The sequence below is a fragment of the Actinoallomurus sp. NPDC052274 genome (genome assembly GCF_040679475.1).
GTDB classification, from domain to species: Bacteria; Actinomycetota; Actinomycetes; order Streptosporangiales; family Streptosporangiaceae; genus Actinoallomurus; species Actinoallomurus liliacearum.
On the sequence record NZ_JBFAUT010000036.1, the window covers coordinates 1 to 55,221 of the forward strand.

A 55,221-nucleotide genomic window follows, 5' to 3' on the forward strand; every position below is an offset into this window, starting at 1 on the left:
GTCAGGAGGGTGTTCAGGTCTTGCGTCACAACATGATCTTGAACGCCCTCTCTTCATGCCCGCACACCGGCACGACTTCGGAACTACTCGTCTAGGTACGGATCGTCGGGCGGACCTCCGCCGTCCCCGTCCTGAGAGCGACCTGAGCCCGGTCTCGAGGGCTGAGTCCTGGCGCCCTTGACCCCGCGCAGGGGGCGCGTCACCGGCCCGCGCCTCCTGACCGGCCGTCAGCGGCGGCTGGTCAGCAGTTCGCGGAGCCGGCCGCCGGGCGGGTGGGGCGTCAGCGGCGGCGTCGGGAGGCCGGCCCCCGTGCGGAGGCCCTCGAGGAACTCGCGCAGCGCGTCCAGCGAGGAGTACCGCGGCGACCAGCCCAGGTCACGGCGGGCGCGGCCGGTGTCCATGATCGGGAGCCGGATCACGGCGTCGAACAGGCCGGGTGAGGCCGGCACCAGGTTGAGCTGCCAGCCCGCCCAGATCGCCCCGCGTACGACCGTGGCCGGGACCCGGACGCGCCGGGCGCCGAGCAGGTCGGCCAGTTCGGCGGCGCCCACGACCGGGTCGGCGGCGACGTTGAAGGGCCCGCGCGCGTCGCCCAGCGCGGCCAGCCGGTACGCCTCGGCGACGTCGGTGGTGTGCAGCGTCTGGAAGCGCAGGCCCGGGATGTCGGGGACGACCGGCAGCCGCCCGGCCGAAAGGTTCGGCACCAGCGGACCGCCGAAGATCCGTCGCTGTTCCTGGGCGGCCTCCCGCTTGAAGATGAACCCCGGCCGCAGGCGTACGACCCTGCGGTCGGAGTGCGCCGCCTCGAAGGCGTCCAGTACGCGCTCGACGTAGGCCTTCTCCCGGGTGTACGAGGCGCCGGGCCAGCCGTGCGTGGGCCAGGACTCGTCGACGGCGCGGTCCTTGGGGCCCGGGGAGTACGCGCCCACCGACGAGGCGTACACCAGGGCCGGCACGCCGGCCGCGGCGACGGCGTCGAAGACGCGCGTGCTGCCGATGACGTTGGTCCGCCAGGTCGCCGCGGAGTCATGGGTCGGGTGGAACGCCCACGCCAGGTGGATGACCGTGTCGGCGCCTCGGAAGAGGGGCGCGAGGTCGGCCGTCACGACGTCGGCGGCCGCCCATTCGGTCTTCGGAGCCGTCCAGTCGGGCTCGCGCCGGGCCAGTCCCAGCACCGTGTCGACGCCCGGGTCCCGGCCGAGCGCCTCGACCACGCTGGTCCCGACATTTCCGGTCGCTCCGGTAACCACGATGCGCATGCTCAAGCGCTACCCGGCCGGGCCCGCCCTAACCCGTCACCCCGTCTGCGCTGGTAGCGGCGTGGTTGAGCATAAAACCGCTCTAATGGGGAGAAAGCCCGGCATGAAAAACGGCAGAACGATCGAGACGAGAATCCCCGCACGGCTCGATCGACTTCCCTGGGCGCGCTGGCACTGGCTGATCCTCCTCGGGCTGGGAACCGTTTGGATCCTCGACGGCCTCGAGGTGAACGTCGTCGGCGTGATCGGGCCCCGGCTGACGGACAAGGCCGGGGGCCTCGGGCTGACCGACTCCCAGGTCGGGCTCGGAGCCGCCTGTTACGTCGCGGGGGCCTGCGCCGGCGCGTTGTTCTTCGGCTACCTGACGGACCGGTTCGGGCGCAAGAAACTGTTCCTGATAACGCTCGCGGTCTATCTGCTGGCGACCGTGGCGACCGCCTTCTCGTTCAATCCGATCTGGTTCTACGCCTGCCGGTTCGTCACCGGGACCGGGATCGGCGGAGAGTACGCCGCGGTGAACTCCGCGGTCGACGAACTGATCCCCGCGCGGCTGCGCGGCACCGTCGACGTGGTGGTCAACGGGTCCTTCTGGCTCGGGACGACGTTCGCCGCGCTCATGTCCGTGCCCGTCCTGAACGCCTCGGTGCTGCCGAAGGACGTGGGCTGGCGGCTCCTGTTCGGGATCGGCGCCCTCCTGGGCGTGGGCATCCTGTTCGTCCGGCGGATGGTTCCGGAGAGCCCGCGCTGGCTGTTCATCCACGGCCGGGCCGACGAGGCCGAGAAGATCGTCGGCGACATCGAGCGGACCGTCTCGGAGGAGACGGGCGAGAGGCTCGACGAGCCCGACGAGAGCATCGAGATCCGGCAGCGGCGGACGGTGGGCTTCGGCGATATCGTCCGGACGGCCGTCAAGCTCTATCCCAAGCGCACCGTCCTGGGGCTGTCGCTCTTCGTCGGGCAGGCGTTCCTCTACAACGCCGTGTTCTTCACGTACGCGCTGGTGCTGTCGAAGTTCTTCAAGGTCCCCGACGATCGGACGGGCTGGTACCTGGTGCCGATCGGACTCGGCAACTTCTTCGGCGCCTTCATCTTGAGCCGGCTGTTCGACCGGCTCGGCCGCAAGATCATGATCTCCGGGACCTACATCCTCTCCGGGCTGCTGCTGATCGGCACGGCGATGCTCTTCCGCGGCGGGCACCTGTCCGCCACGACGCTGACGGTCTGCTGGGTGATCGTGTTCTTCTTCGCCTCGGCCGGCGCCAGCTCCGCGTACCTGACCGGTTCGGAGATCTTCCCGATGGAGACCCGGGCCATGGCCATCGCGTCGTTCTACGCGGTCGGCACGGCGGTGGGCGGCATCATCGGCCCGGCGCTGTTCGGAAAGCTCGTCGACACCGGTAAGGAGTCTGCGGTGAGCGACGGCTACCTGCTGGGCGCCGCCCTGATGATCGCCGCGGGAATCGTGGAGATCTTCGTCGGGGTCGAGGCGGCCAGCCGGTCGCTCGAGGAGGTCGCGGCACCCCTGTCCGCGCAGGAGGAGCCGGAGAAGGCCGCCGTCTGAGGGCGTCAGAAGATGAGGCGGGCGACGGCGGTCATCGTGCCGGGGGCGACCTCGGTGAAACCGCCGTCCCGCACCGCCACGTCGGCCTCGGCCACGCTGCGCCCCCAGTCGTCCGCCTCCACGACCCGGACCCGCAGGCCCGGCCACTCGCCACGGGCGCGCAGCAGCAATTGCGCCGCGTGACCACACTGCGCGGCGATCTTTCCGGTGGTCATGGCGACGCCGGGATCGACGGTGACCAGTGCGTACGGCGGCTCGGGCGGAGGTTTCGGCTCGTCGTCGCGCGGCAGGTCGGTGCCGCCGACCTGCAGCTTGGAGATCTCCGGCGGCACCTCCGTGACCGGTCCGGGCACGAACGCCCGCGCCAGCGCGCCGTCATGGTCGGCCAGCACGCCGGGCAGCGCGGCCAGGGCCTCCCAGCGCGCGCCCCGGGCGCGGCGCGCCACCTTGCGGATGCGCCGCGACTCCCAGGCCGCCACCGCGTCGTGCCACTCCCCGCCCGGCGCCGAGCGCGGGTCGGTCAGCAGCCGGACGACGGCCATCGCGGCCGCCTCGCAGATCGCCAGGTGCGACGGCGGCGCGGCCTTCTCGATGCGCAGGGCGAGTTGCATCGCCCAGGCGGGTTCCTCGGTCACGCCCCAATGTCTACCAGCCCCCCGCCGGTCGTCCCGCCGGGAGTCTCCCTCGCGCACCGCCGTACCGGCGTGGCAGGCTTGGCCCGTGAAGGTGGTCTTCGGCGCGGACGACGAGAACGAGTGCACCCGTGCGGTGCTCGATCACCTGGGCGAGGTCGCCGAGGTGCGTGTCATCGACGACCTCGAGAAGTGGCCCGACTTCTCCCGGGAGGCCGGCCGCGCGGTGGCGAGCGGCGAGGCCGACTACGGCGTGCTCATGTGCTGGACCGGCACCGGCACGTCCATCGCGGCCAACAAGGTCCCCGGCGTACGCGCCGCGCTCGCGTGGGAGCCGTGGATCGCGCGGAACGCCCGGCTGTGGAACGACGCGAACGTCCTGGCCCTCAGCCTGAAGCGCCTCGCCCCGGACGTCGCCGTCGAGTGCGTGAAGGCGTTCCTCGAGACCGAGCACGAGGACCCCGAGGAGACCCCCAACATCGACCTGATCCGCGACCTCTGACGATCCTGTGGAACGCTGACCGCATGATCCAGATCTCCAGTCGTGTGGTCTATCAGAACCGGTGGATGACGGTGCGGGAGGACGACATCCGGCATCCGGACGGGTCCCCCGGCATCTACGGTGTCGTGGACAAGCCCACCGCGGCGCTGATCATCCCGATGGAGAACGACGGGTTCCACCTCGTCGAGCAGTACCGCTACACGCTGTCCCGCCGGTCGCTGGAGTTTCCGCAGGGCACCTGGCCGGACGACCGGGAGACGAGCGTGGAGGAGCTGGCGCGCGCGGAGCTGGCGCAGGAGGCGGGCCTGCGCGCGGCGGCGCTGGAACGCATCGGGTCGTTCGCGATCGGGGTGGGGTTCACCAACCAGCGCTGCGACGTGTTCCTCGCGACCGGCCTGACGCACGGGGACACGGCCGACCGCGACCCGGAGGAGCAGGGGATGACGCAGCGCTGGGTCGCCCGCCCGGACCTGGAGCGGATGATCCGCGACGGGGAGATCGTCGACGGCTGCACGATGGCCGCCTACACCCTCCTGACACTGAACGCAGCGGGCGGCCGATAGCCGCACGGAGGAGTCCGTGGCGCGGAAGGGCCGGGGAAGGGCCGATCCCCGCGATTGGCATCGACACGCGACGAACCGGCGTGGTCGGCTACCCGTATGAGTCTTCCCCTCGACGACATCCACGCGACCGGCAAGGCCCTGGAACTGGTCGCGGAGGCGGCCGTCCCGTACCTGGACTCGCTGGCGACCCGGCCGGTGAGCGATCCGGACACCGCGACGTTGATCGGTGAGCTCGGCGGGCCGCTGCCCGAGCGAGGCGACGGCACCGTCGACGGCGTCGCGCGTCTGCTGCGGATCGGTACCTCCGCGGCCACCCACTCGGCCGGGCCGCGCTTCTTCCACTTCGTCGTCGGCGGCAGCACTCCCGCCGCACTCGCCGGCGACTGGATCGCCTCCCTGCTCGACCAGAATCCGGGCAACTGGGCGGCCTCCCCCTTCGGCACACAGGCCGAGACGGTGGTCCTGTGCTGGCTGAAGGACCTGTTCGGACTCCCCGAGTCCTACGGCGGAGTGCTCACCACCAGTGCCACCTCCGCGAACTTCACGGCGCTGTCGGCGGCGCGGTTCTGGTGGGCGGAGCGGCACGGCGTGAACGTCACCACCGACGGGCTGGCGGGATTGCCGCCGATGCCGGTCTTCTCCAGCGGATACGTCCACGTGAGCACCCGCAAGGCCCTGCAGATGCTCGGCCTGGGCCGCGACACGGTGCGAAGGTTCGCCCGGGACGACGCGGGCCGGATCGACCTCACCGCGCTCGACCGGGCGCTCGCGGAGGCCGACGGTCCCGCGGTGGTCGTGGCGAACGCCGGGGACGTCAACACCGGCGACTTCGATCCGATCGACGAGATGGCCGAGCTCGCCGAGCGGCACGGCGCGTGGCTCCACGTGGACGGCGCGTTCGGACTGTTCGCGGCGGTGTCACCGCGGACGCGGCATCTGGTGAGCGGGATCGAACGAGCCGACTCCGTCATCAGTGACGGGCACAAGTGGCTGAACGTCCCGTACGAGAGCGGGTTCGCGTTCGTCCGGGACGCCGCGCTGCTGGGCCGGGCCTTCGGGGCGTGGGACGCGCCCTATCTGCCCGGAGAAGGGGACGAGCACGTCAACTACCAGTTCCTCGGCCCCGACTCCTCGCGTCGAGCGCGAGCCCTCCCGATCTGGGCGACGCTGCGCGCTTACGGGCGCGAGGGTCACCGGGCGATGGTGGAGCGGCATCTCGACCTCGCCGCGCACCTCGGCCGGCTCGTCGAGGAGGCCCCGGACCTGGAACTGCTCGCGCCGGTGCGACTGTGCGTCGTCTGCTTCCGTTACCGGCGACCCGACGTCACGGATCTGGACGCGCTGAACACCCGGCTGGGCGCCGAGCTGCTCGCGGACGGGCGGGTCTTCGCCGGTACGACCGTCTACCGGGGAATGACCGCGCTCCGGCCGGCGATCGTGAACTGGCGGACCACCGAGGCCGACGTCGAGCTGCTGGTCTCGATCGTCCGGGAGATCGGCGCGCGGCTCGACGGGTGAGGCTCGGACGGCGGGCGGTTCGCCGGGCGGCGTGTCCGGCGCGGCTCATCGGGCGGCGTGTCGGCGCGGCTCGCCGGGTGCGGCCTAGACGGCGGGCAGTTCGCCGAGGAGCGTGTCGGCGCGGCTCTTCGTCAGGCCGCCTTCGCCGCGGCGCGTGATGATCTTTTGGCGGAGGTCCGTCAACCGCTGCCGCAGGTCGACGCGCTGCCCGGCGGCGACCTCGTTCGTCAGGGTGGTGATGATGTTGTCGAGGTCGACGGCCACGTCGGAGCGGACCTCCCGGACGGCCATGCCCTCGTCCACCGTGCGCCGCATCTGGGTGAGCGCCTCGACCGTGCCGGACGGGGTCGGCGCCCACCGGGTCCGGACCCGGTGGGCCTGGGAGGGCGGCGCCGGCGGTGCGGCGGCGGGCGTCGTCGGCTGCGATCCGGCGGTCGCGGCGCCCGGTGTGGTCGAGGGCGTGACGGGCTCCGAGGTGTGGGGAGAGGCCGCGGACTCCGCGGGGCTGGACGGCGCGGTCAGCGCGGCCTTCGAGCCGGGGTCGCCGGAGCTCAGCACGATGGCGATCACCGCGGCCGTGATCGCGGCGGCGGCACCGGCGGCCAGCGACACCCGGCGCCGCTGGACGGCCTGGGCGGTCAGCACCCGGGTGATCGGGTGGGCGGGCCTCCTCGGCGTGGCGGCGTCGGGGTCGACGGCGGGCTCCGCCTCCACCTCCAGTGCCCTGGCGATCTCGGCCGCGGTCGGCCGGTCCGGCGCGGAGCGGGCGACGCAGCGGGCCTGCAGGCCGCCGAGGGTCTCCCCCGGTTCGGGGCGGCGGCCCTTCACCGCCTCGAACCACACGATCCCGAGGGAGTACACGTCGGCGGAGGGCGACAGGTCGTTCTCGGGCGGCAGGTAGTCGGGCGTGCCCATCCGCGCGTCACCGGCGATGCCAAAGTCGAGGACCTTCACCCCGGACGACGTGACGAAGATGTTGGTGGGCTTGATGTCCCGGTGCACGATGCGCGCGGCGTGCGCGGCGGCCAGCGCCGACGCGATCTGGCCGATCACCCGCTCGACGTCGGGGACCGGGCGGACGTCGGCGAGCGTCGAGCCGGTGAGCAGCTCCATCACGATGTACGGCGTGCCGTCCGACTCCCCGTAGTCGTGCACGGTGACGATGTGCGGGTGGGACAGGGCGGCCGCCGCGCGCGCCTCGTCCCGGAACCTCCTGCGGAACTCCGGGTCCCGGGCCAGCTCCGGGTCGATGAGCTTGACCGCGACCTGCCGGACCAGGACCTCGTCCCGCGCCAGCCAGACGGATGCCATGCCACCACGGCCGATCCGCTCACGGAGGCGGTACCGGCCGGCCAGAAGTGACTGCATCGGCTCAGTCTTCCCCAACTACCGCGTTTCGCACGGGCTTTCAGTGAGAGCCGGACCTCGCGGTGCCGAGGGAGGATTCGCGGGGCACCAGGTGGGTGTCCACGATGACCACGGGACGCGCGATCTCCTCGCCGCGGATGCGGGCGACCAGCAGCCGCGCCATCTCCCGGCCCATCGTCTCCAGCGGCTGATGCACGGAGGTGAGAGGCGGGTCGGTGTGCCGCGCCGTCGAGGAGTCGTCGAACCCGACGACCGCGACCTCTCGGGGGATGTGGATCCCGCGCTCCTTGAGCACTCGCATGGCGCCGACCGCCATGGGGTCCGAGGCCGCGAACACGGCGTCCAGCTCCGGTTCGCGGGCGAGGAGTTCGCGCATCCCGCGCTCCCCGGACTCCTCGCTGAAGTCCCCCGGTACGACCGGGCCGGTGAGCCCGGCGGCGGCGAGGGCGTCGTGGTACCCGTCGAGACGGTCGACGCCCACCTGCATGTCCTGCGGGCCGGTTATCGAGCCGATCCGGCGGCGTCCCAGGCCGATGAGGTGCTCGACGGCCTGCCGGGCGCCACCCCGGTTGTCGGCGTCCACGCAGCTCACCGGCACCACGCCCACGGGCTTTCCGCCGAGCACGGTCGGCACGCCGTTCTCCTCCAGGTGGCGGGGCAGCGGGTCGCCGCCGTGCAAGGAGATCAGCAGTACCCCGTCGACGTGCTGGCCGGTGAGGTAGCGCTCGAACCGCGCGTGCTCGTCCTCCGACTGGGCGATCACCAGCAGGAGTTGCAGCCCGGTGTCCGCGAGACCGGCGCTGATCCCCCGGATGATGCCGGCGAAGTACGGCTCGCCGAAGACGCGCTCCTCCGACTCCGACACGAACAGCGCGACCGTGTCCGTACGGCGGGTGACCAGGGCGCGGGCCGCGCGGTTCGGGACGTACCCGAGCTCGTCGATGGCCCGCAGCACGGCCTCGCGCGCCTCCGGGCTGACTTTCGGCGAACCGTTGATCACCCGGGAGACGGTGCCGCGGCCCACGCCGGCCCGTGCCGCGACGGCCTCGAGGGTCGGTCGCCGCCCGCTCGTCACGTGGTCACCGGCCGAGGCATCGAGAGCGCTCTCACGCCCGGCGGAAGGACCCGCGACGGCGGGCGACGCGGTGGTCGGTCGACAGTGTTCACCCGCTTATTCTGCCGAGCCCGCCCTGCCCGATCACCGAGGAGTACCACTGTGCGCTGGTCTTGGGGATCCGCGCCTGGGTCAGGAAGTCGACGTAGACGAGCCCGAACCGCTTGGCGTACCCCCAGCCCCACTCGAAGTTGTCCATCAGTGACCAGGCGAAATACCCGCGCAGCGGCACGCCCGCGCTGATCGCCGTGTGGCAGGCGCGCAGATGCGCCTCGATGTAGGCGACACGGTCGGGGTCGTCGACCCGTGGGCCGTCGCCGTTCTCGCCCTCCGCCACGATGTCGTCGAACGCCGCGCCGTTCTCCGTCACGTACAGGGGCACGGACGGGTACTCCTCGGCGACGCGGGTGAGCACCTCGGCGAGCCCGGACTCGTCGATCTCCCAGCCCATCGCGGTGACCGGCCGGCCGACCTGGACGAAGCCGACGTGCTCGCTGCCCGGCCACGGCGACGCCTCGGCGAACGGCGACGTGATCGCGCGCGCCGCGCCCTCCTTGCCGGTGACGAAGAAGCGGTTGTAGTAGTTGATCCCGAGCTGGTCGACCGACCCGCCGATGATCTCCATGTCGCCGTCGTGCACGTCCGGGGCGTGGTCGCCCAGGTCGGCGATGACGTCCTCGGGGTACTCCCCGCGCAGCAGGGCGTCGAGGAAGAGGCGGTTCTGCAGCCCGTCGATGCGCCGGGCGGCGTCGACGTCCTCGGGCGCCTCACTGGCCGGCGACACGGCGTACAGGTTGACCGACGCGCCGACGTTCCTGCCCTCGCCGCGCAGCGACTGCGCGGCGAGGCCGTGGCCGAGGAGCAGGTGGTGGGCGGCGCCCATGGACGCCCCCGGCTCGCGGCGGCCCGGCGCGTGGTCCCCGGAGGCGTACCCGAGGAAGGCCGCGCACCAGGGCTCGTTGATCGTCGTCCAGTTGACGACCCGGTCGCCGAGCGCGTCGCAGACGAGCCGGGCGTACTCGGCGAAGCGGTACGCCGTGTCGCGGTTGGGCCAGCCTCCGGCGTCCTCCAGCGCCTGGGGCAGGTCCCAGTGGTACAGCGTCGGCCAGGGCTGCACGTCCGCCTCGAGGAGGGTGTCGACGAGGCGCCGGTAGAAGTCCAGGCCCTTGGCGTTCACCGGTCCGGTGCCGTCCGGTAGTACGCGCGACCAGGAGATCGAGAACCGGTACGCCGTCAGGCCGAGGGAGGCCATCAGCGCCACGTCCTCACTGAACCGGTGGTAGTGGTCCGTGGCGACGTCGCCGGTGTCACCACCCAGCACCTTGCCCGGCGTGTGGGCGAAGGTGTCCCAGATCGACGGTCCGCGCCCGTCCTCGTCCACCGCCCCCTCGATCTGGTACGCCGCGGTCGCCGCGCCCCAGACGAAGCCGGTGGGGAACCTGATCTCCGTCTCCTCGCGTGATTTCTGGATCGTCATGCCTTGACGGCCCCTTCCATGATTCCGCCGATGATCTGGCGGCCGAACACCACGAAGACGACGAACAGCGGGATGGTCGCCACGACAGTGCCGGCGAACATCAGCGTGTAGTCGTTGAAATAGGCGCTGTTCAGCAGTGCCAGGGAGTACTGCACGGTCGGGTTGTCCGGGTTCAGCACGGCCCGCGGCCAGATGAACTCGTTCCAGGTCGACATGAAGGTGAACAGCGCCAGCACCGAGGCCGCGGGCCGCAGCGCGGGCAGCACCACGCTCCAGAAGATCCGGAACGTCGACGCCCCGTCGACCCGAGCGGCCTCGATCAGCTCGTCCGGGATGGCCTGCGACGCGTACTGGCGCATCATGAACACGCCGAAGCCGGTGACGAGGAACGGGACGATCACCGCCTGGAGCTTGCCGGTCCAGTGCAGGTGCACCATCACCATGTACAGCGGGATGATGCCCATCTGCACCGGCACCATCATCGTGGCGACGACGACCAGCAGCAGCGCGTTCTGGCCCTTGAAGCGCAGCTTCGCGAAGGCGAAGCCGGCCAGCGACGCGAAGAACACCGTCGACAGGGCGACGACGATCGAGGCGATCGCGGAGTTGACCAGCGCCTTGGCGAAGTGCGCCTGCTCGTTCTCGAACACGCGGCGCAGGTTGTCGCCGAGATGCTGACCGGCGATGAACGGCGGCGGCACCGCGCCGACGACCGCGTTGGTCCGCGTGGCCACGACGAACATCCAGTACAGCGGGAACGCCGACAGGACGATCGCGAAGATCAGCACGATGTACGTCAGCGGGCTGGCGTTCCACAGCCGCGCCGAGCCGGCGGCGGCCTGCCGGGAGCGGCGGACGACGGCTTCCTTCACTTGTCACCACCTCCGGCGAACCGGCGGATCAGCAGGAAATTGACCAGGGAGAAGATGAGGATCAGCAGGAAGAGCATCCAGGCGACCGCGGAGCCGTAGCCGTACTGATAGCGGTTGAAGGCGTTCTCGAACATGTACATCGCCACGGTCTGCGACTGCCGCAGCGAGCCGCCGTTCATGTACCCGAAGTTGAACAGCAGCGGCTCGGTGAACAGCTGCAGGCCCCCGATGGTGGAGATGATCGAGGTGAAGATGATCGTGGGCCGCAGCATCGGCACGGTGATCCGCCAGAACTGCTGGCGCCGGGAGGCGCCGTCGATCGCCGCAGCCTCGTACAGGTCGCGCGGGATCGCCTGCATGCCGGCCAGGAAGATCAGCGAGTTGTAGCCGGTCCACCGCCAGTCGACCATGGTCGAGACGGCCATCCAGGAGGCCCACCGGTTCGCCTGCCAGTCGATCTTGTGGACGCCGAAGAAGTGCAGGACCCAGTTGGCCATGCCGTAGTCGCGGCCGTACAGCTGGGTGAACACGATCGCGACCGCCGCGACGGACGTCACCAGCGGCAGCAGCACGCCCATCCGGAACAGCGTCTGGAAGCGCAGTCGCCGGTTCAGCGCGTTGGCCAGCAACAGTGCGAGCAGCAGTTGGGGCACGGTCGCGATGACGAACATGCCGAAGGTGTTGACGACGGCGTTCCAGAACTGGTCGTCGGTCATCAGCCGCGTGTAGTTCCGCAGGCCGACGAACTCGTGGCCGCCGATCATCTCCCAGCGGTGCAGCGAGACCCAGAAGGTGTAGCCGAGTGGGAACAGCCCGAAGACCAGGAAGAGGAGGTAGAACGGCGAGATGTAGAGGTAGGGCGAGACCTTCAGGTCCAGCCGGGAGAGCCGGGCGCGCAGGCGGCTCCGCTCGGACGGCGCGGCGCGTGGTGCGGCCGGGGCGGGCCGCAGGTCGACGGCCATGTACGAGGTCCTTTCGTCGAAGACGGGCGGGCGTGGAGACGGGCGGCGCCGGCCGACGCGTCCTGGGGAAGGCCGGCGCCACCCGCCGGTCTCAGAGCCCCGCCGCCTTCTTGGCGTCGGAGACGGCCTTGCCCCAGCCGGACGACGCGGACAGCTTCTTCTGCGCGATCGCGCGCAGGTCCGCCTCGACCGCCTGCCGGACCTCCTGGTTGTCCGCCCCGAGGTAGACGGGCTTGAGGCTCGTCGCGGTCGCCCCGTAGATCTGCCCCACCGGGGCGTTGTTGAAGTACGGGTTGTTGAACGCCTTGACCGCCGGGTCGTTCAGCGCCTGCGGGGAGGACGGCAGGTTGTTGGCCGCCTTGAACGCGGCGATCTGGCCCTGCGGGCTGGTCAGGAACTTGACCAGTTCGGCCGCCTCCTTGGGGTGCTTGCTCTGCTGCGGCACGGCCAGCCAGGAGCCGCCCCAGTTGCCGCCGCCGCCCGGCACGCCCGCGACGTCCCACTTGCCCTGCTGCTCGTCACCGCCGTACTGCTTGATGAGGCCGAGCATCCACGCCGGGCACGGCGCGGTGGCGAAGGCGTCCTTCTTGAGAGCCTGGCTCCAGGGGTCGGACAGGAACTGCACGCCGTTGGCGAGCCCGGCGTCCGACATCTTCACGGTCTCGTCGAACGCCGCCTTGACGGCGGGGTTCGACTCCATGACGAACTTGTTGCTCTGGTCGAAGTACGTCTGGTTGGAGGCCTTGCCGGCCTCCTGCATGAGGATCGTGTTGTAGTACGTCTCGGGGCTGTCGATGAACTTCGTGTCGCCGCCGATCTTCGAGGTGAACTTCTGGCCCACCTTGATGAAGTCGTCCCAGGTCGGCCAGAGCTTGGTGACCTCGTCGCGCTGGGAGGGCAGACCGGCCTTCTTGAACAGGTCGGCGCGGTAGCACAGCGACATGCTGCCGATGTCGGTGCCCAGGCCGATGAGCTTGGAGCCGTCCGGGCTCATGCCCCCCTGCCACTTCCAGGGGATGTAGTTGCTCTGCAGCGACGACGCGCCGTACTGCTTCAGGTCGACGAACTTGTCGGGCTGGCTCTTGAACTTCACCATGATGCCCTCTTCGATCGCGACCACGTCGCCGGCGCCAGCGCCCGCCGCGATGTACTGCTGGAGCCGCGGGGTGTAGTCATCGAGCTTCGGGACGTTCCGCTCGTTGATCTTGATGTTCGGGTGCTGGGCCTCGAACTGCTTGTACAGCTCCTGATAGCCGAAGGTGCCGAAGTCGTCGACGTTGAGCGTGATCTTCTCGCTCGAGCCGCCGGAGTCATTCGACTTCCCGCCGTCGCTTGAGCACGCCGACGCCGCCGCGAGCGCGGCGGACAGCACGATCGCCAAGGCGCCGACTCGCCCGCGATGCATGTTGACCCTCATGACGGACCCCTCTCAGGTCGTCTCCATATGCGGGGGGGGTTCTGCCGGACTCCTCGGTGAGCCCGGGTCGTTCTGTGGGAGCGCTCCCACGAAGCGAAGCCGGGAGGCATGGTCGATGTCAATAGCCCGAAACGCATTCGTTACGCGGGCGTCACGGCCTCCTTGCCTTCGGCGACACGGCCCCGCCGCCGCACGCCGCCTGCCGTCCCGGGCCGCCTCCCCGTGGCAACCTCGAAGAATGAGGCTCCCGGAGCAGATCGCGCGCGCCCGCTTCGCGTCCGCGCGCGCCGTGCGCATGGCGACCGTGGACGAGGCGGGGCGTCCGCATTTGGTCGTCATGACGTTCGCGGTGGACGGCGACCGGATCTACTCCGCCGTCGACGCCAAGCCGAAGCACACCCGGGACCTCAAACGGCTCCGCAACATCCAGGCCGACCCCCGCGTCGCCGTGCTCGCCGACCACTACGAGGACGAGTGGTCCCGTCTGTGGTGGGTGCGCGCCGACGCCACCGCGCAGATCATCGAGGACCCGGAGGCCATGGCCGAGCCGATCGGCCTGCTGCGGGGGCGTTACCGGCAGTACCGCGCGCACGCCCCCGAAGGCCCCGTCATCGCCCTGACCGTCCACCGCTGGACCGGCTGGTCCGCCTCCTGACCACCCCCGGCCCACCGAGGCCGACCCTGCTTCCACCCCGGAGCGGCGAGTCGACATAGGCCGACCCTCATCAGCCCGACGGCCGAGTGAGCCGGTTCGATACATCGCTCTGCGTAACAATCGGAGCGGTAGGAACGCCTCGGATGCACGCGAGGGACGACCTGTCCCCCCTCGCGTCGGCAAGCCGGACGACTCGGGCTAACCGGTCGAAAGAACTCCGATGCGCTCGGCGAGTCTGACGGCGTCGGCCTTGAGAGGGCCCGTCGCAGCGCGCACCAACTCGACCGCGACACCGCGTGTCAGCGGAGAGAACGGCACCTCTTCCGGTGACTCTAGGTAGGCGAGTTCGAGATAACGTCGGGCGTCATCCAACTGACGTCGCTGCATATGACCGGCGGCGATCTCTCCGTAGAGGCGTCCTCGGCGTTCACGGGAGGGCACGTTCTCAGGAACGATTCGCTCGGCTCGTGCGACGGCCTCACCGAAGCGACGCAGTTCCGCCGCGAGACTGACGCCGTGAATGTCCACATTCGAGGGCCCGAATATCGTCTGCGGATGGGAATATCCGCTGGACAGATTCCGGGCGACCCGGTCGGCTGCGTCCCACAGCCGCCAAGCCTCGCCGTCCTGCCCCTGATATGCCGCGCTTATCGCCATATGCAGACAAAGGCTGCCATAGAGGCCGACGGCATCCTCGTCGTCTTCCATGTGCCGCCGCAACTCGGCTGCCGCCTCCCGTACGGTCCACAGAGCCGCGTCCGCGTCGACGGATCGGAGCACATGACCATGCGTCCAGGCGCCGAACGCCAGACTTACCGGGTCGTCGGCCATTTGAGCGGAGCGCGCCGCCCGGTCGGCAATGATTCGGCCGACCTCCGGCTCGACGAGATCGACGGCGAGGTGCTGCGTCAAGCCATATGCGCTCGTCAGCGCGGCGTGAGCCCTTCGCCGTTCCGTCCCTTCAAGGACGATGGTCGCCCGTTCGAGATCACTGATCAGGGCGGGCAGCACACTCGCCACGACCGAATGATTATCTGGCAGAGCGTGCCAATCCCGCCACGCTCGCCGTAAGCGGGCCGTCAGGGCCGTGACGTCCGGTGGAGGAGCGTCGGCGGCCATCGGACGGAAGGTCATCGCATCGACGATCTCCCGGACGGCATCAGCGGCCGGATGCGCCGGACCTTCCCACGCGCTGACCGGCATAGGCGTCGCCCCGTCGATCAAGTCAGAAAGATCATCGACTTTGAGCACTCGCGCCAACCGTACGAGCGCGGGAATCGAGATACCCCGCTGCCCCGCCTCGATCCGTTTCAGCCAATCAGAGGAGTAGCCGACCAGGTTCGCGACCACAGCCCGCGTCATTCCACGCTTTTCCCGGGAGTGACGGATACGTTCGCCTGTGGTGAAGTCAGCGGGGAGATCCATGGAGTCCTCCAGGGGAAAGGAGTCCGGGAAACCAGCATATGCGGGCGGCGTTGACCTACATGACCTCCAGCGGCAAGGCCGCGCCTCCCGACGGTGCGCCGATTCGTACCAAGGGAGAAACTTTCTCCGCCGTCCGTCCAGGACAAAGATCTTCTGAATGCGACGGATCTCGTGGCCGGTGAAGAGCGTTGCCGCCGCGGCTAGGCGGCGGTCAGGGCGCGGATCTGGTCGACGGAGCGGAAGACCTCGGCGCGCATGCCGACCTCGCGGGCGGCCACGACGTTGACCTCGGTGTCGTCGATGAACAGGCAGTCGACCGGCGCGACCCCGAGGCGCTCGGCCGCGATCTCGAAGGCGCGGTGGTCGGGTTTCGCCACGCCGATGGCGCAGGAGTAGGTCAGCGCGTCGAAATGGGCGAGCCACGACCTGTGCCGCTCCTCGAACACCGGGACCAGGTCGGCGATGATGTTCGACAGCAGGCCGAGCCGGCGGCCCTGCCCTGCCAGCTCGCCGATGAGGGACACCATGGCCGGGTCGGCGTTCGTCCAGCTCGCCAGGTCGGCCGCGGTCAGCGCGTCGATCGTCGCGGCCGGGAACCGTACGCCGAGCCGGTCGGCGACCGCCGTCCAGTAGTCCGCGCTCGACTGTCCCGCGTCGTACGGTTTACGGAGCGCCCAATAGGCGTCCCAGAGCGCGTCGGGTGCGACGCCGGCGAGGTCCTCGATCCGGCGCTTCGCCGCGGGCGTCTGCGTCAGCGCGATGACACCGAACAGGTCGAACACGATCGCACGCGACATGCGGTCCTCTCCTCAGGCGGTGACCAGGGGCGATGCGAGCCTATGCGGCACCGGGGCCAACCGGCGACGGCCGGTGCCCGTGGAGATCACCGAGCCGGTGACGGGACGTGACCCTCCTATTTGAACAAGCGGTTGGGCGGACGGGCCATAATGAGGGGGTGACGACCACGCGCAAGGACAACGGACGGCCGCGGGCCGATGCCCGCACCGGCACCTCGGGGGGCGCCCGCCGTCGCGCGAAGGGCTCGTCGACGCTCGCCTCCGAGCGCCGCGAGCACCTCGTGAAGCTCGCCGCCGAGCTGTTCGCGGAGAAGGGTTACCAGGCCACGACCGTTCGCAACATCGCGGACGAGGCCGGGATCCTCTCCGGGAGCCTCTACCACCACTTCGACTCCAAGGAGTCGATCGTGGATGAGATCCTCACGTCGTTCTTCGACGAGCTGGCGGCCGCGAACCAGGCGGCCCTGGCCGAGGGCGGCGACCCGCGCGACGTCCTGTCCGAGCTCGTGCGCATCTGCTTCGGCACGCTGGTCCCGCACCGCGCCGCCATCATGGTGCTGCAGAACGACTGGAACTACCTCAAGCAGTTCGACCGGTTCGACTACCTCGCCAAGGCCGAGGGCGAGACCGAGCGGCTGTGGGTCGGCCAGATCAAGCGCGGTCAGGAGAGCGGGCTGTTCCGCGAGGACATCGATCCCAAGCTCACCTACCGCATGATCCGCGACACGATCTGGGTGACGGTGCGCTGGTTCCAGCCCGAAGGACGGCTCGACGCCGACGGGCTCGCCGACCACTACATCAAGGTCCTGTTCGACGGCATCTCCCGACACCGCTGAGGCCGCCTCGCCGGCGCCCGGGCCGATGCCGTCATCGACCCGGGAACCGGCGGTGCGGTCAGGTCCCCGCCGGGCGCTCGTCCAGCCTCTCGAGCTCGTCCGGCAGGCGTTCGAGCAGGCCACGCAGATCGTCGGCGTGCTCCTCCTCCTGCGCGAGGATCGTCTCGAACACCCGCTTGGTCGTGGGGTCGCCGTCCCCGATCCACTGGATGATCTCGGTGTAGGACATGATCGCGACGCGCTCGGCGACCAGATCCTCCTTGATCATCTCCACCAAGTCGAGGCTTCCGGCGTACTCGGCGTGCGCCCGGGTCGCGAGCGTGTCGGGGTTGAAGTCCGGCTCGCCGCCGAGCTGGACGATGCGTTCGGCGAGCATGTCGGCGTGGTTCTGCTCCTCTTGGGCGTGCTCGAGGAACTCACCGGCGACCGCCTCGGCGTGGATGCCGGTGGCGGTGAAGTAGTGCCTCTTGTACCGCAGTACGCAGACGATCTCCGTGGCCAGCGCCTCGTTGCAGATCTGGATGACGCGCTCCAGGTCGGCGCCGTACGCGTCGGTCACCGGGCCCTTGTCGATCTCGGTCTTGGCCCGCTCGCGGATCGTCTTGATGTCGGTCAGGAATTCGGCCATGGCGTTCGTACCTCCCGCCCCTGACCTACCTCAGCGCGCACGCTCTACACCGGTGATCGGACATTCGCTCGGGCGTTCACCGGCCGGACTCGACGCGGGCGGGTACGGGCGGTGCCGCGGCGGGTGGTTCGGCGACCGGCAGCAGGCGGGCCAGCCACCCCGGCAGCCACCAGTTCACCGCGCCCAGGAGCTCCATGACGGCGGGAACGAGCACCATGCGCACGACCGTCGCGTCGATGAGCACGGCCACCCCCAGGCCCAGGCCCATCTGCTTGACCGCGATGTCCGCGCCGAGCAGCACCGACAGGAACACGCACACCATGATCGCCGCGGCGGCCGTGATCACGCGGGCGGTGCGGGCGAGCCCCCGGGTGACGGCCTGCCGCGTGGGCGCCCCCGCGTCGTACTCCTCCCGGACCCGCGAGATCAGGAACACCTCGTAGTCCATCGACAGCCCGAACAGGACCGGGAACATGAACAGCGGCACCCAGGCGGTCACCGGCATCCCGGTCGGGAAGCCGAGCGCACGCCCCAGCCAGCCCCACTGGACGACCGCGGTGAGCACGCCGTAGGCAGCCCCGATGGACAGCAGGTTCATCAGCGCGGCCTTGACCGCGATCGCCACCGACCGGACCAGCACGAGCAGCAGGATCAGGGACAGCCCGACGACCACCGTGATCAGCCACGGGAGCCGGGAGATGACCGCGTCGGCGAAGTCGATCGTGCCGGCGTTCGGCCCGCCGACGTAGACCCGCGGACCGCCGGCGCGGTGCCGTTCGGCCATGGCGTCGCGGAGCCGGTGCACGAGCCTCGGCGTCGCGGCGTCCTGCAGGCCCGTCCTCGGGTACGCGACGAACATGGCCGTCGTGGCGTCCTGGCTGGTCCGTACGGGCGTCACCGAGGCGACCCCCGGCGTGCCGCGGACGGCGTCGGCCACCGGCCGTACGTCACCGGGGAGCCGGACGACCACGACCAGCGGCGCGTCGTACCCGGCGCCGAACCCGTCGGCGAGGATGCGGTGCGAGGCGTAGGCGCTCGTGTCGTGCGGCTGGGTGCTGGAGTCGGTGAAGCTCAGCCGCATCGACAGCGCCGGACCGGCCAGGGCGAGCAGCGCGATCGCCGAGACGGACAGGGCGACGACCGGACGCCGCTGGATCACTCCGGCCCACCGCTCGGACAGGGGCCGGCGCGCGTGCCGCCGGGTCACGCGGCGCAGGCCGAACCGGTCGATGTTCCGGCCGGTGAAGCCGAGCAGCGCGGGCAGCAGGGTCACGGCGGTGACCATCGTCATCAGCACCGTGAGCGACGCGGCGACGGCGACCGCGTTCAGCAGCCGCTGGTTCATCACGAACAGCCCCATCAGCGCGACGACCACGGTGGTGCCCGCGAACAGCACCGACCGCCCGGCGGTGGCGATCGCCACCACGGTGGCGTGCTCGGGGTCGGCGCCGTCCTCGGCCAGGGCCTCGCGGTAGCGGGTGACGATGAACAGCGCGTAGTCGACGCCGACGCCGAGCCCGATGAGACCGGCGACGATCGGCGTGAAGCCCGGCGCGGGCAGCACGTGGCCGAGCAGGGAGATGCCGGCCAGGCCGGTGCCGATGCCGAAGATCGCGGTCACGATCGGCAGGCCCATCGCCAGCAGCGAGCCGAACGCGATGAGCAGCACGATCACGGCCGCGAGCAGTCCGATGCCCTCGGTCGGCCCGCCACCGGGGGTCTCCGCGTTGATCACGGCGCTGCCGCCGAGCGCGAGCGTGAGGCCGTCTCCGGACGCCTTCCGCACCTCGGAGATCATCGCGGTGACGGCCTTCACCGGCATGTCGTCCGCGCTCACGGCGAGTTGGACCGGGGCGAACGCCGTCCGGTGGTCCGGCGACACCTGGCCGGGCACCTGGTACGGCGAGCTCACGGACGTGACGTGCGGGGCGCGGGCGAGGTCGCCGAGCACCTTCTCCACCCGGGGCCGCGCGGCTTCGACGCCACCGCCGGCGTGGACGGCCAGGGTGAGCGTGTCGCCGTTCCGGCCCGGGAAGTGCTGGTCGATCAGGTCCTGCGCCTTCGCGGACTCGGCCTTGCCTCCGGAGAAGTCGTTGTCGGCCGGCGCGGCGAAGCCGAACCCGATCGCGATGACGAGCGCGGCGCCGACCGTCCAGGCCGCGAGGACCAGACGCCTGCGGCGGTAACAGAAACGGGCCAGCCGCGCGAGCGGTCCGTCGTACATGGGATCACCTCGTGGGACGTGTCAATGGCGTCCTGAGATTCGCGGTCGGTCGTGCCTCCGCGCGTCAGTCCCGCGATGACACTTCCCGGCCGCGCTACTCCACCGGGAGTACGGGTCCTCGGCCGTACGGAGCAGGGGAGCCTTCATCCGCGCCCGGGCACGCTCTCCGTAACGCCGATCGCCGGAAGCCGGCCCGACACCGTGAACCCTCCGGCGTCGCCCCGCCGAGCGGCGAACGACCCGCCGACCGCCTCGACGCGCTCCCGCATCCCTTTGAGCCCGTTGCCGGGACGTCCGTGGTCGGGCGGGGCGCCGACGCCGTCGTCTGCGACCTCGGTGACGGGTCACCGCCGGCGTACGTCAGCGACACCCACGCGGCCGCCGTCGGCCGTCAGCACCAGATCGATCACCACGGCGCGGGACGGACGCATCCGCGAAAGCTACGCCACGCCAGCCCTCACGGAAGTCGGGCTGCACCCACCTTCGTCGCGGCCCCCGGGGAATCACAAGAACACGTACGCCCTCCGATGGGGTAGTGCGAACGTTAGAGTGAGACGCCAAGTGCGGAAGCCATCAGCCGGAGGTCGCCATGCATGTCGCCAAGCTGGATATCTCCGGCGTACGCGGCTTTTACGGCGACCGGTCGGTGGCGCTGGACTTTTCCCGACCGGATGGATCACTCGCTGGTTGGACGGTGCTTGCCGGAACGAACGGATCGGGCAAGTCGACCCTTCTCCAAGCCCTCGCGTTGTTGCTCGCAGGGCCTCACTCAACGGCCTTCATACCCAGCCTCGCCGACTGGATGAGCAATGGCTGCGAAAGCGCGCGAATGGAGGCCACCCTTCACCTGTCCGGGCTTGACTCCTTCCAACCAACTTTGTTCGACAGCGGGGGGACGGAGCCCAGAGTTTGGATGGAATTCAGACGGCCGATAATGGATACCATCCAGGGTCAGGTAGTCGCCGAGCCTGACCTCTCTGGCGTCGGCGTCGATTCGCAGGTTCGTAACCAGGGGATGGGGACTGCCGCCGGGGTTCGTTACCAGGGAATCGGGTCTGCCGCCGGAATGACGCGCGGTTTGTTCTACGTCGGCTATGGCCCCTTTCGCCATCTAGGAACGACTGGGACGTGGCGACGACGCGCTTATACCGCACCCAAGGTGGAACGTCGGGTCGCGTCACTGTTCGACGAAAGCGTCTCCTTGGCAGATGCCGTTGACTGGTTGATCGAGCAACATCTCTACCAATTGGAGGGGAGGCCCGGGGCAGCGGAGTTCCTGGAAACGGTGCTAAGCCTGCTCGGCGACGGGCTCCTGCCAGACGGCTTCCGCGTACACCGAGTCGACTCGGATGGACTCTGGGTCTCGCACCAGGACGCCGAGTTCCCACTGCGCGAAATGAGCGACGGGTATCGCGCGGTCACTGCGTTGGTAGTTGACATAGTGCGACAAATGAACGCCGCATATCGCGGTGTTACGCTGGAATATCAGAGCAACACACCCACGCTGCCCTATCCAGGCGTAGTCCTTATCGACGAGGTGGATGCGCATTTGCACGTCTCTTGGCAAAAGGCCATCGGCACTTGGCTAAAGGAGCATTTCCCGCAAATCCAATTCATCGTCACCACGCACAGCCCCTACATTTGCCAGAGCGCGGATCCGGGAGGCCTCATCCTCCTCCCGGGCCCGAACGAACACACCGCACCCCACCCGGTAGAGGGAGACCTCTATGAGCGCGTCATCTATGGCAGTGGCGATGATGCGATCCTAAGCGATCTATTCGGCGTGAGCTCGCCTTATTCTCCGGTTTCGGAGAAGCTTCGCCGGAGACTCGGCGATCTTGAGGTGAAGGTATTGGACGGATCTGCATCAGAGGCAGAAATGAGCGAGTACCGAAGGTTGACCAACCTACTGACCAGTTCGCTGAGCGCCCGCGTAGACGAGGTCGCTGCTCGACTTAGCCGCGGCGAATGATACCGATCACCCGGCGACCTTTGGACGATCGGTTGCGTTCGCAATTGGAAGTTCGCACCGACAGGTTGGCCGCCGCCGGACCCTCGCCTGATGCCGCTCGTCGCGCTTGGAAATCCGCCTCTGTTGAGCGGCATGGGATCCGTGAGCAGTTGAGTCGTATGGCCGCGGGCATCATGCGCTGCATGTACTGCGGGGACAACCTGGGCACGGACATCGACCACTTCGAGCCCATCAGTCGTGCTCCGCTCAGGACCTTCCACTGGGTTAACCATCTACTCGCCTGCAGCTTCTGCAACAGCAACCTGAAACGCGACACATTCCCCTGCGGCTCGTCGGGCGAGCACCTGCTGATCGATCCCACGACAGAGGATCCCAACGAGCACCTGATGTTGCTCTTAGGAACCGGCGAGTATCGGCACCTTACGGCGAAAGGACAGGCGACGATCCAGGTCTTCGGCCTGAACAGAGCCGATCTGGTGCGAGGTCGTGCTGGCGCCTTCCATACCCGCCGAGCCGTCATCTGCCATGCTCGGGCGCTGCTTTACGAGGACCGTAAAGACGAGGCCGCCCAGTGTCTGAGAGCCCTGGGTGAGGAACCCCACGCGAGTGTTCTCTACGCGATGCTGAGGTCCACCGACCTGCCCGGCGCGACGGTCATACTCGGCCGTGACGTCCTGGAGGCGCTTACCGACCCACAGATCCTGGAGCTTCTGGGACTCACCTGTTGGTGACAGGGCGGATGAGGAGGGCGGCGCTGCCGTAGGAGCCGCCGAAGCCGGTACAGAGCGCGACCTCGGCGTCGGGGACCTGGTTCACCCCGTCGCCGCGCAACTGCCGGACCGCCTCGGCGACGTTGTTGAGGCCGTGGACGTACCCCTCCGACAGCAGCCCGCCGTGCGGGTTGACGGTGGCCAGGCCGTCGCGGAGCGTCCCGGCCAGGTCGGAGCGGGCGCACAGCCCGAAGTCCTCCAGTTGCCGCGGGACCAGCCAGGAGTACGCGTCGTACAGCAGGGCCACGTCCACGTCGGCCGGCGTCATCCCCGCGGCGGCGTAGAGCGGGCCGGCGACGTGGGAGGAGAAGATCCGCGTCACGTCGTCGGTCCTGTCCATGGCCGAGGCGCCCGGGCCGCCGCCCCGGACGACGGCGTGGATGCGCGGTGCGGCCGGTGCCCGGTCGGCGGACGTGATGACGAGCGCACACGCGCCGTCCGTCTCCTGGCAGCAGTCGGCGCGGCGCAGGGGCGAGGCCACCGGCGGGCTCGCCCAGTAATCCTCCTCCGCCCGGCGCAGCGCACGGGGATTGGCGGCGGCGTGCATGCGCGAGCTGCGCACGACCGCGCACAGGTCCTTCTCGGTGAGGCCGGTGTCGTGCAGGTAGCGCTGGGCGGCGAGGGCGAAGTGCTGCACCGGACCGGCCGACCCGTACGGGCGGGTGAACTGCTCTTCGACCCCCTCCCCCAGTTTCAGGGAGAGGGTGTTCATCCGCCGTCCCGAGCGGCCGTTCAGGGCGCGGTAGACCAGCACCGTCCGGGCCAGGCCCGCGTCGATGAGCATGGCGGCGTCGCCGAGGATCGAGGCGCACTGGGTGCCGCCGCCGTAGATCTCGTTGTGCCAGCCGAGCTCGATCCGCAGCTCCCGTGCGACGTGGATCACCGGGGCGGAGTCGCCGAGGTGGTAGCTGAGGATCGCGTCCGGCCGTTGCCCGGCCTCGTCGATCGCGCGGCGGGCGGCCTCGACGGCGAGTTGGAGCTCGGACCGGCCGGACTGACGGGACAGGTCCGTCATCCCCACCCCGGCGATCGCCGCCTTACCGGAGAAGCTCTGCATCCGGCCAGTCTGCCCCAGCCAAGCGCTTGCTCGCCAGATTTGAATCCGACCCACCGCCCAAGGCGTACCGAATGCTCGGCAACCGCGGCCCAGAAAGGCACCAAAGCCCGCATATCAGCACTGCGCCGACGCATTTTCCGAGCATCCGGTACGACCCGTCCGCTCGGTTCGCCCGGGGAGTCATCTCGTGTTGTCCATCGCGTAGACGCCAAGCCCTGACCCCGGCGTCAAGGTCAAGGCGGGGGACGGCTCGACACCGACGGCAAGCACCGGACCACGGACCGAATATCCTTCGGCGAACGGGCCGATGGGCCGACGTATCGCGTACGGCGTTCGGCGTGGCGGCGACGAGTGGAGGATCACATGGACGCGGTGGATCAGGCGATCCTGCGGCGGTTGCAGCGAGACGGGCGGCAGACGAACCGGGAGCTGGCCGAGGCCGTCGGGATCGCGCCGTCGACCGCGCTCGAGCGGACGCGGGCGCTGCGCACTCGCGGCGTCATCACCGGCTTCCACGCGGCGGTGGACCCGGCGACGCTGGGCCGGAGCGTGCAGGCGCTGATCTCGATACGGATCCGGCCGCAGTCCCGCGAGGCCATCGAGTCGGTCCGCGACACCATGGCGGCACTGCCCGAGACGCTGGGCGTCTTCGTGGTCACGGGGAACGAGGACGTCCTCGTGCACGTCGCGGTGCCCAGCACGGCGTACCTCCGCGACTTCGTGCTGGACCGGCTGGCCCGGCGCAAGGAGTTCGTGGACGTCCGCACGACGGTGGTCTTCGACTACGTGCAGCCGGTCGAGCAGTCCGAACTTCCGTCGGCGTAGGACCGCCGTCACCGAAGTTCGTACGCCTCAATCCCGTCGCGCCGGGCATGGACCGAAGGATGATCGGCCCACAGGCCCTCAATCGAACGATCGTCGGTTGGACGCTGCGTGCTCCGTACTTTCGCCTAGCTTTCCCGGCATGGAGCAACGGAATGAACTGTCCGGAGTCGGACTTGTGCTGGCCGCCGGGGTGCTGTGGGCGACGGTGGGGCCCGCGCAGGTTCTCGCGGACTCGGCGGCCGGTCCGGTGGCGCTGGGCGGGGCCCGGATCCTGACCGGTGGAGTGGTGCTGGCCCTGGCGGTGCTGGTGACGCGCCGGGGAGCCTTCCGCACGCTGACGCGCAGCGCGTGGCCGCCCTTGCTGGCCGCGTCCTGTGCCACCGGGATCTTCCAGGCGGCGTTCATGAGTTCGGTGGCCCGTACCGGTGCGGCCGTGGCCACCGCCGTGGCGTTCGGCGTGGCACCGGTCAGCACCGGGGTCGTCGAGCGGATCGCGCTCGGCACCCGGCTGTCGCGCGGCTGGGCGGTCGGCACCTGCGCCGCCGTCGCCGGCTGCGCGCTGGTGATGACGCCGGAGGGACCGGTGCACGTCGACCCGTACGGCGTGCTGCTCGGCGTCGTGTCCGGCGGCTGCTACGGCGTCTACACGGTGGCGGCCAAGCGGCTCACCGGCAGTCGCGTCGACATGCCGGCGGCGGTGGCGGTGACGCTGCTCATCGGCGGCTCGTTCCTGGCCCCGTGGACGCTGTCGCGGCTGCCGGCCCTCGGCACGGCGCGCTCTCTCCTGGTGGTCGGCTGGCTGGGCCCGGTGACGGCGGCGCTGGCGTACTCACTGTTCGTCGCCGGGCTGCGCCGGGTCACCGCGGCGACGGCGGGCACCCTGTCGCTGGCCGAGCCGCTCGTGGCCACGGCGCTGGCCGTCCTGTTCCTCGGTGAACGGATGTCCGTGCCGGTCGCGGCGGGGTCCGTGCTGCTGCTGGGCGGGCTGGCGGTCGTCTCGGTCCCCGGACGCCCCTCCCGGCGCTCGGCGCGCGCGGGAGGGGACGCCGACGCCCCGGTCAGAGTTCGTACTGGACCGCGGCGCGTTCGGCGACGATCGGCGTGACGTACTCGTCGATGACGGCGCGGTGCACCGGGTGGTCGCGGTAGACGGTGTAGGCGTCGCGGTCGGCGAAGTCCGCGACCACGGCGAAGTCGAAGTTGCCGGGGTTCACGCCGGCGTCGTCGCCCACGTGGTACGCCTCGATCTCGGGGATGGCGCCGGGCAGTGCGTTCAGCCGCTCCGCCAGGTCCCGCTTCCGCTCGTCCGTCGCGTTCTCGTTCCAGCGGAATATCACCACGTGCCGGAATCCGGCCATGTCGCCTCCTCGATCGATGCTTCGCCGACGACGATACGAGAAGGGCTCCGGCGGGCGCCGCGCGCCACCCGGTTCACCCGGCGAGGCGCGCCGCCGAACGTTCGGCCAGGTCGAAGGCCTGCCGGAGGTCGGCTCGCACCAGCCGCCCGCCCCGCTTGACGATCTCCCCGCCGACCAGGACCGTGTCCACGTTGCTCAGGTCGGCCGCCGTCACCACGGCGGTGATCGGGTCCCGCAGCGGCACCAGGTTCGGGGTGTCGGTGCGGAGCAGGACGAGGTCGGCCTGCTTGCCGGGCCGCAGCGACCCGACGCGGTCGTCCAGGCCGAGCGCGGCGGCGCCGTCGAGCGTCGCCATCCGCAGCACGTCCGCCGCCGAGACGGTGGGATCGTCGGCGCGCGTCGCCGCGAAGGCCGCCCGCATCAGGCCGAACATGTCGCCCGCGACGCTGGTCACGGCGTCCGCGCCGAGCGTCGTCCGGACCCCGGCGGCGCGCAGCCGGGCGAGCTCGGGGCGGCCGAGGCGCATCTGGTCCTCCAGGACCGGGGAGACCGAGGCGGTGCCGCCGCTGTCGGCGATGAGCTTGAGGGCCTCGTCGGTGACCCCGTTCAGGTGGATGTAGGTGGTGTCCGCGCCGAGCAGGCCGTGGTCGCGCAGCCGCTCGATCGGGCCGGGGCCGTTGACGTGGACGCTGATCCGCAGGCCCAGCTCTCGGGCGAGGCGCCAGTCGGCCTCGGTGTCCTCGATGCTCGAGAAGCCGGGCCCCCAGGCGGCGAGCGTCATCGAGACCCGGCCGCCGACGAGGCCGAGCGCCCGGCGCACCTCGTCGGGCCGCCGCGCGTCCGGCGCCGGATGGGCGTATCCGAAGACGGCACGGATGCCGGAGTCGCGCAGGGCGGTGACGGCCGCGTCGGTGTGCTCGGGCGAGCGCTGGATGTGCGACCAGTCGAGCAGCGTGGTGATCCCGGAGTTCAGGCATTCGAGCGCGCCGGCGAGGTTGCCCGCGTGGACGTCCTCCGGGCGGAAGCGGGGCGCGGCCCCGTACACGATCGCTTCGAGGTACTCGCCGAGAGAGGCGTACGGGGCGGTGGACCGGAGCACGCTCTGCCAGGTGTGCCGGTGGGTGTCGACGAACCCGGGGAGCACGAGGTGACCGCGCGCGTCGATGACCTCGGCGCCCTCGGCGGGCAGGCCGGGGCCGACCGCGGCGATCACGCCGTCCTCGATCAGAAGGTCGGTCGCGGGCGTGGCGTGCGGCACGGGCTCGGTGTCGATGACGAGCCCGTGCCGGATCAGGATCCGGGGCATGGTGAAGTGCCTTTCAAGAAAGCTTTTTGAAAAGCTATCACGGTGAGCGACTAGGCTCAACGGTCATGGAACGGCCGGATCGCGTGGACGCCATGCTCGCGGCCTGGCGCGCGGAGGACCCCGGGGTCGCGACGCTGACGCTGGAGCTCACCAAGCGCGTCGGACGCCTGGCCGCGCTGTGCGCGGAGGCCGCTCAGCGGGCCCTGGAGGAGTTCGGCGTCACCTACGCGGAGTTCGACGTGCTGGCGACGCTCCGCCGGTCCGGCCGGCCGTACCGGCTCAAGCCGGGCACGCTCGCCGAGTCATCGATGCTGACGACCGGCGGCACCAGCAACATCCTCCAGCGACTCGGCGCGGCCGGCCTCGTACGACGCGAACCGGACCCGGATGACCGGCGCAGTACGTGGGTGTGCCTGACCCCGGAGGGCCTCGAGCTGACGAACCGGATCGTCGCCGCGACCGGCCGGGAGCACGAGGCACTGTTCGGAGGGGTCACCGAGGAGACCGGACGGGCGCTGGCGGACCTCCTTCGCGAGGTCCTCCTCACCCTGGGCGACGAGGCGCCGCGCAGGCGCTGACGGACACACCGAGGGGAACGCGAAGGGCGGCCGGGTCGTCGCCCGGCCGCCCCGCCGTGGGGCCTTTCAGGCCCAGGACACGCCGCCCATCGCAGCCTCCTTCCCCGACCGCCTATCAGGGTCGCCGCTCCCCCGAGCGTGTGCGTGGACATAAATGCTAAGGAAACGATCACTGCGGGCAAATACGTCGTTTGACATATTTTGTGGCGATCACCGCCCGTATGCGGCAATTTACCGCTGGTATTCCATCATTCGATCTCCGCCGGGACTCCATCACGGGCGTCGAGCCTGATACGCTACCAAGCGAGCGCTTGGTACGGAGGTGCCGTCCGCATGAAGTTCTCCACTTTCCAGCTCTTCCACCGGTTCGAGGGGCAGACCGTCCGGGAGGTGTACGACTACCAGATCGAGATCGCCGAGCTCTGCGAAGAGCTGGGCTTCGACGGACTGTGGGTGGCCGAGCACCACTTCCGCGACTACGGCGTCGTGCCGAACACCTTCACGCTGCTGGCCAACCTCGCCGCGCGCACCGAGCGCATCCGGCTCGGCACCGGGATCGTCGTGCTGCCCCTGCACAACCCGGTGCACGTGGCCGAGGAGGCCGCGATGGTCGACCTGCTGTCCGATGGCCGGCTGGAGATGGGCGTCGGCCGCGGCTACCAGAGCGTGGAGTTCGAGAGTTTCGGCGTCGACCTGGGCGAGGCCCGCGAACGCTTCAACGAGGCGCTCGACATGATCATCGCGCTGTGGACCCAGGACGAGGTGCACTTCCAGGGGAAGTACTACGGCACGGGCAACGCGGTCTCCCTCACGCCGCGGCCGGTGCAACGGCCCCACCCGCCCCTGCACGTCGCGGCCGTGAGCCCGGAGACGGTGGAGCTGTACGCCGCGCGCGGCCTGCCGATCCTCGCCGACCCCGCCGCGCCCTTCAAGAAGATCGCCAAGGCGGCGGAGACCTGGCACGCGACCGCGCGGGCCAACGGCGTCGACGCCGAGGGGGTCGAGCTGGTGGCCAGCCGCTCGGTGTACGTCGCGCCGACCGTCGAGCAGGCCCGCGCCGACCAGGCCCGCTTCGAGAGCTCCTTCGACCGGTCCCGCATCTTCAACCGGCAGAGCGCGCCCATCGACTCCAGGACCGGCGAGGTCGCCAAGGGGTTCGAGTACTGGCAGGACCGCTACCTCAAGGGCGGCGAGGTCGGCGCCGACTTCCGCTGGGAGCAGCTCGAGGTCATCGGCGACCCCGACCGGGTGATCAACCAGATCAAGATGATCGCCGACTTCGGCTTCACGAACCTGATGTGCGACTTCGGCAGCACCCGGCCCGTGCCGATCGAGGAGATGAGGAAGGTCCTGAGGTTCTTCGCCGCCGAGGTGATGCCGGCCTTCCGCTGAGCAGGCGCCTCCCCCCGCGGCGAAACCCCGCCCGCCCCTCGGGATCCTCGACAGGAGACGTGATGTCCGTACACGGGTTGACCCTCGGAGACGTCCTCGGTGAGCATCGGCGCGGCCGGCCGCTCGGCCTGGCGGTGGTGGACGCGGACGTCCGGCTGACCTATCCGCGACTCGACGAACGGGTGAACCGGCTCGCGAACGCGCTCGCCGCCGACGGGGTCAGCCCCGGCGAGCGCGTCCTGTGGCTCGGCCGCAACTCCTTCCGGATCCTGGAACTGCTGCTGGCCGCCGCCCGGCTCGGCGCGATCCTCTGCCCGGCCAACTGGCGGCAGAGCGCCGACGAGCTGACCTTCGTGCTGGACGACCTGCGGCCCGCCGTCGTCGTGTTCGAGGAGTCCGAGGCCGCCGGGCAGGCCCGCGCCCGTGCCGCCGCGCCGGCGCGCTGGATCGCGGCGGGCGAGGAGTACGAGACCTACGCCGCCGCCGGAGCTCCCGAGGAGCCGACGGTCGCGGTCACGCCCGACCTGCCGGTCCTCGCCCTCTACACGGCGGCGTTCGACGGCCGGCCCGCGGCGGCGCTGCTGAGCCACTCGGCGCTGATCGCGCACGCGATGGCGATGCTGCACATCCGGCAGATGGAGGACGGGTTCACCTACCTGGACTGCGGACCGCTGTTCCACGTCGGGACCATGATGTTCTGCCTGGCCACCTTCCAGCTCGGCGGGACGAACGTCTTCACGCCCGCGTACGACCCGAAGGAGGTCTGCCGGCTGATCGAGGCCGAGCGCTGCACGCAGGCGTTCCTGTTCGGGCCGATGATCGACCAGCTCGTCGAGGCGAACGCGGGCGGCACCTACGACCTGTCGTCCCTGCGCTTCGTCGCCCACTCCCCCGAGTGGGACGCCATGATCACCGTGGACGACAGCCCGTGGTGCGCGTCCACGATGGGTGGGTACGGGCAGACCGAGGTGGGCGGCATGCTGACGTTCCTCGGCCTGGCGCCGGGCGGACAGGGGTACGCCGGCCGGCCGTCCCCGCTCGTCCACGTACGGATCCTTGACCCGGCCGGCAACGAGGTCCCTCCGGGCGAGACCGGCGAGATCTGCGCGCGGGGCGCCACGATGTTCGGCGGCTACTGGAACCGGCCCGAGCTGAACGCGGCCAAGGCGGCGGGCGGCTGGCACCACACCGGCGACCTCGGCCGCCGGGAGCCGGACGGCACCATCACGTTCATCGGCCCGCGGCTACGGATGATCAAGTCGGCGAACGAGAACATCTACCCCGCCGAGGTCGAGCGGGCGCTGAAGGAGCACGAGGCCGTCGCGGACGCGGCGGTGATCGGCGTGCCGGACCCCGAGTGGGGCCAGAACGTCAAGGCGATCGTGGTCCTGAAGGACGGCGCGTCGCTGACGCGGGAGCAGGTCGTCGAGCACGTGCGGTCGCGGATCGCCTCGTACAAGAAGCCGCGGCACGTGGAGTTCGCGGCGACCATCCCCAAGAAGGGCTACACGCCGGACTACGACGCCCTCGACGCCCAGTACGGCGGGGGCGGCTACCCCGGCCGGTGACGGTCACAGGATCGCGAGGGGGTTGATCGGGCTGGCGGTGCCGCCCTCGATGGCCAGCGGCGCCGCCACGAACAGGAAGTCCGTCCGGCCGGTGGCGGCGAGCTCCTCCAGCCAGAGCATCTCGGCCAGGTGGATCCCGTGCCGCCACAGGAAGATCAGGTGGAGGTCGTCGTCCAGGTCCTCGTCGGCGAGCTGACGCTCGTTGAGGCCGCCGATCGCGGCGTTGTCGCACGCCACCATCGCGACGTCCCGGCCCGCCAGCCAGCGCCCGGCGTCGGCCGACAGGCCCGGCTGCCCGGCCCAGTACGCCTCCGGGGAGTCCTGCCAGGTCAACGGCCAGCCCGTACGGACCACGGCGACGTCGCCGGGGCGGACCTCCACCCCGCACGCCGCCAGGTCCTCGGCCGAGACGCGGTCCTCGGCGGCCAGGTGACGCACGCCCCGGAGCCGTGGGACGTCGAACAGCACCCCGCGGCCGACCACCGGACCCGCCTTGTCGATGCCGCACCGCGTCGCGCCGTACGAGCGCACCCGCCCGGCCGGGTGCCCGTTGTAGAGCCGGTCGCCGGTCCACATGTGGCACAGCGCGTCCATGTGCGTGGTCGTTCCGTGCGGCGTGACGACGATGGCGTCGTCGGCCATCCGCAGGCCCGCGCCGATCGGGCGGGCGCCCGCGGCGTAGTCGCCCGCGTCGACCGACATGAAGTGCTGGGGCAGTGGCCGTCCGCGCAGGTGCGGAACGGTGGTCGGCGCGGGGGAGGACGTGGCGCCGCGGATCGGCAGCGACAGGCTCAGCGGCCGGCCCTCCCGGACGCAGGCCGCGGCGGCCCGCACGACCTCCGGGGTGAGGAGGTTCAGCGCGCCGCGTTCGTCGTCGGTCCCCCATCGGCCCCAATTAGACTCGCTCACAATTGTTCCCTCCAGGAGTGAGGCACATGATCGAAGGTCACTGCGATCCGGCGTTCGAAGCGGTCCGGACGGCTTTCACCGACGGCTTCGAACGCGGTGAGGAGTTCGGCGCGGCCGTGGCGGTCTACCTGGGCGACCGGTGCGTCGTGGACCTCTGGGGCGGTGTCGCGGACCGCAGGTCCGGCCGGCCCTGGGAGCGCGACACCCCGTGCCTGGCCTTCTCCTGCACCAAGGCGGTGACCGGCACGTCCGCCCTCCTGCTGGCCGAGCGCGGCCTGTACGACCTGGCGGCCCCCGTGACGTCGTGGTGGCCGGAGTTCGGCGCCGCCGGCAAGGAGGCCGCGACCGCCGAGCACCTGCTGTCGCACCAGGTGGGGCTGCCCGCGCTGAGCCGTGACGTCCCGGTCGCCGAGGCCCACGACCCGGCCGCGGTCGCGGCGCTGCTGGCTGCGCAGGCGCCGGAGTGGAAGCCCGGCACCGCGCACGGGTACCACGCGCTGACGTACGGCTGGCTGGCCGGGGAGATCGTCCGCCGCTGCTCCGGCCGTACCGTCGGCGCGTTCGTGCGTGACGAGATCGCCGGGCCGCTCGGCCTGGACCTGCACGTCGGCGCGCCGGACGACGTGATCGAGCGGACCGCCCGGCTCAGCGCGGGCCGGAAGGTCGACAAGGGCGCCTCGGCGCGCAAGGGCGGCCCGAGCGCGACCGGCGAGGTGCCCCGTCCGATGAACCCGAACGACCCCCTCGCCAAGATGATGGCCGGGTTCCGCGACCCGGACAGCCTGCTCAACCGGACGTTCGGCAACCCCGACATCAACCGCCTGCCCGGCGGCAACAACAACCCGGAGATGCTGCGCGCCGGCTGGCCCGCGCTCGGCATGGTGACGACGGCCCGGGCGCTCGCCGGCTTCTACCGCGACCTGCTGGCCGGCCGGATCGTCTCCCGCACGACGCTGCGCGACGCCGTCGTACGCCGGGTGGCCGGCCCGGACCGCGTGATGTACATCGACAGCTCCTTCGGCCTGGGGTTCATGCGGCCGTCGCTGGTCTTCCTCACGCCCAAGGCCGGCTGGGACTCGGCGTTCGGGCACACGGGCCTCGGCGGCTCGATCAGCCTCGGCGACATCGAGAGCGGTCTGGCCCTCGCCTACATCCCGAACCGCATGGGCGACGAGGTCTCCGGTGGCGTCCGCGCCTACCGGCTGCTCGAGGCGGCGTACGCGAGTCTGTAGGCGGTCCACGTCAGAACATGGTGATGCCGCCGCTGACGGACAGGGTCTGGCCGGTGATGTAGCCGGCCCGGTCGGTGCAGAGGAACGCGACGAGGCCCGCCACGTCGGCGGGCCGGCCGATGCGGCGCAGCGGGATCTGCCGGGCGAGCTTGTCCACCAGGCCGGGGTGGCGGTCGGCGACGGTGCGCACCATCGGGGTGTCGGTCGGGCCGGGGCAGACGACGTTGCTGGTCACCCCCTGCCGGGCGGCCTCGCGCGCCAGGGTCTTGGCCAGCCCGAACAGCCCCGCCTTCGTCGCGGCGTACGCCCCCTCGCCGCCGGAGCCCGCCCGCGCGCCGTCGGAGGAGATGAACACCAGCCGCCCCCAGCCGCGCATGCCCGGCAGCAGCAGGCGCGTGAGGTACATGGGGGCGCGCAGGTTGATCTTCCACATCAGGTCCCAGGACGCCGGGTCGCTGTCGACGAACGGCTCGACGATGCTGATCCCGGCGTTGTGGACGAGGATGTCGGCCGCGCCGACGCGGCCCGCCAGGTCGTCGATGCTCGCCGGGTCGGCCAGGTCGACGCGCTCGGCGACCGCGTCCGGGAGGCCGGCGGCGGTCCTGCGGGCGGTGTCCTCGTCGAGGTCGGCGACGACGACGCGGGCGCCCAGCCCCGCGAGGTCGGCGCAGATCGCCGTGCCGATCCCGCCCGCGCCTCCGGTCACCAGCGCGGTGCGCCCGGCGAGCGACAGCCCTTCCATCCGGTCGCCTCCTAGGGGGTCTTCCAGGCTCGTACGAGTTCACCGGCGGTGGTGCGGGCGGCGAGCAGGCCGATCGTGTGGGTCAGGACGGCGTCGGCGTAGTCGGCGGGGACGCCCGCCATCGCGTCCGTGACCGCCACGACCCGGTAGCCGAGGTTCACCGCCTCAAGGCACAGGCCCGGGACGCCGAGGTTGAGCGAGACGCCGACGGCGACGACGGTGCGAACGCCGAGGGAGCGCAGCGTCTGGTCGAGGGCGGTGCCGGTGAACGGCGAGAAGCCGTGGTGGCGCCGCGACTCCAGGTCCGCCGGGTCGGCCAGTTCGGGCACGACCTCGATCGCCGGGGTCCCCTCCAGCATGTGCGCCGGGTCGCGCAGCAGCCTGCGGATGAACGGTGCGTTGTCGGTGTGGCTGCCCGCGCGGTCGGCGCGGAACGCCGCGGTGCACTGCACGACCGGGACACCGGCGGCCCGCGCCGCCGCGGCGACCCGCGCGGCGTTGCCGACGACGTCGCGCTCGGCACAGGCCTCGGCGAGCGCGGGGAAACTCGTCAGGTCGCCGACCACGCCTCGCTGCATCTCCATCACCAGGACGGCGCTGTGCCGCGGCGCCGCGAGGTCGGTCAGGGTGATCGGCATTCCGTAACGATAAGCGAGCGAGCACTTGCTTGGGTAGTCCGATCGGCGGTCCGGCCGGATGCCGGTAGCGTGACCCCTCGTGGATGTACCGGATCTCCCTCCGTGGCCGGCCACCGTCCGTGAGGCCGAGGCCGTGCAGGACCGGCTGCGTACCCGCGTCGACCTGACCTGCCCGGACCCGCCGTCCGTGCGGACCGTCGCCGGCCTCGACGTGGCGTACGCCGAGGACCGGCTCGCCGCCGCCGTCGTCGTCCTGGACCTGGACGCCCTCGAGGTCGTCGAGGAGACCGTGGTCCTCGACCGGCCGACGTTCCCGTACGTGCCGGGGCTCTTCGCGTTCCGCGAGCTGCCCGCGCTGGTCGAGGGACTGCGACGGCTGGACGTCACCCCCGACCTGCTCATCTGCGACGGCCACGGGCTCGCCCACCCGAAGCGGTTCGGCCTCGCCTGCCACCTGGGCGTACTGACCGGCCTGCCGGCGATCGGCGTCGGCAAGACACGGCTGGTCGGCGCGTACGACCGGCCCGGCGCCGACCGCGGATCCTGGAGCGCCGTCACGGAGGGCGACGAGGTGGTCGGCCGCGCGCTGCGCACGCAGACGGGCGTCCGGCCGGTGTTCGTCTCCGTCGGTCACCGCGTCGACCTGGACACGGCGTGCGCCGTGACCCTGCGACTGACTCCGCGCTACCGCCTTCCGGAGAGCACCCGGCGCGCCGACCGCCTGTCCCGCAGCGCGCTCGCGGCAGGCTGAGCCCCGGCGGCCGGGCACCCGGGGCCGGGGGTGGCCCGGGCCGGGCGCCCCAGGCCGGGGGCGGCCCGGGGCGGAGGCGAGGACGTGGTGCCGCGCCCTCGCGTCACCGGTGCCTATGGGGTGCCCGGTGGACCTTCGTCCGCTAGAGCGCCTTGAGGAAGCGGGCGGCGATGGGCGCGGCGGCCTTGGCGCCGAAGCCGCCGCCCTCGACGACGACGGCGAACGCCACGTCACCGCGGAAGCCCATGAACCAGGCGTGCGTCGGCGGCTCCTTGCCCTTCTGCGCCGAGCCGTACTCCGCCGTGCCGGTCTTGCCCGCCGTACCGGAGGGCAGCCCGGCCGGCTTGGCGGTGCCGGAGGTCACCACGGCCCGCATCATCTCCTCCAACTGGCTCCTCGCCGTGGAGTTCAGCGGGGTCGCCTTGGCCTTCTGCGGAACGTGCGGTTCGGTGACGACCACGGGCGGCCGCCAGGTGCCGTCCGCGACGCCGGCCGCCACGCCCGCGATGCTGAGCGCGTTGGCCAGGTCGCGACCCTGACCGAAGCCGGCGACCGCCTTCTCCGCGTCGCTGGTCGGCGTGGGGAAGCTGCCGGCGGTGGCCGTGACACCGGGATCGATCTTCTGGTTGAAGCCGAGAGCGCTCGCCGCGCTGCTCAGCTTCGCCGCGCTGAGCAGCTTCTGGGTCTGGAGGGCGAACGCCGTGTTGCAGGACTCCGCGAGCGCGTCCTTGAACGTCATGCCGGCCGCGCCGCCCTCGCCCTCGGAGTTGTGGATGACCTGCCCGCCGACGTTGGCGGTCTTGGGGCACTGGACGGAGGACGAGGGGGTGAGCCCGGCCTGCAGCAGCGCGTACGCGGTGACGACCTTGAAGGTGGAGCCGGGCGGGTAGGTGCCCTGCAGCGCGCGGTCCCAGCCGCCCGGGATGTTGCCGACCGCGAGGATCTGCCCGGTCGCGGGGCGGATCGCCACCATGGACGTCGGCTTGCCCTGTCCCTGCAACGCGTTGGAGATCGCCCGCTGGACGTGCAGGTCGATGCTGGTCTTGACGTTCTGGCCGGGCTTGCCGGTGAAGCCGCCGACGGACTTCACGGTGTGCCCGGACGCGTCGGCGGTCGAGATCGTCGTGGTCGGCGCGCCGGCCAGCCGCTTGTCGAAGCGCTGCTGGATGCCCGACTGCCCGACGACATCGCCCTTGGCGTACGGCGTGCCGAGCTTCTTGGCCTGCTTGTCGGTCAGCGGCGCGGTGCCGCCGACCAGCTGCTGGACCGAGCCGGAGACGTCGGGCCCGTCGATGGGCGTGCCGTCGGCGGCGAGGACGCTGCCGCGCTTGAGCCACTTGAACGAGGTCGTGAAGTGCTGGCCGGCGTGCAGGTCGGGATGGACGGCCTCCGGCGCCCAGGCGACCTTCCACTCGCGGTGGCTCGTGACCAGCCGGAGACTCCCCTGGTACTTCCAGTCCCCGGCCGGCAGCGTGAGCGTCGCGGTGAAGGGGGCCGTCGCCTGCTTGCCGTGCTTGGCGACCGCCCCGAGTGAGACACCGACCTTCGTGGCCCCCAGGTCGGTGCGCAGCCCCTGGTAGTACCGGTCGAAGTCGGCCGGCGGTGTGACGGTCGCGGCCCGCATCGCCGCCAGGTCGCCGCGCCGCCAGCCCGCCAGGAAGTCCTCGGCCGTCTGCGCCGGGCTGCCCTTCGTACGCAGCAGGACGTACGCCCCGCCACCTGCGACGCCCAGAACCACGACCAGCGCAGCGGCAATGATCAGCCAGAGTTTTTTGTTTCCCATCAGCCCCGTTTTTCACTGCGTTTACGTTTGCCCCGCGCGGACAATCGTAGTGGCCCCCGTCAAAGCGGGCCGGGGATGGACGAACCGCGCCTCTTGTCGACCAACCAAGCGTGCGCTAGCTTGGCGAGCGATGGACCCGCGCCCGCTGCCCCGGCCGAGCGCGCTGACCGCGCCCTACTGGGAGGCGTGCCAGCGTGGCGAACTCGCCGTTCAGCGCTGCCGCGACTGCGGCCGCCGCGTCCACCTCCCCGAGCCCGCCTGCCCGCACTGCGGCGGCGCGGACCTGCCGTACGAGGCGGTGTCCGGGCACGGCCGGGTGCACACCTTCAGCGTCGTCCACCGCGCGTTCCTGCCGGGGTTCCAGGTCCCGTACGTCATCGCCTGGGTCGACCTGGAGGAGGGCGTCCGGGCGTTCGGCGGCATCGTCGGCGACCTCGCGCCGGAGGACGTGCGGATCGGCATGCCCGTGCGGGTCCGCTTCGACGACCTCCCCGGATTCGGCCGCATCCCCAACTGGAGGCCAGCGTGAAGATCGGCAACGTCCTCTATCCGGTGCGCGACGTCGACCGGGCCGTCGCCTTCTACCGCGACGGGCTCGGGCTCGCCGTGAAGTTCACCGACGGCGGCCGGTTCGCCGCGCTGGACGCGGGCGGCACGACGTTCGCGCTGGCGGGGCCGGCCGAGGACGTCACCGGCGGGCACCCGGCCGCCTCGTTCAAGGTGCCCGACGTCACGGCCGCCGTGGAGCGGCTCACCGCGGCCGGCGCGCAACTCGTCGGCGGCCCCGACGAGGGGCCGCACGAGACGCGCGCCGTGCTGCGCGACCCGGACGGCAATCCCCTCGTCGTCTACGCGCCCCGCTGACCACTCGACCCCGAACCAGGACCCTCCCCGCACCAGGAGACCCCAGTGGCGCGATCACCATTCGGCAACTACGGGCATGCGATCCTCACCGCCGGCGCGCTGCGCACCCCCGACAAGGTGGCGCTGACCTACTGCGGCGGAACCGGCCTCACCTACGACGGACTGAACCGGAAGGTCAACCGCGTGGCGCACGCACTGCTGGAGGCGGGGATCCGCCCTGGAGAGCGCGTCGCGTCGCTGCTGAACGAGACGCTGCACGTCGCCGAGGTCTACCTCGCGCAGATGAAGCTGGGCTCGGTGGTCTGCGCGCTCAACCCCTACTGGCCGGAGGACACGCTCGCCCAGGTCGTCGAGCACTCCGAGTGCACGGCCTTCGTGTACGACGCGAGCGTCGAGAAGCTGGTCGCGGCCGTACGGCCGCGGCTGCCGGGCGTACGGCTGTGGCTCCGGGTGGGCGGGCCCGCCGAGGACGCCGCCGACCTGGACGCGCTGGCGGCCGCGGCGGCGGAGGACGAGCCGCCGCTGGGCGGGCACGGCGACGACCTGATGGCGCTGTTCTACACGTCGGGGACGACCGGCCTGCCCAAGGCGGTCCGGCACACCCACGCCTCGAGCCTGGCGTCGGCGCAGATCTGGCTGGACATCCCGCACGGCGCCGACTCGGTGATGGGCACCGGCGCGATCATCTGGGGCATCGGCTTCCCGGCGCTGGTCGGCCCGGCGTTCTACGCGGGCATGCGACTGGTGCTCGAACAGGACTGGGGCCCGGCCAACTTCCTCAGGGTCGTGCCGCGCGAGCGCGTCACCCACGTCAGCCTGATCCCCAGCTTCTTCTCGGCCCTGCTCGGCTCCGACGAGCACGCCGACGTGGACCTGTCCTCGCTGACCGCGATCGTGCTCGGCGGCGAGCCGCTGCTCCCCTCCCTCCGCGAGAAGATCATGAAGCGGCTGCCCGGAGCGGCGATCTTCAGCTACTACGGCCAGACCGAGGCGCCGTACACCTGCATCGGCCGCCAGGACGACGGCAGCCAGGACATCGCCTCCGTCGGCCGGGCCCGGACGTCCACGGCGGTGCGGGTGACCGGCCCGGACGGTGAGCGGCTCGTGAACCAGGTCGGCGAGATCAACCTGACCGGGCCCAACCTCATGCAGGGCTACGACAAGCTTCCGGACCGGGCCGCGCAGGTGCTGCGCGACGGCTGGTACGTCGGCGGAGACCTCGGCATCCTCGACGAGGACGGCTTCCTGACCGTGCTCGGCCGCCGCGAGGACGCCATCCTCAAGAGCGGCGTCTGGTCGCAGCCGAGCGGCCTGGAGGACGCGGCCATCGAGCTGGACGGCGTCGCGGAGGCGGGCGTCGTGGGCGTTCCGGCGCAGCCGGAGGGTGAGGACGCGGTCGAGCAGCGCGTCCTGGTGGCCGTCGTCCCCCGTGCCGGGACGACTCTCGACGCCGAGCAGGTCCGGGCCCGGCTCGCCGCCCGGCTGCCCGCCCACCAGGCGCCCGACCTCGTCGTCGTCGCGGACGAACTGCCGCACACCCAGGACGCCTCCGGCGGCCCGGGCAAGCTGCTGCGCCGCGAGATCCGCACCCGCTACGCCGACCTCCTGGAGCGCCCGTGACGCAGGTCGAAGAGCCCGGCGTGGTCGCCGAGCACGTCGTCAAGGACCTGATCTCCGGGTTCGGGATCGCGGTGCCGCGCGGCGCGACCGCCCGGGCCGCGGAGGGCGTCGCCGCCGCGGCGAGCGGGCTGACCCCGCCGCTGGTCGTCAAGGCGTACGGACCCGGGCTGGTGCACAAGAGCGACGCCGGGGCCGTGCGGCTGGGGCTCGGCTCACCGGTCGAGGCCGCGCGGGCCGCCGCCGAGATCCGGGCGGCGCCGGCCGGCTCCGAGATCGCGATCGAGGGCTACCTGGTCGAGGAGCAGGCGGCGCCGGGCGTCGAAGTGATCGTCGGAGCGGTCCGCGACCCGTCGTTCGGGCCCGTCGTCCTGGTCGGCCTGGGCGGCGTGTGGACCGAGGTCCTCCACGACACCGCCCTGCGGCTGTGCCCGATCACCGAGGACGACGCCCGGGAGATGCTGTCGGAGCTGCGCGGCGCGGCCCTCCTCGACGGCCTCCGCGGCTCGCCGGCGGTCGACCGGGACGCCCTGGTCAAGGTCCTCCTCGCGGTCGGCGGGCCAGGTGGCGTCGCCGAGAGCCTGGACTTCCGCGAATTCGAGCTGAACCCGGTCATCTGCACGCCCGAGGGCGCGGTCGCGGTGGACGCACGCCTCCTGCGCGGGGCCCCTGCCACAGCGCACGCCCGCCTCCCACGCCCCGCCCCCGCGACGGTGGAGGCCCGGCCGCCGCGCCAGGCTCCCGCCGCGGTGGACGCCGACCTCGCGTACCCGGCCCCAGCCGCAGTGGAGGCCCGGCCTGCTCGCCGGGTCCCCGCCGAGCAGGCCGGACGGCCGCGCCCGGAGGCGACGCCGCAGGACTTCGCCCGGCTGTTCGCGCCGCGCGGCGTCGCGGTGGTGGGCGCCTCCACCAAGCGGCCGAACTTCGGCAACATGTTCCTCGGCTTCTACCGCGCGGCCGGGTACGCCGGCCGGCTCGTGGCCGTCCACCCGACCGCGGACGAGATCGACGGGGTGCCCTGCGTGCCCTCCCTGGACGGGGCCGGCGTCGACTACGCGCTGGTCGCCGTTCCGGCCGAGCGCTGCCCGGACGTCGTACGTGAGGCCCGCGGCGTCCCGTTCGTCCAGGTGATGAGCGGGGGCTTCCGGGAGACCGGCGCGGCGGGCCTGGAGGAGGATCTCATCGCCGCCGCCCGCGCGGCGGGCGTCCGGCTGCTGGGCCCCAACTGCATGGGCGTGTACTCCCCGGCGGGCGGCCAGACCTTCATCGGCGGGCGGCCTGGGCCGCTCGGGCGGATCGCGCTGGTCTCGCAGAGCGGCGGGCTCGCCGGCGAGGTCGTCAGGGTCGGCGAACGCCGCGGCCTGGCCTTCTCCAAGGTCGCCACGGTCGGCAACAGCGCCGACGTCGGACCGGCCGAGCTCCTGCGGTACCTCGCCGCCGACGACGACACCTCGGTGATCGGCCTCTACCTTGAGGACCCCCGGGACGGCAGGGCGCTGTTCGAGGCGCTGCGGACGGTGTCCAAACCGGTCGTCGCCCTCGTCGGGGGGCGCTCGGCGCAGGGCCACCGGGCCGCCGCGTCGCACACCGGCGCGATGGTCGGCGACGCCCGGATCTGGACGGCCCTCGGCCGGCAGGCCGGGCTGCCGCTGGTGACCGCCCAGGACGACCTGATCGGCGCGCTCGACCTCCTCGACCTGCACGCCGGGCGGGACGTGCCCGCCTCCCCCGACGTCCTCGTCATCGGGCCGAGCGGCGGGGCGGGCGTGCTCGCCGCCGACGCCCTCGACCGCGCGGGGCTGCGGCTGGCCCCGCTGCCCGACGTCGACCTCGGCCTGCCCGTCGGCGCCGTTCCCGGCAATCCCCTGGAGATCCCGGTCGGCCCGCGCGGCAGGCCGGACCTCGTCGGGCAGGTCGTCACCGCGATCCAGCGGGCCGCGCGGCGGCCGTACCCGGACGTGGTCACCCACGTGAACGTGCAGAGCTTCTTCACGTTCGGCGACAGCGCCGACCCGCTCCTCGCGTACGCGCACGCGGTCGGGGAGCTGCAGCGCGGGCTGACCGGCACGAGGGTGACCCTCGTGCTGCGCAACGCCGAGTACGCCCCGCCCGGCATCGAGGACGAGCTGCGGGCGATCGCCCGGGCCGCGGGCGTACCCACCTATCGGAGCATCGAGGCGGCGGCCACGGCGGTCGCGGCCGCCAAGGTCCGTGACCAGCGGCGGGAGTGTGTGTGATGGGCAGATTGGACGGGAAGGTCGCGCTGATCACCGGTGGCGCGCGGGGAATGGGCCGGGCGCACGTGAGGCGCTTCGTCGCCGAGGGCGCCAAGGTGGTGTTCGGTGACGTCCTGGAGGAGGAGGGCGGCAAGCTCGCCGCCGAACTCGGTGACGCGGCGCGGTTCGTGCCGATGGACGTGACCGGGGCCGACGACTGGCGGACCGCCGTCGAGGTCGCCGTCACCGCCTTCGGCGGCCTCACCGTGCTGGTGAACAACGCCGGGATCATCAGGCACAAGCCGATCGAGGACATGTCCCTGGAGGAGTGCACCCGGGTCATCGAGGTCAACCTCATCGGCCAGTGGCTCGGCGTCAAGTCCGTCATCGAGCCGATGCGGGCGGCCGGTGGCGGGTCGATCGTGAACGTCTCCTCCACCGAGGGCTTCATCGGCGCCGCCGGGCTGGCCGCCTACAGCGCCAGCAAGTTCGGCGTCCGGGGGCTGACGAAGGCGGCGGCGCGCGAGCTCGGCCAGTACGGCATCCGGGTGAACTCCATCCACCCCGGTGCCATCCTCACCGCGATGACCATGGACCCGGACGTCGTCGCGGCGACCGCGAGCAGCGCCGAGGCGTTCTTGGGCGCCCTGCCGCTCAAGCGGATGGGCAAGGCGGAGGAGGTGCCGGGGCTGGTCGTCTTCCTCGCCTCGGACGAGTCCGGCTACTGCACCGGCAGCGAGGTCCTCATCGACGGCGGCATGCTCACCGGCGCCGGCTACTGACCGCGCGAACCCACCGTACGGTCCAGGAAGGCTTGGATCCGGCCGTCGGTCGCCGCCCTCGTCCACAGCTCCACGGTGCCCGGCTCGGTGACGCGATCGAGCCGTTCGTTCACCTCCTGCCGGAGCTGCGCCTTCGTGTGACGGAAGGTGTCGGCCGGGATGTCGGTGGCCGTCCTGCCCGCGACGGCCACCGCCTCGTCCACCAGGGCGTCCGGATCGATCAGCTCGTCGACCAGTCCCAGTGCCAGGGCAGCGTCCGGCTCGTGGTTCGCACCGTCGAAGATCACCTGACGGGCGCGGACCGGTCCCAACGCGAACCGCATGATCTCCAGCGCCGGGGCCGGGAACGGCACCCCGACCCGCAGCTCGGGGACCCCGATCCGGCCGGTCCCCAAGGCCATGATCCGGCGGTCGCAGGCCGCGGCGAGCACGCAGCCGCCGGCGATCGCGTGCCCGTTGACCGCGGCGACCACCGGCTTGCCGAGGTCGAAGACGGACCGGAACGCGCCGCCGAGCGCGGGCAGGAACTCCGCCACGTACGGGGCGCCGCCGGCCACGACGCGCTTGAGGTCGACGCCCGCCGAGAAGACCCGCCCGGTTCCGGTCAGCACCACGGCCCGGACGGGTCCCTCCGGGTCGTCCAGCTCGCGCATCGTCCGCTCGATCGCCCGGCACAGCTCCACGTCCAGGGCGTTGACCCTGCCATGGGCGAGCCGTACGACCCCGACGCCGTCCACCACGTCGACCTCGATCACCGCGTTCCCTCCCGTTCCCTGAAGACGCCTTCTCGGATCGTCCGCATCGAGCAGGGGCAGCCCCAGCGCAAGCGCGGCCGAAGGGAAGACGTGCCCCGGCCGCAGGGAGTCGTCCGGTCTGGACCGCGGGTGGGCCGGACGGCGTACGGTCGCGGGGCGCTCGGCCGCCGACACCCCGGTGCCCGCGGCCGGCGGAACCGGCGGGCGGTCACAACCGCACCTCGGGATCGCACCGATCCACCTCTATCACCCGCCGGCCGTCAAGATCAACAGGAGGTGCCGCTCCCGATCGGGCGGCGTCACGGGGTGGGCGAGTCCGCCAGGTCGGCCGCACCGCCGAACGTCGCCGCGGCCTGCCGGCCGTGCGCCTGGTTCTCGGCGACGTACGGTCGCAGTTCCGCCTCGTAGGCGCCGAACGCGGCCGTGTGGTCGCCGCCCGCCGAGGCCAGGGCGCGGGCGAGCGTCCAGGCGCCGATCAGCGCCTGTGAGGTGCCCATGCCGCTGGTCGGCGCGGCGCAGTACCCCGCGTCCCCGACCAGCGCGATCCGGCCGGTCGACCAGCGGTCCAGGTGGACCTGGCAGGACGAGGAGAAGTAGAAGTCGTCGGCCCGGCTCATCGCCTCCAGCAGCCGGGGCGCCTCCCAGCCGTGCCCGGCGAAGGCGGCGCGCACCGCGTCCTCCTGCTCCTGCCGGCCGCGCCGGTCCAGGGCGGGTGAGGCCGTGGCGAAGGACAGGCTGACCGTGAGGCGATCCGCCGGGTCGGCGCTGAACACGTAGATCGCCGTATCGTCGAGATGCTGCAGCATCCCGGCGTGATCGAGGCCGAGGTGGTTGGCGGTGCTGAAGCCGACACCGGACATGCCCAGGTGCCGCACCGCGTCCTTGTGCGGCCCGAAGGCCAGCTCCCGGACCTTCGAGAACACGCCGTCGGCCCCGAACACCAGGCCGAACTCACGGGTGGCGCCGCGTTCGAACTCGACCGTCACGCCGGACTCGTGCCGGCTCATCGCGCTGATCGAGTCGTCGAACACGTACTCCACGTCGCCCGCGGTGATGCGGTGCAGGATCCGGGTCAGGTCCCGCTTCGGCACCTCCAACTCGCCGGCGAACGCCTCGGCGGGCAGCCGCCCGGTCTCGACGCCCTTCTCGTCCACGAGAGTCGTGCCGCGCATCTTCGTGTCGAGCGCGCGCACCTCGGCGAGGAGGCCCATGTCCTCCAGCACGTCGAACGCCGCGCCGCGGAAGTCCACCGCATACCCGCTGTCGCGGATCTCCGGCGCGCGCTCGACCACGGTCACGTCGTAACCGTCGCGGTGCAGCAGGTAGGCGAGGGCGGGTCCGGCGACGCTCGCACCCGAGATCAGAACCTTGGTCTTCGTCATGGGCAGGACCGTAGCCCCCTCTTGTCCATTTGGTCAAACCATATGGATGAACCACATGGTCAAACCCTTCGCTATGCTGCGGCACATGGGAAACCGAGAGGATCTGCTGTCCGGGGCCAAGCGATGCCTGATCGAACGCGGCTGGGCGCACACCACGGTCCGGGACATCGCCGCGGCCGCCGGAGTCAGCCACGCCGCCATCGGCTACCACTTCGGTTCCAAGGACGCCCTGCTCACCCAGGCCCTGGTCGAAGCGGTCGACGAGCTCGGCGACGAACTCGCCCGCAGCGCCACATCGGACGAGCCGGAGGAACGCTGGCAGATGCTGATCGACAGCTTCACCACCCATCGGGCGCTGTGGGTGGCCCAGCTCGAGGCCGCGGTCCACGCCACGCGGTCCCCCGAGGTGCGCCGCCACCTCGCCGAGGGACAACGCCAGGGACGCGAGGGCCTCGGCGGCTCGGTGCCCCTCGCCCTGCTGACCGGACTGATGCTGCAGTGGCTGGTGGACCCCGACCACGCGCCCAGCGGCGCGGACGTGATCGCCGAGCTTCGATCACTCGCCGCGAAAGCCTGACTCCGGGACTCCGGTCTCGGTACGGCCGGGGCCGGCTCCGGCCCCGCGCCCCCGCCCGTTGCGTCCTGCCGGTACTACCGCTCGGACGACAATCCACTCGGCGTGGGCGACGTCTACCGGCTGTGCTTCGCGGACGGCCGGCTCGTCGCCAAGGACGTCATAACGCCCGCCGACCGGCTGCGAAGGGGTGATCGATGATCCGCGTGCTGCTTGCCGACGACGAGGTCATGATCCGTGTCGAGGCGCCTGGGCGCGTCGCTCAGCGCTCGGCGGCCTTGCGCAGGGCCAGGGTCACGCGCGCCAGTTCGTCGGCGGAGGCGATCGAACTGGCGACCACGCCCACAGTGGAGCCGTCGCCCCACGCGCAGCCGGCGCCGCCGTGCGATCCCGGCGCACAGCGCAGGACGCCGCCGAGTGGTCCCGGCGGGTAGTCCTTGGGACCGGTCAGCGGCATGGCCGCGAGGGCGGAGTCCACCTCGAAGGACGGTGGGTTGGTTCGCAGTTCCTTCGCGATGGTCGGGTGGTCGCCGGCCGCCAGCCCGAGGAAGGCGAGCCGCTGCCGGGCGTCCCCGCGCCGCTGGTAGACGCCGATCTTCATCTTTGCGGCGTACACCGAGTTCTGCTGCGCCTGGGCGTTGCGAATGGTCTGGATGACCCGGTCGGCGTCCGCGCCGGTCATCCGCGTGTAGTCGTCGAAGGAGCCCGGGACCGCGATCATGTGCTGCGCACCGGACGGGTTCGAGGAGCCCGCCGTCCGGCCGTACGCCGTCGTCCGCACGCCCGACGACCCGCAGCCGACGAGCACGATGCCCGGTATCAGAGCGAGCGCCCCGACGGACGGCCGGAAGGCCGCCCACGCGAGCTCCCTTGACCGCCTCCGACCGCTGAAGGTCGCCATATCCGCCAAGCTACGCGGCCGAAGCCCGGCGATTACCCGCTGAAGGAACAGATCGCTTAAACGCACCCCCAAGCCGGACAAGACCGAAGAGTCCGCCCCGCTTCGAGCCCCGCCGCCTTGATCCCCGGCGTCTGCCGCCTTCAGGGAGCAGCGGACGCCAGGGATCAACGGATACGGGTTCCGGTGCTACGCCATGCCGTGGACGCTTTTCTCGGTGTCGGCGGGGTGGCGGTCGGGCCAGCGTTCGGCGGCCTCGAGCTGGGTGGCGAGGGACAGGAGGGTCGCCTCGTCGTTCTCCCGGCCGAGGAACTGGGCGCCGATGGGCAGGCCGCCCGCGCTGAGCCCGGCGGGCACGCCGATGGCCGGCCAGCCGAGGACGTTCCACGCCCAGCAGAACGGGCAGGCCCCGGCGGCCAGATGGCCGGTCGCGAGCCAGCCGCGGCCGGCCAGCGCGCCGATGCGCAGCGGGAGCCGCGCGGTGGTCGGGGTGAGCACGACATCGGCACGCTCGAAGATCCGTCCGACGCGGCGGGCCGTCCGGGGCTCCAGACGGCGCGCGATCGGCACCAGCCGGCGCCCGAAGTGCCGGCCGAGGAACGCCTCGGTGATGGTCGCGGGCTCGGGCTCGGCGTCGGGCGTCGCCTCGAGCCAGTCGGCCACCCCGGCGGTTCCGCGCGGGAGGAAGTTCAGGCCGATCAGGCCGTAGTCCGGCTCGGCGGGGAACACGTCGTGGCCCAGGTCGGTGAGCACGTCCGCGAGACGCAGCACCGCGGCCCGGATCTCCGGGTCGACCGCCGACGGCACGCCGAACGGCGTGCGGAACGACAGCGCGATCCGCAGCCGCCCCGGTTCACGTTCGGCGGCACGCCGGTACGGCTCGGCGGGGGCCGGCGGACGGTGGATGTCCTCGGGGTGGCTGCCGGTGAGCACGTCCAGGAGCAGGGCGGCGTCCTCGACCGTACGGGTCAGGGGGCCGGCGACCGCGATGCCGTAGAAGGAGTCGATGTGCGGCCAGATGGAGACGCGGCCGCGCTGCGGCTTGAGGCCGACCAGCCCGGTCCACGCGGCGGGGATGCGCAGGGAGCCGGCGCCGTCGGAGCCGAGCGCGCCGGAGACCATGCCGGCCGCGACCGCCGCCGCCGAACCCGCGCTCGACCCGCCCGGCGTGCGCTCGCGGTCCCAGGGGTTGCGCACGGTCCCGAAGCCGGTCTCCCCGGTCGGCCACTGCCCGAGCTCGCTCGTGTTGGTCTTGCCGACGATGATCGCGCCGGCCGCGCGCAGCTTCCGCACGACCTCGCTGTCGGCTGTCTTCGGCTGGTGGCTGCCGCGGCAGCCGAAGGGCGTGATGTGCCCCGCCAGGTCGGTGTCGTCCTTGATGGCGACGGGGACGCCGAGCAGTGGAGGACGCTCCCGCCCGCGCCATCGGTCGGCCCGGTCCGCCTCGTCGAGGGCCTGCTCGGCGCAGGTCACGCGGAAGGCGCCGAGCGTGTCGTGCTCGATGCGGTCGAGGGAGTACTCGACCAGCTCGCGAGCGGAGACGTCGCCCCTGGCCAGCCGGGCGGCGTCCGTGGTGAGTCCGTCGATCACAGGATCCCCCCGAAGGCTGGATTCGTTCGTTCGAACGAACGATAATCCGAGAAGGGCCTCAAGGAGAAGGTCGGGATACGCCAGACTTGCCCGGCGATGGAAGACACACGAGAACGCATCCTGCTCGCCACATTGCGCCTGATCGGCGAGCATGGGGTCGGCGCGGTCACCAACCGGCGGGTCGCGACCGCCGCCGGCGTCGCGCTGGGCTCGCTGACCTACCACTTCCCCAGCCAGGCCGAACTCCTGCGGGAGACCCTCAGCCGGTACGTCGACGAGGAGATCGGCCGGATCAGCGAGATCGCCGCGCGGCTCGAGGGGATCGGCCCGGAACAGGCCGTCGTCGAGACCGAGCGCGCCATCGCCGCGTTGCCGGACGGCCCCGAAGAGGTCGCCACCCTGGAGTTGCACCTGCACGCCTCCCGCGACCCGCTGGTCCGGGAGGCCGCGGTCCGCTCGATGGCGGCCTACGACCAGTTGGCCACCGCGATCCTGACGGCCCTGGACATCCCCGACCCGGAGGCCAAGGCCCCCACCGTGGTCGCGCTGTTGTACGGCCTCGCGGTCCGCCGCCTGGCGACCGGCGACCCCTCCGGCACCGCCGAGGCGCTCCGCCTGCTGCTGTACGGCGCGGCGGTGCCCCGCCCGGAGTGACCCGAGGACGGTCCGCCCGCCCCGGGGGGCGCTCCTCTCCCGGCCGGAGTGACCCGGGGATGGGCCGCCCGCCGCCGGGGCGCTCCTCTCCCGGCGAGCCCAACGGCGGCGGGCGCGTGCACGGCGCACCGGATCCGTCCCCTCTCACGGGTCCGGGCTGACCGCCACGGACGACCGCGGCCCGGAGCGGAAAGGTGACGCCCCGTTGCGGTCGTGGAACGTACGGTAGACGAAGCAGGGTTGCAAACACGTTGCAACCGCCCGATGACCCAGGGCGATGATCGCAGGTCGCCAGTTTGGCCGAATCGCTTGCGGCCGGGGGCCGCAGCCCCAATGCTCGGGGCAGACACGCCCCCAGTGGAGAAGCGCCATGCGAAGCAGCCACGTGTGCGACAACCCCGCGGACTGCGATCTCCGGACCGCCGTGCTGCACGAGGCGGCCGGCGCCGGGCAGGCCCGCGCCGACCGCACGCTGATCCGTGAGTCGTGGCGCCGTTCGCTGGACGCGGGGGTCGACCCGGAGATGCGGGCGGCGCCGCAGGCGATCGACGCCGCGCGGGTCGCGGACGTACGGGCCGCTCATCCCCTTGACCGGCACCTGCCGCGGCTGCGGGACACGTTGCGCGGCGTCGCCGACGCGACCACCCAGCTGATGGTGATCACCGACGGCGACGCGCGGGTGCTGTGGAGCGAGGGCCCGAGCGACGTACGGCGGCAGGCGGACACCGTCGGGTTGATCGAGGGGTTCCGCTGGTCCGAGGAGGCCATCGGCACCAACGGCATCGGCATGGCGCTCAGCACCCGGGCACCGGCCTACGTCCAGGCCACCGACCACCTGGTGCGCGTCCTCCAGCCCTGGTCGTGCGCCGGCGCGCCGGTCGTCGACCCGGACACCGACGAGGTGATCGGGTGCGTGGACATCAGCGCGACGGTCGACCAACTGCACCCGGCCGTCGTCGCGCTCGTGGAGGCCGCGGCCCGGCTCGCCGAGGCCTGGCTGACGCTGGAGATGAACCACCGCGACGAGTGCCTGCGCGCCCGGTACCTCCGGCACGTGCGCGGCGACACCCGTGCCCTGGTGACGACGACCGGGCGGATCCTGGTCGCGGACCCCGACGGGTGGCGGGGCGGACGGGTCGTGGTCCCGGAGGCGGGCGCCCGGGTCGCGCTGCCCGACGGCCGTACCGCGGTGGCGGAGACGCTGGGCCAGGCGTATCTCCTGCGCGCCGCCGGCTCGGACGACCGGTGCTCGCTCACCCTGCGGCTGCTCGGCGACGAACAACCGTGCGCCTTCCTCGATGGCCGGCGCGTCCCCCTGTCCCTGCGGCACGCCGAGCTGCTCGCGCTGCTGGCGCTGCACCCGAGCGGCCTGTCCTGCGAACAGTCGTCGCTGTACCTCTACGGGGACGAGGGCAATCCGGCCACCGTGCGCGCGGAGATCCATCGGCTCCGCGGCCAGCTCGGGAACATCGTCCGGGCCAAGCCGTACCGCCTCGACTGCGAGGTGGAGGCCGACTTCCTGACCGTACGGCGGCTGCTGGCGGCCGGAGACGTCGCGGCGGCCGTACGCCTGTATCCGGGGCCGCTGCTGCCTCGCTCGGAGTCCCCTGCCGTGCAGGCGGCGCGGGACGAGCTGACCGCGCAGCTCCGCCGGCAGCTACTGCACCGTGGCGACTCCGAGGCGCTGTGGTGTTACGCGCAGGCGGCGGCCGACGACCTGGAGATCCTCATGAAGCTGGCGGCGGTGCTGCCGCCGGGCGATCCGCGGCGGGTCTCCGCGCAGCTCCGGCGGGACCGCGTCCTCCAGGACGGCTGACCACCGCGCCGGACCCGCCTCAGGCGGCGGACGGCTCCGTCAGGAGCTCTGCGGGGGCTTCGGCGCGTCCTCCACCATGTCGTCGAACTCGCCGTCCTTGACCCCGAGGATGAACGCCTCCCACTCGGCGGGGGTGTAGTACAGCGCGTCGCCGTCGGGCTTGGCGGCGTCGCGCATGACGATCATGCGGTCGGCGTGCTTGTGCTTGATGGGCACGTCTGCGCCGTCGACGAACAGGATCTCGACGGATCCGGACTCCTCGCTCATGCCGTCCCTCTTCTGCTCGGGTGCTCGGGGGAACGCTCCCGCCGGACGCGACTGGCTCCCAGGCTATCGGGCGCGCGCCTCGCCACGGGGCCGAAATACCGGCGAGACCGGGCCGGCCTCGGCCGGACCCGGACGTCCCGGTCTCCGCCCGCTCGCGCCGCCACGCCCCTGCCCTGACGGGCGCGGAGATGAGATGCTCGTCCCAGCAGTTACTCATCAGTAGCAACGGGAGAGACGGCATGATCGAGCTACGGCGGGACGGGGACGTTCACATCCTTCGCATGGACGCGGGCGAGAACCGCTTCAGCCCCGGCTTCCTGGACGAGCTCGAGAAGGCGCTCGGCGAACTCGAGTCCGCGGAGGGGCGGCGCGCCCTGGTGACGATCGGCGCCGGCAAGTTCTATTCGAACGGCCTCGACCTGGAATGGCTGACCGGGAACCCCGACCAGTTCGAGCCCTACCTGCACCGGGTCCACGCGGTGTTCGCGCGGTTCCTCACCCTGCCGATGCCCACGGTCGCCGCGATCAACGGTCACGCGTTCGCCGCCGGGGCCATGCTCGCCCTGACCCACGACCACCGCGTCATGCGCGGCGACCGCGGCTACTTCTGCCTGCCCGAGGTCGACCTCGGGCTCTCCTTCACGCCCGGCATGGCCGCCCTGGTCCAGTCCCGGCTGTCGAACCTGGTCGCGCACGAGGCCATGGTCACCGGCCGGCGCTACGGCGCCGAGGAGGCGCGCGAGGCGGGCATCGTCCACCGGACCGCCCCGGAGGCCGAGGTCCTTCCCGCGGCGATCGAGGCCGCCGCTCCCCTGGCCGCCAAGGACGGCGGAACGGTCGCCAAGATCCGCATGGCCATGTACGAGCCGGTGCTGGCCGCCCTCTCCGCCCGCTGACGGCGACGGAGGACGGAAGAGGGCTTTACTTTGCAATCCCGATCGATATAGTGGACATATGGGCCGGCGCTCCTGCGGCAGCCATCGCGGGCTGGTCCTCGGGTGAACCGTCTCGGCGGCCGAGCGCGTCCGGTTGAACGAGGCGGCGGCGGGGCGGCCCTGAGTGGCAGCGGGGCCGCCCCGCCCTTCCCTCCCGCACGCGAGCGCGCCCCCGGACGCTCTTTCCTCCGGATCAGTCCATTCCTGCGGTGACCTTCTGCCGCGAAAGTCACAAATACCGGCAGACCATCTCGCTAGCATCCCGTGGTCTTTCCTTACTGATCGAAGAATGCAGCGAGGTGACACGGGAAATGACACCCATCAGGCGGATACTCGTGGCCGGGCTGGCCGGCGCGGCGGCGGTCGTCGCGCTGAGCGCCCCGGCGTCCGCGAGCCCGGCCGGCACCGTCCACGCCGACAGCACGATCCACTGGAACATCGTCAAGGGCGTCAGGAGCTACGGCTGCTACGCGGCCATGGACGCCGAGAAGTCGAAGGGCAAGTGGTACGTCCGCGGCCGTTACTACCGGTACGCGGGCGCCTCCACCTGCTATTTCGCGCTGGTCCGCAAGTCCTCGCACAGCTCCTACAGTTGGCATTACCAGGACAAGGGGCAAGGCGTGTGGGTGTACGGCGGCTGGCACAAGGACTCCGGCTACAAGTCGCACTCCTGCGCCACGACCGACACGCTCAACACCAAGTGCACCAAGTCGTGGTGACGCCGCCGCGTTAACGACGGGCGATCCCGTACTCGGCGGCGAAGCGCCGTAGCGCGTCGAGGGCCTCGCCGGTGCGTGTCCACGGCCGTACGATCACGCGGTCCACGCCCAGCGCGGCCCACGCGCCGATCTCCTCCGGCCCGGCCAGTTCGTACGCGTGCACGGTGATCTCGAAGGGCCGGTCGCGGTCGGCGAGGTGGCGGCGGAGCCGGTCCAGTTGCGGGCGTACCGACGCGAGGGTGTGCGGCATGCCGATCCAGCCGTCGCACCGGGCGACCGCGCGGCGCAGGGCGGCGGGCGACTCCCCGCCCGCGAGGATCGGGATGCCGCGCGGCTTCGGCTCGAAGGCGACCTCGCCGAAGTCGAAGAACTCGCCGTGGTGCTCGACGACGTCCTCGCTCCACAGGCGGCGGGCCACGTCAATGGCCTCGTCCAGCCGCCGGCCCCGGCTCGCGAAGTCGATCCCCGTCGCCTGCCACTCCCCCGCGTACCAGCCCGCACCCACGCCCGCGATGGCACGCCCGCCGGAGACGTGGTCGAGCGTCGCGAACGCCCGCGCGGCGACGAACGGGTGGCGCAGCGCGAACAGGTACACCGCCGTGCCGAGCCGGATCCGTTCGGTGACGGCGGCGAGCGCGCACAGGTGGGCCGGCGCGTCGAACAGCGGGGTGGACGGCACGATGCCGGGCCGGCCGGTACCGGGATACGCGGCGGTCGACAGGTCGGTGGCGAAGACGAGGTGCTCGGGCATCCACACCGACTCGAAGCCGAGGCGGTCGGCCTCGACCGTCAGGTCCCGCCAGATCCCGGGATGCACGAGCCCCAGGGGGACGCCGAATTTCACCGGGTGGCCCTCCCGTCGCGCAGGTCCCGTGCCGCGACGTCCGGATCGCGGTCGGCCGGGTCGCCATAGCCACCGCCGCCGGACGTCTCGACCACGAACGCCTCGCCCCCGCGCAGCGGAGAGCGCGTCGCCTTGGGCGGCAGCGGTTCGCGGGTGCCGTCGGCGCGTTCGCGGAAGTAGCCGCCCGCCCGGCCGGGCGCGCCGCCCTCCGCCCCGGCGGGCGGGTGGCGCAACCGGTCGCCGCGCGTGTCGACGTGCGCGTCCTCGAGCACCCGGATCACCGTGCGCGTGCCGAGCCCGCCCCGCCAGCGGCCCTGCCCGCCGGAGTCGGGGATCAGCGCGACCTCCTCGATCCGGACCGGCAGCCGCGCCTCGATGGGCTCGACCTGCGGGATGATGTTGCGGCCGCCGCCGAACAGCGCGCCGGTCGCGTCCGGTCCGTCGCGGCCGTACCGCGCGCCCATGCCGCCCAGTTCGAACGCCATGTGCAGCCACGGGCGTGTGACGCCGCTGACGCTGAAGGCCTGCAGGATGCCGGAGGCGGCCGCGCCGCGACCCGGCAGCGCCCGCGTGAGCGCGGCGAAGACGGCCTCCTCGGCCGCCGCCACGGTGGCCCACCGGCCGCCGCCCGGGTACGGCTTCGTGCAGTTGACGAGGCTCCCCTCGGGCATCCGCACCTCGACCGGCGCGAAGCAGCCCTCGTTCATCGGCAGTGCCGGATCGACGAAGCAGCGCAGCGCGTACATCACGCCGCCGAGCGTCTGCGAGAACCCGGAGTTGACCGGCCGGGCGACCTGCGGATCGGTGCCCGCGAAGTCGACGAGGACCCCGTCGTCGTGCACGGTCACCGCGACGCGGACCCAGTGCCGGTCGGCGCCGTCCTCGACGGCGTACTCCCCCGCGTAGCCGCCCCTCGGCAGCCGCGCGAGCTCCTCGCGCATCCGCGCCTCGGTGTGGGCGAGATAGCCGTCGATCCCGGCCGCGAGGTCCTGTTCGGCGGCGAGCGCCTCGACCCGGCGCGCGGCGACGTTGACCCCGGCGACCAGCGCCCGCAGGTCGCCGAGCAGCCGGTCGGGGGTACGGCTGTTGGCGGCGAGCACCCGCGTGAGGCCCTCGTCCCACCCGGCGGCGGTGGCGACCCGGACCGGCGGCAGTTGCAGCCCCTCGAGGAACACGTCGGCCGCGTCGCTGGCCATCCCGCCGGCGGACAGGCCCGACAGGTCCGCGACGTGGATGAGCGTGCCGGTGAAGTAGGCCGGGCTCCCGTCGACGAAGACCGGCCGGAAGACCAGGAGGTCGTTGGCGTGCACGCCGCCCTGGTAGACGTCGTTGGAGCAGAAGACGTCGCCCGGGCGCATGCCGGCGAGCGGGTAGGCGTCGATGACGTACGGGAGGGCGCTGCGCAGGCTCGCGCACTGCACGAGCGCGGTGGACAGCGAGTGCGCGACCAGGCGCCCGCTCGCGTCGAGGATCGCCGCCGCCGCGTCCGCCCCCTCGACGATGAAGGTGGAGTACGCCGAGCGGACGACGACGATGCTCGCCTCCTCGGCCGCGACGCGAAGGGCGTTGCGGAGGATCTCGGCGGTCAGGTCCTCACGCATCCGTGCCCTCCCTCTCCAGCGAGACGGCGCCGTGGTCGTCGAGGACGCCGCTCCAGCCGGGCGGCACGACCAGCGACGCCTGCGGTTCGGTGACGACGCACGGGCCGGTGAACCGTTCGCCGGGGACGCAGGCGGTCCGCTCGCGCACCGGCACCTCGCGAAACGCCCCGCCGAACCACGCCCGCCGGGTCCGGTCCGGAGCCGGACGCGGCGGGTCCGCCCCGCCCGGGTCCGCTGCTCCTGCGGGCAGGGACACGCGCGCCCGGGCGACGGTCAGCTCCGCGGGGTCGCGCAGGTCGATGCCGTACGACTCGCGGTACCGGGCGTAGAACTCCTCGACCGCGGCCTCGATGACGTCGCGGGTGACCGGTCCGGGGCGGAGCTCGACGGTGAAGGCGTGCGCCTGCCCGGCGAACCGGAGGCCGACCGAACGCGTGACCCGGCCGCGCGCGTCGCCGAGGCCGAGGTCGGCGCGGCAGGCCGCCTCCAGGTCGGCGAGCACCGTCTCCAGCGCCGCCGGGTCGGCCGCGGCGGCCGGGGCGAGGAACGACCGCGACCGCTCGATCGCCAGGTCGGCGTGCAGCAACCCGGCCGCCGATCCGACGCCGCAGCGCGCCGGGACGAGCACCCGGCGGATCCCGAACCGCTCCGCCAGCCCGGCGGCGTGCGTCGGGGCCGCGCCGCCCAGGGCGACCAGGGTGAAGCCGCGCGGGTCGATGCCGCGCCGGACCGTGACGACGTGCACGGCGGTCCCCATCTGCGCGCCGGCGATGTCGTGGACCGCCGCGGCCGCCTCGACGACGTCGACGCCGAGCGGCTTGGCGACGTGGCGGGCGATGGCGTCCTCGGCGAGGTCGGGCCGGAGGCGGAGGTCGCCGAAGCCGTCCGGGTCGAGGTAGCCGAGCACGAGGTCGGCGTCGGTGACCGTCGGCAGCGTGCCGCCGCGCCCGTAGCACGCCGGACCGGGCGCGGCCCCGGCGGATCGCGGGCCGACCCGGAGCGCTCCGGCCTCCACC

General features: G+C 71.8%; 52 protein-coding genes and 1 pseudogene (1 of these 53 only partly in view). 25 read left to right on the plus strand and 28 right to left on the minus strand.

From position 1 onward, the window contains the following. Positions 1-227 precede the first annotated feature (227 nt). Positions 228-1,259 carry an SDR family oxidoreductase gene (locus AB0K82_RS27120; protein ID WP_364402022.1) on the minus strand — a complete coding sequence of 344 codons (1,032 nt, stop codon included), beginning with the start codon at positions 1,257-1,259 and terminating at the stop codon, positions 228-230. Positions 1,260-1,362: 103 nt separating this feature from the next. Between AB0K82_RS27120 and AB0K82_RS27125 the strand changes: the two genes are divergently transcribed. Beyond that, complete coding sequence (locus AB0K82_RS27125; RefSeq protein ID WP_364402025.1) at positions 1,363-2,820, plus strand: MFS transporter; 1,458 nt, start codon at positions 1,363-1,365, stop codon at positions 2,818-2,820. 5 nt (positions 2,821-2,825) lie between these two features. On the opposite strand, the gene AB0K82_RS27130 is transcribed toward AB0K82_RS27125, so the two are convergent. Continuing rightward, a complete protein-coding gene (locus AB0K82_RS27130; protein ID WP_364402027.1) occupies positions 2,826-3,455 on the minus strand; it encodes a hypothetical protein in 630 nt (209 codons plus the stop codon). Positions 3,456-3,540: 85 nt separating this feature from the next. Here AB0K82_RS27130 and AB0K82_RS27135 point away from each other — a divergent pair, with 85 nt between their 5' ends. From AB0K82_RS27135 to AB0K82_RS27145, 3 genes are all read left to right on the plus strand, one after another. Next, the gene (locus tag AB0K82_RS27135) at positions 3,541-3,954 is read left to right on the plus strand and encodes an RpiB/LacA/LacB family sugar-phosphate isomerase (RefSeq protein WP_364402029.1); all 414 of its coding nucleotides are present in this window, start codon (positions 3,541-3,543) and stop codon (positions 3,952-3,954) included. A 23-nt stretch (positions 3,955-3,977) separates the two neighbouring features. After that, entirely contained in the window at positions 3,978-4,517 is a 540-nt protein-coding gene (locus AB0K82_RS27140) for an NUDIX hydrolase (RefSeq protein ID WP_364402031.1), read from the plus strand. A 96-nt stretch (positions 4,518-4,613) separates the two neighbouring features. Further along, a complete protein-coding gene (locus AB0K82_RS27145; RefSeq protein ID WP_364402034.1) occupies positions 4,614-6,035 on the plus strand; it encodes an aspartate aminotransferase family protein in 1,422 nt (473 codons plus the stop codon). 84 nt (positions 6,036-6,119) lie between these two features. On the opposite strand, the gene AB0K82_RS27150 is transcribed toward AB0K82_RS27145, so the two are convergent. The 6 genes from AB0K82_RS27150 to AB0K82_RS27175 all read right to left on the minus strand — a co-directional run bounded on the left by AB0K82_RS27150 (position 6,120) and on the right by AB0K82_RS27175 (position 13,233). After that, positions 6,120-7,403, minus strand: coding sequence for a protein kinase (locus AB0K82_RS27150; RefSeq protein WP_364402037.1), 1,284 nt, complete (start codon positions 7,401-7,403; stop codon positions 6,120-6,122). Positions 7,404-7,443: 40 nt separating this feature from the next. Continuing rightward, entirely contained in the window at positions 7,444-8,478 is a 1,035-nt protein-coding gene (locus tag AB0K82_RS27155; protein WP_364402039.1) for a LacI family DNA-binding transcriptional regulator, read from the minus strand. An 88-nt stretch (positions 8,479-8,566) separates the two neighbouring features. After that, positions 8,567-9,994, minus strand: a complete 1,428-nt coding sequence (locus tag AB0K82_RS27160; protein WP_364402042.1) for a GH1 family beta-glucosidase — start codon at positions 9,992-9,994, stop codon at positions 8,567-8,569. Further along, the gene (locus AB0K82_RS27165) at positions 9,991-10,866 is read right to left on the minus strand and encodes a carbohydrate ABC transporter permease (RefSeq protein ID WP_364402045.1); all 876 of its coding nucleotides are present in this window, start codon (positions 10,864-10,866) and stop codon (positions 9,991-9,993) included. The genes AB0K82_RS27160 and AB0K82_RS27165 overlap by 4 nt, the downstream gene beginning before the upstream one ends. Further along, on the minus strand, positions 10,863-11,828 hold the full coding sequence (locus tag AB0K82_RS27170; protein ID WP_364402047.1) for a sugar ABC transporter permease: 966 nt from the start codon (positions 11,826-11,828) through the stop codon (positions 10,863-10,865). Before AB0K82_RS27170 ends, AB0K82_RS27165 begins: the two co-directional genes overlap by 4 nt. A gap of 91 nt (positions 11,829-11,919) precedes the next feature. After that, a complete protein-coding gene (locus AB0K82_RS27175; RefSeq protein ID WP_364402050.1) occupies positions 11,920-13,233 on the minus strand; it encodes an extracellular solute-binding protein in 1,314 nt (437 codons plus the stop codon). 250 nt (positions 13,234-13,483) lie between these two features. Here AB0K82_RS27175 and AB0K82_RS27180 point away from each other — a divergent pair, with 250 nt between their 5' ends. Continuing rightward, positions 13,484-13,900, plus strand: coding sequence for a TIGR03668 family PPOX class F420-dependent oxidoreductase (locus AB0K82_RS27180; protein ID WP_364402053.1), 417 nt, complete (start codon positions 13,484-13,486; stop codon positions 13,898-13,900). A gap of 198 nt (positions 13,901-14,098) precedes the next feature. On the opposite strand, the gene AB0K82_RS27185 is transcribed toward AB0K82_RS27180, so the two are convergent. Both AB0K82_RS27185 and AB0K82_RS27190 read right to left on the minus strand, forming a co-directional pair. Beyond that, positions 14,099-15,325, minus strand: a complete 1,227-nt coding sequence (locus tag AB0K82_RS27185; protein ID WP_364402055.1) for a helix-turn-helix transcriptional regulator — start codon at positions 15,323-15,325, stop codon at positions 14,099-14,101. A gap of 200 nt (positions 15,326-15,525) precedes the next feature. Then, a complete protein-coding gene (locus tag AB0K82_RS27190; RefSeq protein WP_364402058.1) occupies positions 15,526-16,122 on the minus strand; it encodes an HAD family phosphatase in 597 nt (198 codons plus the stop codon). A gap of 158 nt (positions 16,123-16,280) precedes the next feature. Between AB0K82_RS27190 and AB0K82_RS27195 the strand changes: the two genes are divergently transcribed. Beyond that, positions 16,281-16,958, plus strand: a complete 678-nt coding sequence (locus AB0K82_RS27195) for a TetR/AcrR family transcriptional regulator (protein WP_364402061.1) — start codon at positions 16,281-16,283, stop codon at positions 16,956-16,958. Positions 16,959-17,016: 58 nt separating this feature from the next. Here AB0K82_RS27195 and AB0K82_RS27200 read toward each other — a convergent pair whose 3' ends face one another. Together AB0K82_RS27200 and AB0K82_RS27205 are read right to left on the minus strand one after the other, a co-directional pair. Continuing rightward, on the minus strand, positions 17,017-17,586 hold the full coding sequence (locus AB0K82_RS27200) for a ferritin-like domain-containing protein (RefSeq protein ID WP_364402063.1): 570 nt from the start codon (positions 17,584-17,586) through the stop codon (positions 17,017-17,019). A gap of 76 nt (positions 17,587-17,662) precedes the next feature. Next, a complete protein-coding gene (locus AB0K82_RS27205; protein WP_364402066.1) occupies positions 17,663-19,810 on the minus strand; it encodes an MMPL family transporter in 2,148 nt (715 codons plus the stop codon). Between the two features lie 589 nt (positions 19,811-20,399). Between AB0K82_RS27205 and AB0K82_RS27210 the strand changes: the two genes are divergently transcribed. Both AB0K82_RS27210 and AB0K82_RS27215 read left to right on the plus strand, forming a co-directional pair. Beyond that, positions 20,400-21,782 (plus strand): AAA family ATPase, encoded by a 1,383-nt coding sequence (locus tag AB0K82_RS27210; RefSeq protein WP_364402069.1) that lies wholly within the window; start codon positions 20,400-20,402, stop codon positions 21,780-21,782. Continuing rightward, the gene (locus AB0K82_RS27215) at positions 21,779-22,513 is read left to right on the plus strand and encodes a hypothetical protein (protein ID WP_364402072.1); all 735 of its coding nucleotides are present in this window, start codon (positions 21,779-21,781) and stop codon (positions 22,511-22,513) included. Before AB0K82_RS27210 ends, AB0K82_RS27215 begins: the two co-directional genes overlap by 4 nt. Here the strand turns inward: AB0K82_RS27215 and AB0K82_RS27220 are convergent. Further along, a complete protein-coding gene (locus AB0K82_RS27220; RefSeq protein WP_364402075.1) occupies positions 22,500-23,609 on the minus strand; it encodes an acetyl-CoA acetyltransferase in 1,110 nt (369 codons plus the stop codon). The genes AB0K82_RS27215 and AB0K82_RS27220 overlap by 14 nt on opposite strands. 363 nt (positions 23,610-23,972) lie before the next feature. On the opposite strand from AB0K82_RS27220, the gene AB0K82_RS27225 reads away from it, so the two are divergent. Together AB0K82_RS27225 and AB0K82_RS27230 are read left to right on the plus strand one after the other, a co-directional pair. Further along, positions 23,973-24,434: an Lrp/AsnC family transcriptional regulator gene (locus tag AB0K82_RS27225; protein ID WP_364402078.1), complete on the plus strand. Its 462-nt coding sequence runs from the start codon at positions 23,973-23,975 to the stop codon at positions 24,432-24,434. 139 nt (positions 24,435-24,573) lie between these two features. Further along, on the plus strand, positions 24,574-25,539 hold the full coding sequence (locus tag AB0K82_RS27230) for an EamA family transporter (RefSeq protein ID WP_364402081.1): 966 nt from the start codon (positions 24,574-24,576) through the stop codon (positions 25,537-25,539). Here the strand turns inward: AB0K82_RS27230 and AB0K82_RS27235 are convergent. Beyond that, complete coding sequence (locus AB0K82_RS27235; protein ID WP_364402083.1) at positions 25,493-25,792, minus strand: Dabb family protein; 300 nt, start codon at positions 25,790-25,792, stop codon at positions 25,493-25,495. The two genes, AB0K82_RS27230 and AB0K82_RS27235, sit on opposite strands and share 47 nt — an antisense overlap. 73 nt (positions 25,793-25,865) lie before the next feature. Then, entirely contained in the window at positions 25,866-27,098 is a 1,233-nt protein-coding gene (locus tag AB0K82_RS27240) for an amidohydrolase family protein (protein WP_364402085.1), read from the minus strand. A gap of 65 nt (positions 27,099-27,163) precedes the next feature. Between AB0K82_RS27240 and AB0K82_RS27245 the strand changes: the two genes are divergently transcribed. The 3 genes from AB0K82_RS27245 (at position 27,164) to AB0K82_RS27255 (ending at position 30,636) form a co-directional block, all read left to right on the plus strand. Beyond that, complete coding sequence (locus AB0K82_RS27245) at positions 27,164-27,676, plus strand: MarR family transcriptional regulator (RefSeq protein WP_364402088.1); 513 nt, start codon at positions 27,164-27,166, stop codon at positions 27,674-27,676. Between the two features lie 333 nt (positions 27,677-28,009). Beyond that, the gene (locus AB0K82_RS27250; RefSeq protein ID WP_364402091.1) at positions 28,010-29,068 is read left to right on the plus strand and encodes an LLM class flavin-dependent oxidoreductase; all 1,059 of its coding nucleotides are present in this window, start codon (positions 28,010-28,012) and stop codon (positions 29,066-29,068) included. A 62-nt stretch (positions 29,069-29,130) separates the two neighbouring features. After that, positions 29,131-30,636 (plus strand): AMP-binding protein, encoded by a 1,506-nt coding sequence (locus tag AB0K82_RS27255; protein ID WP_364402092.1) that lies wholly within the window; start codon positions 29,131-29,133, stop codon positions 30,634-30,636. Positions 30,637-30,639: 3 nt separating this feature from the next. Here AB0K82_RS27255 and AB0K82_RS27260 read toward each other — a convergent pair whose 3' ends face one another. After that, positions 30,640-31,545: a cyclase family protein gene (locus AB0K82_RS27260; protein WP_364402094.1), complete on the minus strand. Its 906-nt coding sequence runs from the start codon at positions 31,543-31,545 to the stop codon at positions 30,640-30,642. 26 nt (positions 31,546-31,571) lie between these two features. Here AB0K82_RS27260 and AB0K82_RS27265 point away from each other — a divergent pair, with 26 nt between their 5' ends. After that, entirely contained in the window at positions 31,572-32,777 is a 1,206-nt protein-coding gene (locus AB0K82_RS27265; protein ID WP_364402096.1) for a serine hydrolase domain-containing protein, read from the plus strand. A 10-nt stretch (positions 32,778-32,787) separates the two neighbouring features. On the opposite strand, the gene AB0K82_RS27270 is transcribed toward AB0K82_RS27265, so the two are convergent. Together AB0K82_RS27270 and AB0K82_RS27275 are read right to left on the minus strand one after the other, a co-directional pair. Beyond that, entirely contained in the window at positions 32,788-33,519 is a 732-nt protein-coding gene (locus AB0K82_RS27270; RefSeq protein WP_364402099.1) for an SDR family oxidoreductase, read from the minus strand. Positions 33,520-33,530: 11 nt separating this feature from the next. Continuing rightward, entirely contained in the window at positions 33,531-34,157 is a 627-nt protein-coding gene (locus tag AB0K82_RS27275; RefSeq protein ID WP_364402102.1) for an isochorismatase family protein, read from the minus strand. A 79-nt stretch (positions 34,158-34,236) separates the two neighbouring features. Between AB0K82_RS27275 and AB0K82_RS27280 the strand changes: the two genes are divergently transcribed. Further along, entirely contained in the window at positions 34,237-34,908 is a 672-nt protein-coding gene (locus AB0K82_RS27280) for an endonuclease V (protein WP_364402105.1), read from the plus strand. 142 nt (positions 34,909-35,050) lie between these two features. Here the strand turns inward: AB0K82_RS27280 and AB0K82_RS27285 are convergent, their stop codons facing one another. Beyond that, on the minus strand, positions 35,051-36,691 hold the full coding sequence (locus AB0K82_RS27285) for a penicillin-binding transpeptidase domain-containing protein (RefSeq protein WP_364402108.1): 1,641 nt from the start codon (positions 36,689-36,691) through the stop codon (positions 35,051-35,053). A 130-nt stretch (positions 36,692-36,821) separates the two neighbouring features. Here AB0K82_RS27285 and AB0K82_RS27290 point away from each other — a divergent pair, with 130 nt between their 5' ends. The 5 genes from AB0K82_RS27290 to AB0K82_RS27310 are packed head-to-tail and all read left to right on the plus strand — an operon-like array spanning position 36,822 to position 42,170. Then, on the plus strand, positions 36,822-37,220 hold the full coding sequence (locus AB0K82_RS27290; protein ID WP_364402110.1) for a Zn-ribbon domain-containing OB-fold protein: 399 nt from the start codon (positions 36,822-36,824) through the stop codon (positions 37,218-37,220). Further along, positions 37,217-37,555: a VOC family protein gene (locus AB0K82_RS27295; protein WP_364402113.1), complete on the plus strand. Its 339-nt coding sequence runs from the start codon at positions 37,217-37,219 to the stop codon at positions 37,553-37,555. Before AB0K82_RS27290 ends, AB0K82_RS27295 begins: the two co-directional genes overlap by 4 nt. A 45-nt stretch (positions 37,556-37,600) precedes the next feature. Continuing rightward, positions 37,601-39,175, plus strand: a complete 1,575-nt coding sequence (locus AB0K82_RS27300; RefSeq protein ID WP_364402116.1) for a class I adenylate-forming enzyme family protein — start codon at positions 37,601-37,603, stop codon at positions 39,173-39,175. Further along, on the plus strand, positions 39,172-41,409 hold the full coding sequence (locus tag AB0K82_RS27305) for an acetate--CoA ligase family protein (RefSeq protein WP_364402117.1): 2,238 nt from the start codon (positions 39,172-39,174) through the stop codon (positions 41,407-41,409). The genes AB0K82_RS27300 and AB0K82_RS27305 overlap by 4 nt, the downstream gene beginning before the upstream one ends. After that, positions 41,409-42,170 (plus strand): glucose 1-dehydrogenase, encoded by a 762-nt coding sequence (locus AB0K82_RS27310; RefSeq protein WP_364402120.1) that lies wholly within the window; start codon positions 41,409-41,411, stop codon positions 42,168-42,170. Before AB0K82_RS27305 ends, AB0K82_RS27310 begins: the two co-directional genes overlap by 1 nt. On the opposite strand, the gene AB0K82_RS27315 is transcribed toward AB0K82_RS27310, so the two are convergent. The 3 genes and pseudogenes from AB0K82_RS27315 to AB0K82_RS27325 form a co-directional block, all read right to left on the minus strand. Beyond that, positions 42,164-42,925: an enoyl-CoA hydratase/isomerase family protein gene (locus AB0K82_RS27315; protein WP_364402227.1), complete on the minus strand. Its 762-nt coding sequence runs from the start codon at positions 42,923-42,925 to the stop codon at positions 42,164-42,166. The genes AB0K82_RS27310 and AB0K82_RS27315 overlap by 7 nt on opposite strands. 81 nt (positions 42,926-43,006) lie before the next feature. Next, positions 43,007-43,099, minus strand: a pseudogene (locus tag AB0K82_RS27320) (hypothetical protein); the annotation flags it as partial. 125 nt (positions 43,100-43,224) lie between these two features. After that, positions 43,225-44,307, minus strand: coding sequence for an FAD-dependent monooxygenase (locus AB0K82_RS27325; protein ID WP_364402123.1), 1,083 nt, complete (start codon positions 44,305-44,307; stop codon positions 43,225-43,227). A gap of 85 nt (positions 44,308-44,392) precedes the next feature. Here AB0K82_RS27325 and AB0K82_RS27330 point away from each other — a divergent pair, with 85 nt between their 5' ends. Beyond that, a complete protein-coding gene (locus tag AB0K82_RS27330; protein WP_364402125.1) occupies positions 44,393-44,884 on the plus strand; it encodes a TetR family transcriptional regulator in 492 nt (163 codons plus the stop codon). A gap of 259 nt (positions 44,885-45,143) precedes the next feature. Here the strand turns inward: AB0K82_RS27330 and AB0K82_RS27335 are convergent, their stop codons facing one another. Further along, the gene (locus AB0K82_RS27335) at positions 45,144-45,782 is read right to left on the minus strand and encodes a hypothetical protein (RefSeq protein ID WP_364402128.1); all 639 of its coding nucleotides are present in this window, start codon (positions 45,780-45,782) and stop codon (positions 45,144-45,146) included. Between the two features lie 186 nt (positions 45,783-45,968). Then, on the minus strand, positions 45,969-47,369 hold the full coding sequence (locus AB0K82_RS27340; protein ID WP_364402130.1) for an amidase: 1,401 nt from the start codon (positions 47,367-47,369) through the stop codon (positions 45,969-45,971). Between the two features lie 96 nt (positions 47,370-47,465). Between AB0K82_RS27340 and AB0K82_RS27345 the strand changes: the two genes are divergently transcribed. Together AB0K82_RS27345 and AB0K82_RS27350 are read left to right on the plus strand one after the other, a co-directional pair. After that, positions 47,466-48,023: a TetR family transcriptional regulator gene (locus AB0K82_RS27345; RefSeq protein ID WP_364402132.1), complete on the plus strand. Its 558-nt coding sequence runs from the start codon at positions 47,466-47,468 to the stop codon at positions 48,021-48,023. A gap of 370 nt (positions 48,024-48,393) precedes the next feature. Continuing rightward, positions 48,394-49,839, plus strand: coding sequence for a GAF domain-containing protein (locus AB0K82_RS27350; RefSeq protein WP_364402135.1), 1,446 nt, complete (start codon positions 48,394-48,396; stop codon positions 49,837-49,839). Between the two features lie 39 nt (positions 49,840-49,878). Here AB0K82_RS27350 and AB0K82_RS27355 read toward each other — a convergent pair whose 3' ends face one another. Continuing rightward, positions 49,879-50,106: a DUF397 domain-containing protein gene (locus AB0K82_RS27355; RefSeq protein ID WP_364402138.1), complete on the minus strand. Its 228-nt coding sequence runs from the start codon at positions 50,104-50,106 to the stop codon at positions 49,879-49,881. A 239-nt stretch (positions 50,107-50,345) separates the two neighbouring features. Between AB0K82_RS27355 and AB0K82_RS27360 the strand changes: the two genes are divergently transcribed. Together AB0K82_RS27360 and AB0K82_RS27365 are read left to right on the plus strand one after the other, a co-directional pair. Further along, entirely contained in the window at positions 50,346-51,002 is a 657-nt protein-coding gene (locus tag AB0K82_RS27360) for an enoyl-CoA hydratase/isomerase family protein (RefSeq protein WP_364402140.1), read from the plus strand. 350 nt (positions 51,003-51,352) lie between these two features. Beyond that, positions 51,353-51,760, plus strand: coding sequence for a hypothetical protein (locus tag AB0K82_RS27365; RefSeq protein ID WP_364402142.1), 408 nt, complete (start codon positions 51,353-51,355; stop codon positions 51,758-51,760). Positions 51,761-51,770: 10 nt separating this feature from the next. Here the strand turns inward: AB0K82_RS27365 and AB0K82_RS27370 are convergent, their stop codons facing one another. The 3 genes in view from AB0K82_RS27370 to AB0K82_RS27380 are tightly spaced (each overlapping or abutting the next) and all read right to left on the minus strand, a layout consistent with a single transcriptional unit that may run on beyond the window. Further along, the gene (locus AB0K82_RS27370) at positions 51,771-52,604 is read right to left on the minus strand and encodes a TIGR03619 family F420-dependent LLM class oxidoreductase (protein ID WP_364402145.1); all 834 of its coding nucleotides are present in this window, start codon (positions 52,602-52,604) and stop codon (positions 51,771-51,773) included. Then, a complete protein-coding gene (locus tag AB0K82_RS27375) occupies positions 52,601-54,205 on the minus strand; it encodes a hydantoinase B/oxoprolinase family protein (protein ID WP_364402148.1) in 1,605 nt (534 codons plus the stop codon). Before AB0K82_RS27375 ends, AB0K82_RS27370 begins: the two co-directional genes overlap by 4 nt. Further along, positions 54,198-55,221, minus strand: the 3' portion of a protein-coding gene (locus AB0K82_RS27380; RefSeq protein WP_364402151.1) for a hydantoinase/oxoprolinase family protein. 1,040 nt of this gene lie beyond the right edge of the window; only the last 1,024 of its 2,064 coding nucleotides appear in the window; its start codon lies beyond the right edge, outside the window; the stop codon is at positions 54,198-54,200. Before AB0K82_RS27380 ends, AB0K82_RS27375 begins: the two co-directional genes overlap by 8 nt.

What these genes read in the sequence shown, in the direction of transcription:
- AB0K82_RS27120 (WP_364402022.1), bottom strand. Translation starts at nt 1,259, where the DNA reads ATGCGCATCGTGGTTACCGGAGCGACCGGAAATGTCGGGACCAGCGTG.
- AB0K82_RS27125 (WP_364402025.1), top strand. Translation starts at nt 1,363, where the DNA reads ATGAAAAACGGCAGAACGATCGAGACGAGAATCCCCGCACGGCTCGAT.
- AB0K82_RS27140 (WP_364402031.1), top strand. Translation starts at nt 3,978, where the DNA reads ATGATCCAGATCTCCAGTCGTGTGGTCTATCAGAACCGGTGGATGACG.
- AB0K82_RS27145 (WP_364402034.1), top strand. Translation starts at nt 4,614, where the DNA reads ATGAGTCTTCCCCTCGACGACATCCACGCGACCGGCAAGGCCCTGGAA.
- AB0K82_RS27150 (WP_364402037.1), bottom strand. Translation starts at nt 7,403, where the DNA reads ATGCAGTCACTTCTGGCCGGCCGGTACCGCCTCCGTGAGCGGATCGGC.
- AB0K82_RS27160 (WP_364402042.1), bottom strand. Translation starts at nt 9,994, where the DNA reads ATGACGATCCAGAAATCACGCGAGGAGACGGAGATCAGGTTCCCCACC.
- AB0K82_RS27170 (WP_364402047.1), bottom strand. Translation starts at nt 11,828, where the DNA reads ATGGCCGTCGACCTGCGGCCCGCCCCGGCCGCACCACGCGCCGCGCCG.
- AB0K82_RS27175 (WP_364402050.1), bottom strand. Translation starts at nt 13,233, where the DNA reads ATGCATCGCGGGCGAGTCGGCGCCTTGGCGATCGTGCTGTCCGCCGCG.
- AB0K82_RS27180 (WP_364402053.1), top strand. Translation starts at nt 13,484, where the DNA reads ATGAGGCTCCCGGAGCAGATCGCGCGCGCCCGCTTCGCGTCCGCGCGC.
- AB0K82_RS27185 (WP_364402055.1), bottom strand. Translation starts at nt 15,325, where the DNA reads ATGGATCTCCCCGCTGACTTCACCACAGGCGAACGTATCCGTCACTCC.
- AB0K82_RS27190 (WP_364402058.1), bottom strand. Translation starts at nt 16,122, where the DNA reads ATGTCGCGTGCGATCGTGTTCGACCTGTTCGGTGTCATCGCGCTGACG.
- AB0K82_RS27200 (WP_364402063.1), bottom strand. Translation starts at nt 17,586, where the DNA reads ATGGCCGAATTCCTGACCGACATCAAGACGATCCGCGAGCGGGCCAAG.
- AB0K82_RS27205 (WP_364402066.1), bottom strand. Translation starts at nt 19,810, where the DNA reads ATGTACGACGGACCGCTCGCGCGGCTGGCCCGTTTCTGTTACCGCCGC.
- AB0K82_RS27210 (WP_364402069.1), top strand. Translation starts at nt 20,400, where the DNA reads ATGCATGTCGCCAAGCTGGATATCTCCGGCGTACGCGGCTTTTACGGC.
- AB0K82_RS27215 (WP_364402072.1), top strand. Translation starts at nt 21,779, where the DNA reads ATGATACCGATCACCCGGCGACCTTTGGACGATCGGTTGCGTTCGCAA.
- AB0K82_RS27220 (WP_364402075.1), bottom strand. Translation starts at nt 23,609, where the DNA reads ATGCAGAGCTTCTCCGGTAAGGCGGCGATCGCCGGGGTGGGGATGACG.
- AB0K82_RS27225 (WP_364402078.1), top strand. Translation starts at nt 23,973, where the DNA reads ATGGACGCGGTGGATCAGGCGATCCTGCGGCGGTTGCAGCGAGACGGG.
- AB0K82_RS27230 (WP_364402081.1), top strand. Translation starts at nt 24,574, where the DNA reads ATGGAGCAACGGAATGAACTGTCCGGAGTCGGACTTGTGCTGGCCGCC.
- AB0K82_RS27235 (WP_364402083.1), bottom strand. Translation starts at nt 25,792, where the DNA reads ATGGCCGGATTCCGGCACGTGGTGATATTCCGCTGGAACGAGAACGCG.
- AB0K82_RS27240 (WP_364402085.1), bottom strand. Translation starts at nt 27,098, where the DNA reads ATGCCCCGGATCCTGATCCGGCACGGGCTCGTCATCGACACCGAGCCC.
- AB0K82_RS27245 (WP_364402088.1), top strand. Translation starts at nt 27,164, where the DNA reads ATGGAACGGCCGGATCGCGTGGACGCCATGCTCGCGGCCTGGCGCGCG.
- AB0K82_RS27250 (WP_364402091.1), top strand. Translation starts at nt 28,010, where the DNA reads ATGAAGTTCTCCACTTTCCAGCTCTTCCACCGGTTCGAGGGGCAGACC.
- AB0K82_RS27255 (WP_364402092.1), top strand. Translation starts at nt 29,131, where the DNA reads ATGTCCGTACACGGGTTGACCCTCGGAGACGTCCTCGGTGAGCATCGG.
- AB0K82_RS27265 (WP_364402096.1), top strand. Translation starts at nt 31,572, where the DNA reads ATGATCGAAGGTCACTGCGATCCGGCGTTCGAAGCGGTCCGGACGGCT.
- AB0K82_RS27270 (WP_364402099.1), bottom strand. Translation starts at nt 33,519, where the DNA reads ATGGAAGGGCTGTCGCTCGCCGGGCGCACCGCGCTGGTGACCGGAGGC.
- AB0K82_RS27275 (WP_364402102.1), bottom strand. Translation starts at nt 34,157, where the DNA reads ATGCCGATCACCCTGACCGACCTCGCGGCGCCGCGGCACAGCGCCGTC.
- AB0K82_RS27285 (WP_364402108.1), bottom strand. Translation starts at nt 36,691, where the DNA reads ATGGGAAACAAAAAACTCTGGCTGATCATTGCCGCTGCGCTGGTCGTG.
- AB0K82_RS27290 (WP_364402110.1), top strand. Translation starts at nt 36,822, where the DNA reads ATGGACCCGCGCCCGCTGCCCCGGCCGAGCGCGCTGACCGCGCCCTAC.
- AB0K82_RS27310 (WP_364402120.1), top strand. Translation starts at nt 41,409, where the DNA reads ATGGGCAGATTGGACGGGAAGGTCGCGCTGATCACCGGTGGCGCGCGG.
- AB0K82_RS27325 (WP_364402123.1), bottom strand. Translation starts at nt 44,307, where the DNA reads ATGACGAAGACCAAGGTTCTGATCTCGGGTGCGAGCGTCGCCGGACCC.
- AB0K82_RS27330 (WP_364402125.1), top strand. Translation starts at nt 44,393, where the DNA reads ATGGGAAACCGAGAGGATCTGCTGTCCGGGGCCAAGCGATGCCTGATC.
- AB0K82_RS27335 (WP_364402128.1), bottom strand. Translation starts at nt 45,782, where the DNA reads ATGGCGACCTTCAGCGGTCGGAGGCGGTCAAGGGAGCTCGCGTGGGCG.
- AB0K82_RS27345 (WP_364402132.1), top strand. Translation starts at nt 47,466, where the DNA reads ATGGAAGACACACGAGAACGCATCCTGCTCGCCACATTGCGCCTGATC.
- AB0K82_RS27350 (WP_364402135.1), top strand. Translation starts at nt 48,394, where the DNA reads ATGCGAAGCAGCCACGTGTGCGACAACCCCGCGGACTGCGATCTCCGG.
- AB0K82_RS27355 (WP_364402138.1), bottom strand. Translation starts at nt 50,106, where the DNA reads ATGAGCGAGGAGTCCGGATCCGTCGAGATCCTGTTCGTCGACGGCGCA.
- AB0K82_RS27360 (WP_364402140.1), top strand. Translation starts at nt 50,346, where the DNA reads ATGATCGAGCTACGGCGGGACGGGGACGTTCACATCCTTCGCATGGAC.
- AB0K82_RS27365 (WP_364402142.1), top strand. Translation starts at nt 51,353, where the DNA reads ATGACACCCATCAGGCGGATACTCGTGGCCGGGCTGGCCGGCGCGGCG.
- AB0K82_RS27375 (WP_364402148.1), bottom strand. Translation starts at nt 54,205, where the DNA reads ATGCGTGAGGACCTGACCGCCGAGATCCTCCGCAACGCCCTTCGCGTC.